This is a genomic window from Mesorhizobium hawassense, assembly GCF_003289945.1.
Taxonomy (GTDB): domain Bacteria; phylum Pseudomonadota; class Alphaproteobacteria; order Rhizobiales; family Rhizobiaceae; genus Mesorhizobium; species Mesorhizobium hawassense.
Genome location: NZ_QMBP01000009.1, coordinates 115,344 through 173,014, shown reverse-complemented (window position 1 = coordinate 173,014; position 57,671 = coordinate 115,344). Strand labels below are relative to the sequence as shown.

The window sequence follows — 57,671 nt, the reverse complement described above, 5'->3', positions numbered from 1 at the left end:
GGCGGTCAGCACGATCTGCACGACTTGTGGAGAGATGCCGGGCTTACCGAGATGCAACGAGACGGCGGTGGTCAGCATGGCGCTACCGATGCAGGCAAGGCAGACGCCGACCATGATCGGTAGCATGGCGCGTGACCGCTCGGCATTTTGCCAGAGCCGCGCCGGGGATTGAGCGATCGACCTCATGGATGCGGCTGCGGTGGCTCCCCTTGGCATGACCGTTGACCGACGGCAGCCCGAGCAGAAGCTACACGCTGCCGTGCTTGCCACAAACGAAGATTGGCGCGGCTATGGCTCAAATTTTTTTGGCCATGCCGGCAAAGGAAAGCGGCATCTCGGCGCGCGGCGGGCTTTACAGCCCTTTTGCACCCTCCTTACCATAGGCAAAGCCAAGAGCCGGGAACCAGCGGAAGGGAACGAGCCATGACGATCGAACGCCTCGAAAACGGACCGCGCTTCTGCCGGGTGCTCCGCTACAACGGCACCGTCTATGTGGCGGGCCTGACCGCGGATGACCTTTCCGGCGACACGACCAGCCAGACCAAGCAGATCCTCGCCAAGATCGACGCGCTTCTGGCCAAGGCCGGCAGCGACAAGTCGAAGCTGCTCAGCGCGCAGATTTGGCTGAGGGACATCGCCGATTTTGAGATGATGAACACGGCCTGGGACGCCTGGATCGACAGGAGCGCCATGCCGGTGCGGGCCACGGTGGAAGCGCGGCTCGCCGGCGACCAGTATCGCGTCGAGATCATGGTGACGGCGGCTGTCGGCTGAGCCGATCGGCGGGGGTACGCCAATGCATGAGCTGGTGATCAGAGGCGGGCGCGTGGCGCTCGACGACGGCTGGGCCGAGTTCGACATCGGCATCGCCGACGGCCGCATCGCCGCCATCGGCAAGGGCCTCTCGGGCGCGAAGTCGATCGACGCCGGCGGGCGATGGGTGATGCCCGGCGGCATCGACGCGCATTGCCATCTCGACCAGCCGGTCTGGGGCGGTGCCGGCAACGCTGACGATTTCTATTCCGGCACCATCTCCGCCGCGTTTGGCGGCACCACATGTATCGTCCCCTTCGGCATGCCTGGACAGGATATGACGACGATCGGCGCCATCGACCGCGCGCTGGAGCGCGCGGCGGGACGCGCCGTGATCGATTACGGGCTGCATGCCGTGGTGACTATGGGCACCGGCGCGGATGTCGAGGCTCAGCTCGACGCGCTTGCCGGGCGCGGCATCGCCTCGGTCAAGCTGTTCATGACCTATCAGGGTTTTGCCGTCGACGACGACCTGTTCTTCAAGGTCCTCGATATGGCGAGCCGTCTTGGCTGGATCGTCATGGTCCATGCCGAGAATGATGCCGCGATCCGGCGCACGCGCCAGCGGCTCATCGATCTCGGCCGCACCGATATCCGCTATCATCTGGTCGCGCACAGCGAGACGATGGAGCGCGAAGCGACGCATCGCGCGCTGACGTTCGCCGAGATGACCGGCGCGCGCATGACCATCGTGCATGTCTCCTCCTGGCAGTCGGCCGAGGAGGTGGCGCGGGCCAAGACACGCGGCGTCGCCGCCATTGCCGAGACCTGTCCGCAGTATCTCTTCGTCAGCGCCGCCGATCTCGATCGTCCGGCAGTCGATGCGGCGCGCTTCGTCTTCTCGCCGCCGCCGCGCTCGCCGCGCAGCCACGAGCATCTGTGGCAAGAGCTGATCGATGGCGGCATCGACCTGTGGTCATCCGACCATTCGCCATACTATTTCGCCGACAAGATCGACCGGTCCGATACGCCCGGCTTTACGACGACGCTGAGCGGCATTCCCGGCATCGAGACGCGGCTGCCGCTGCTGTTTTCGGAAGGGCTGGTCACCGGCCGCCTGGCGCTCGAGCGCTATCTCGACCTCACCTCGCGCAATGCCGCCTCGATCTACGGCTTCGCCGACCGCAAGGGCAGCATCGCGGTCGGGCTCGACGCGGATCTGGCGCTGTGGGATCCCACAGTGCGCTGGACGCTGGGGCACAAGGCGCTGCATTCGCGTGTCGATTTCACGCCCTATGAGGGCAGAGGCGTTACAGGCAAGCCGACCACCGTGCTGGTGCGCGGCGTGCCGGTGGTCGCCGACGGCGAGCTGCGGGCTAAACCTGGGTTCGGGCAATTTGTGGCTCGAACGGCAGCCGATCCCACGCTTTCAGGAAAACCAGTCGAGGATTGGACGCCATGGCTCGATGCCTGACCATCGCCGTTTGCCAGACCGGACCGATCCAGCGCAGCGCCACGCGCGCCGAGACGGTCGGGCGTCTGGTGCATCTCTTGGAGAAGGCCGCGGCTTGCGGCGCCGAGATCGCGGTGTTTCCGGAGATGGCGCTCACCACATTCTTTCCGCGTTGGCGCATCGACGACCAGGCTGAGATCGATGCGTTCTTCGAAGCCTCGATGCCAGGCCCGGAAACGCGGCGGCTCTACGATGCCGCCGCGCGCCTGAAGGTCGGTTTCGCGCTGGGCTATTGCGAGCTTGCGCAGGAAGAGGGCCGCACGCGTCATTTCAACACGATGGATCTGGTCGGACCGGACGGCGCCTTCATTGGGCGTTATCGCAAGATGCATGTGCCGGGTTCGGCCGAGCCCGAAGCGGGCACGACAAGGCATCTCGAACGCCGTTACTTCGAACCGGGAAACCTCGGCTTTCCGGTCTTCGACTATCGCGGTGTGCGCGTTGGCTTGGCGATCTGCAACGACCGCCGCTGGCCGGAAACCTATCGCATGCTCTGCCTCAACGGCGCGGAGGTGGCGCTGCTCGGCTACAACACGCCGCTGCTGCTCGACGAGGCGCCGGCGCTGGCGCATCTCAGAATGTTCCACAACCATCTGCCGATGCAGGCCGGCGCCTACCAGAACACGCTCTGGATCGGCGCCGCCGCCAAGGCTGGGCTGGAAGACGGCCAGGCGCTGATCGGCGGTTCCTGCATCATCGCGCCGACCGGCGAGATCGCCGCGCTGGCGATGTCGCTCGACGACGAGGTCATCATGCACCGCGCCGATCTCGACCTGATCGATACCTGCCGTAAAGTGAATTTCAACTTCGCGCTCTATCGCCGCCCCGACCAGTACCGGCGCATTTCGGAACCGGTCTGAGATCGCGATGGGCCTGATCGAAACCAGTCGCAGCCAGGCCAAGATGCCGCACCCGGCCGATCCGCTGACGCTGAGCGAGATCGTCGAGAACGGGCTTTGCATCGGCTGCGGCCTCTGCCGTTCGATCGCCGGTCCCGGAGACGTCGACATGGTGATGACGCCGGAAGGGCGCGAGCGGCCGCTGGCCTTGCGGGCATTGGACAAGCCGACATTGGCGAAGATCAATGCCGTCTGCCCGGGAACGCGCATCGCCGGTCCGCCACAGATGAATGAGGCCGCATTGGCCGACACTGTCTGGGGACCTGTCGAAAGGCTGGTGCTTGGCCGCGCGGGCGACCCCACTGTGCGGTTTGTCGGCTCCGGCGGCGGGACGCTGACGGCGCTCGGCCAGTTCCTGCTCAACTCAGGCCGAGTCAAGTTCGTGCTGCATGTCGCGGCCTCGCGTGCCATGCCGATGCGTACGGAACGCAGGCTGAGCTTCGATGCCGCTTTCGTGCTCGAAGGCGCCGGCTCGCGCTATGGCCCGGCTGCGACCCTAGTGGATTTCAACGATATCCTCCATCGCGGCGAACCCTTCGCGCTGATCGCCAAGCCCTGCGACATCACCGCCGTGCGCAACCTGGCGCGGCTCGATCCACGCGTCGACGAACACATGCGCTATGCGCTCGCCTTCGTCTGCGGCGGCGCCTCGGACCTGACCAAGTCGGAACAGGTTCTGCAGCGCTTCGGATTGCGCGAGGACGAACTGGCTCTCTTTCGCTACCGGGGGCATGGCAATCCCGGCCTCAACCGTATCGAAACTCGCGACGGCCGCGCCTTCGAGATCAGCTACCGGCAGCTCTGGGAAGACGAGGACAAATGGATGATCCAGCCGCGCTGCAAGATCTGCCCCGACGCAATCGGGCAGGTGGCGGATATCGCGGTATCGGACGCCTGGTTGAACGGCGGGCCGGCGCTCGAGGACGAGCCGCTCAACGGCATCATCGTGCGGACGAAGCGCGGGCAGGAGCTGTTCGACGCGGCCGTCGAGGCTGGCGTTCTCGGTATCAAGCGGGAGAGCGGGATCGCCGAGATCAGCGAATTGCAGTCGCATCAGGTGCGCAAGCGGCGCGCGATCTGGGCGCGGCTGAAGGGCATGGCAATCGCCGGCAAGCCGGTGCCTTTCATCAGCGACCTCGCTTTGCGCGAGTGCGCCGTGCAGAATTCGCTGGCCGAGAATCTGGCCGAGGGGCGGGGCGCGCGCGATCGCGCCAGACGCGGCCGCCTGGGCGAGCCGCCTGCCATGCCGCGCGGAACAGTTTTGAGGGATCCATGAGCGAGCAGACCGACGTGATCATCATCGGCGGCGGCATGGCTGGTGCCGGTGCTGCCTTCGAGATTTCGCGCACCAGAAAGGTCGTGCTGCTCGAGCGCGAGAGCCATTGCGGCTATCACACCACCGGACGTTCGGCCGCTAGCTTCACCGAAAACTACGGCAACGGCGTGATCCGCCGCATCGTCTTGGCCAGCCGGGCATTTCTCACCGAGCCGCCGACGGGCTTTTGCGATTATCCGCTGCTCAGCAAGCGTGGCATGATCACGGTAGCGCGCGCCGACCAGCTCGACCTGTTGCGCGAGGATCTGGCCGCAGCACAGGCGCTGGTGCCCTCGATCGTCGCGATGAAGCCGGCCGAGGCGATCGCGCGCGTGCCGGTGCTGCGCAAGGATTATCTCGCCGGCGCCTATATCGAACCGCACTCGATGGATATCGACGTCAACGGCCTGCATCAGGGCTTTTTGCGCGGCGCCCGAGCGCGCGGCGCGCGCGTCGTCACCAAGGCCGGCGTCAAGGGCATCGGGCGGCAGGACGGCCAATGGCGGGTCGAGACGGAAGCGGGCACATTCCTCGCGCCGATGATCGTCAACGCGGCCGGAGCCTGGGGCGACGAGATTGCACTGATGGCCGGCGTGCGTCCGGTCGGTCTGCAGCCGAAGCGCCGCACCGCCTTCAACATCCCTGCACCGGCCGGTCTCGACATAACCGACTGGCCGCTGGTCAACGATGTCGGCGCGGAGTTTTATTTCAAGCCGGATGCCGGGCAGCTCTTCGTGTCGCCCGCCGATGCGACCCCGTCGGAGCCGATGGACGCGTTTGCCGAGGACATCGATGTCGCTATCGGCGCCGAGCGTCTCGAACGGGCGACCACGATCGAAGTGCAGCGCGTGTCGCGCTCCTGGGCGGGTCTCCGGACCTTCGTTGCCGACGGGTCACCGGTGGTCGGGCCCGATGACGAATTTCCGGATTTCGTCTGGCTGGTCGGGCAGGGCGGTTACGGCATAAAAACCTCGCCGGCGCTGTCGCGTGTCTGCGCCAGTCTGATCGACGGCGGCGGCCTGCCGGACGATGTCGCGAGGCAGGGCGTATCGCTCGAAGAGCTCACGCCGCATCGGTTGCGCAATGTCGAGGTTCCATCCAGGCAGGCCGTTTCATGAGCAGTGCCGTTCTTACGGCCGGTGGTGAACTGGCAGGGTCCATCCTGGACATGCTCGCTGAAGCCACGACGGATGCGCCCGGCATCACGCGAGTGGCCTACGGATCCGGCGAGCGCTTTGCTCACGATCTCGTGCGTAAGGAAGCGGAGAAGCTCGGCGCAGTCGCGCGCGTCGATGCCGCCGGCAATCTCTATCTGACGCTCAAGGGCAGCCGTCAGGATCTGCCAGCGATCGTCATCGGCTCGCATCTCGACAGCGTGGCCCATGGCGGCAATTTCGACGGCGCCGCCGGCGTTGTGGCCGGTCTGGCGGTGATGGCCGAATTGGCCGGGCAAAATATCCTGTTGCCGCGCGACCTGATCGTGCTGGCGACGCGTGCCGAGGAGGCCGTCTGGTTTCCGCTGTCCTATCCCGGCAGCCAGGCTGCACTCGGCCTGCTTGAGCCGCAGGCGCTCGAAGCCAGGCGCTCCGACAGCGGCCGCACGCTTGCCGAGCACATGCGCGAGGAAGGTTTTGATCCCGATGCTGTGCGGCTCGGCGTGCCGGGTATCGATGCCGGCACGATCGCCGCCTTCGTCGAGGTCCATATCGAGCAGGGACCGCGCCTGGTCACCGCCGGGGCGCCGGTCGGCATCGTCACCGGAATTGCCGGCGGGTTTCGCTATGTCGATGCCAAATGCTTTGGTGCCTACGCTCATTCAGGCGCCGAGCCGCGCTTTGCCCGGCATGATAGCGTGCTTGGCTTCGCCGACCTGGCCGCCGCGCTCGAGGCAGAATGGGACGCGATCGAAAGCGATGGCCATGAGGCGACCATCACCTTCGGTCGCGTGCAATCCGACCCGACGCAACATGGCGGCAGCCGGGTGCTCGGCGAACTCGGCTTCACGCTCGATGTGCGCAGCGCCGAGGCGGGCGTGTTGGACCGGATCGAGGCGCGGTTAAAGGCCATTCTTGCGGAGGTCGGCGCCAAGCGTGGCGTGACCTTCGAAACCGGTCCGCGCTTTACCTGGGAGCCGGCGACCATGTCACCGGCGTTGACAGCAAGGCTCGATCGCGCCGCGACCGAATTGCAGATGCGGGCGCCTCATGTGCCCAGCGGAGCCGGCCATGACGCGGCGACCTTCGCCGGCGCCGGCATTCCGACCGCCATGCTCTTCGTGCGCAATGAGAACGGCAGCCACAACCCGCTTGAGGCAATGGATATCGCCGACCTCGATCAGGCGATCCGGCTGCTTCTGTGCTTCGTCTCCGATTTCGACACGGATCAGCCATGAACCTCGCCAAGACCGCCTTGCTCGTCATCGACCTGCAGAATGAATACCGCCCCGATGCGGCCTGGCCGGTTATTGGCTATGACGCAGTGCTCGCCAACACTGCTCAGTTGATCGAAGCCGCCCGCAAGGCGGGCGTCCCGGTTATCCACGCGCAGGCCTGGGTGAAGCCGGAAGAGCGCGACGGCTATGCGCGGCAGGAGGAGATCCTGACCGAGGAGTTCCGCTCTGCCGTGGCTGGCAGCGAAGGCGCGGATATCTGCGCCGAGGTGGCGGCGCTGACCGGCGACATCGTCATCCACAAGCATTGGCCGAGCGCCTTTCGCCGCACCGATCTTTCGCAGTGGCTCGCCGCGGTCGGCATCGATAACTTGATCGTCGCAGGTGTGCTGACCGACAGCTGCGTGACCGAAAGTGTCTTCGATGCGGTCTACCAGGGTTTTCGCGTCTGGCTGGTCAAGGAGGCCTGCGGCAGCATGACCGAAGCCATGCACCGCACAGGTATGCTCGATATGGCGAACCGCCTGTATGGCGGCGGCATATTGCGCCTGCCCGAAGCACAGAAGGCGCTGGCCGGCCAGCCTTTCAGCGGCTGGCGCTGCACGCGGCCGGTGGAGTTCGCCTATACGCTGGAGAGCGTCGACCGGATCTACGAGGCGCTGTGATCGGCGCCGCAGTTGCATGCGGCTCCGAAAACCGTCTTTGAAGCTGAAGGCTTGAGCACCGCACCCGGCAGCGCTCCGGTCGCCCTGCCGCTGCGCCAGACCGAGACGCCGTTGACGAAGACCTGCTCGATGCCGGCGGCTGGCTGGCGCGGCTCCTCGAAAGTGGCGGTGTCGATGATCGTCTCGGGATCGAAGACGACGAGGTCGGCGAAATTGCCTTCTGCCAGAATCCCGCGCTGCGCGATGCCGAACTCCTTCGCCGGCAGCCCGGTCATGCGAAACACCGCTTCTTCGAGACTGAGCAGGCCGACATCGCGAACATAGTGCCCGAGCACGCGTGGAAACGTGCCCCAGAGCCGAGGATGCGGGTGGATGTCGTGCGGTAACCCGTCCGAGCCGATCATGGTGCGCGGATGCGCGATGATGTTGCGGACATCGGTCTCGTCGAGCTGGAAGTACACCGCGCCGGCCGGCAGCAGACGCTGGCCGGCTTCGCGCTCGGTGCAATTCCATTCGCGCGCGATGTCGGCGATCTCGCGCCTCGCCATCTCCGGATGCGGATCGGACCAGGTGACTAGGATCTTCAACCCGGTGTCGCAGCGCTCCAGGCGAAGCACCGTCGAGCTCGCGGCATAGGGATAGACATCCATGCCGATGTCCATCGTCTCGCGCGCCCTGTCGATCCTTTCCAGCGAGGGCCGGCTCTTGCCGAAATTGGCGCGGCCGGTGCACTGGTGGTGCGAGATGAACAGCTTGCCGCCGGCATGGTCGGCAATGTCGATCGCTTCCTCGATCGCCTCGTCCATCGTCTCGAAATAATTGCGCGTGTGGGTGACATAGGGACCGCCGAGGCCTGCGGCGGTAGCGGCCAGCGCCTTGACCTCATCGGTCGATGAGTTGACGGCCGGCGGATAGTCGAGCCCGGTGCTGAGGCCGAACGCGCCTTCGGCCATGGCCTCGGCGACCGCTTCCTGCATCGCCACCGTTTCGGCCTCATTGGCCGGCCGGTCGGTCACCGGCATGCAGCGCTTGCGCAAGGTGGTGTGCCCGACGAGCAGGGCGGCGTTGGTGGCGATGCCGCGCCGCTTCAACTCGGCGACGTAGTCGCCAAAACGGTCGAAGCGGAAATTCTCGCGGCCGCCGACCAGCGTGAAGGGCGGCGGCGGGGTTCTATCGAGCAGCAGCGGCGCGAGGCTGACGCCGCAATTGCCGGCGATCACCGTGGTCACGCCCTGGCTGATCTTCGGGTCCATGCCGCGCGGCGAAAGCAGCGCGCCGTCGTCATGGGTGTGCACGTCGATGAAGCCCGGTGCGACGACCTTGCCCCGGGCATCGATTTCCTCACTGCCCGTCGCGGCGCCCAGTCGGCCGATCGCCGCGATGCGGTCGCCGGTGACTGCGAGATCGGCCTCGAAGGGTTTCGAGCCGTCGCCGGCGATCAGCGTCGCGTGGCGGATGACGAGATCGTATGGCATCAGGCGGATTTCCTAGGTTTCCGGATTGGCCGCGATCTCTTCCCGGCGGCGCGCGACATAGGCGTCGAGCGCCTCGCGGATCGCGGGGTCCATCACCGGTTCCTCGTAATCATGCAGCGCCTGCTGCCAGAGCTCGGTCGCGCGCTCCAGCGCATCCTTGCCGCCGGCTTCCTCCCAGGCGCCGTGGTTCTGCCAGTTGGAGAGCATCGGCTGATAGAAGGCGGTGGTGTAGCGCGACATGGTGTGTTCGGCGCCGAAGAAATGGCCGCCGGCCGGCACCGACTTGATCGCCTCGAAACCGAGGTCGTCCTCCTGGAACGGCAAGGGCCGCAGGAACTCCATCATGTTCTGCAGGATCTCGACATCGAGGACGAGCTTTTCGTAGGACGCCGTCAACCCGCCCTCCAGCCAGCCGGCCGCATGATAGATCAAATTGGCGCCGCCAAGCACCGCGCCCCAGGTCGCCATCTCGGTCTCGTAGGCGGCCTGCAGGTCGACGACGTTGGAGGCATTCGCATTGGAGGTGCGATAGGGCAGGTTGTAGCGCCGCGCCAATTGTCCGGCGATGATGTTGGCCTTGGCGTTCTCCGGCGTGCCGAAGGCCGGCGCGCCCGACTTCATGTCGACGTTGGAGGTAAAGGCGCCATACATCACTGGCGTGCCGGGATTGACGAGTTGCGTCAGCACCACGCCGAACAGTGCCTCCGCATTCTGCTGGCAGAGCGCGGCGGCCAGCGTCACCGGGGTCATCGCGCCCATCAGCGTGAAGGGCGTGACGGTCACCGGCTGGCCGTGTTCGGCCATGGCGATCAGGCCTTCCGCCATCGCGTCGTCGAACAGGCGCGGCGAGTTGATCGAGATGATCGTGGTCACGCCGGGCGATGCCCGCATCTCCTCGACGGAGATGCCGCGCGCTATCGCCATCATGTTGATGCCGTCCATCGCCCTGGCGCGGCCGATCGCGGTGCAGTGGAAGGAGAGGTCGCTCAGCGTCAGGTTGGCGTGGTAGGTGTCGAGATGGCGGGCATTGGCCGGCAGTTCCATCGGCGCCACCACCTGATTGCCGATGATGTGGATGGCGTTGAAGTGGTGCGCCAGCCGGATGAAGTTCTGGTAGTCGGGGAGATTGCCCTGGCGGCGGCCATTGATGCGGTCATGCACGTTGGGCGGGCCGGCCACCAGGCCGAAGACCAGCGAATTGTCGCCGAGATGGACCTGCTTTTCCGGGTTGCGGCTGGTCAGCGTGAAGGACGAGGGAACGTTGTGCAGCGCCTCGGTCACGATGCTTTCGTCGATGCGGATGGTGTTGCTCTCCCGATCGACGATGGCGCCGGCCGCGGCGAACAGGTCCATCACCTTTTCGCTCATGACGCGGATGCCGAGTTCCGAAAGGATGCGCATCGAGGTCTTGTGCAACTGTTCCATGCGCTCCTCGTCGAGGAGCCGCATAGGCGGGTAGGGGTTTTTCACGCTCTGCCACGGCAGTTGCGCGATGCCGCCGCCGCTGCGTCCCAGCTTCGATCTGCGGCCACCGCCGCGCCTGTCCTGTGACATCGGACTACTCCCTCCCGGGTTTCAGTACCCGCGTTCCGGATTGACCACGTTTTCCAGCGGCTCGCCTTCGCGGTAGCGCGCCAGATTGTGGGCGAACATGCGCACCGACTTGATGTCCCAGCCGTCATAGACCGCCGCACAATGCGGCGTTACGGCGACGTTGTCGTAGCCCCAGAGCGGATGTTCCGCCGGCAGCGGCTCGGTCGCAAAGACGTCGAGCGCCGCGCCCTTGATCCGTCCCGCATCGAGCGCGCCCAGCAGTGCGGCTTCCTCGACGACGCCGCCTCGCGAAATATCGATGAGCACGACCGATGGTTTCATCGCGGCAAAGGCGGCCTCGCCAAGCAGGCCGCGCGTGTTGGGGAGTAGCGGCACGCAGCAGACGATGAAATCGGCGCGGGCAATCAGCGGCAGCAGCGCGTCGACTCCATGGACCTCGTCGAGGCAGGGCGTCGGCTTGGGGCGTGCGCGGATGCCCAGCGTGCGCATGCCCATCGCCTGCGCACGGCGCGCGACGGCCTCGCCGGTCTTGCCGAGGCCGACAATGAGGGCGGTCTTGCCCTCGATCGGCTCGACGCGGCCGCCGCCCCATTGACGGGCCTGCTGCCGGCGCCCGAAGCCGCGCAGGTCGAGCGAGAAGGCGAGCATGCCGCCGAGCGCGTATTCGGCCAGCATACCGGCGGCGACGCCGGCCGAATTCGTCACCGTCACATGTGCCGGATCCCAACGGCCGAGATGGTCGGTGCCGGAGCCGCCGATCGACACCCATTTCACCGTAGGGCTCTCGACGAGGGCCTGGCGCGGATAGCGCGGCGTGCCGTCGAAGCGAATCGTATAGACCACTTCCGCTTCGGTCTGCTCGATCAAAGCGGGGAGGCCGGCATAGGTGTCGCAGGCATGGACCTCAAGGTCCGGATGCGTTTCGGCGAGCACGCCAAGCGCGCCGGCCGGCTTGTCGGTGTGCACGATGACGGTTGGGCGCGCCGACATCGCGACCTCAATTACTGCCGATATGACCGGCGGCGGCGCCGAGCGCGGCAAGCAGCGCCTGGCCGTTTTCCAGCGTGACATTCTCATGCGGCGCGCGCAGGTTCAGCCAGCGCCGGTCGCCGGACTTGACCGCGAGCACGGCCTTCATCGCAGGGATCAGCCCGGCATCCTGGATCACTTTCCGGAACGCCTTGATGGCCGCATCCGCCTCGGTGACGTCCTTGCCCTCGCGGGCCGCGTCATAGAGGCGGCGGATGGCGGCGGCGTTCAAATTGACCGTCGCCGAAATGCAGCCCGCAGCGCCGCTGGCGAGACCCTTGGTGAGCTGCGCCTCCGAGCTTGGAAAGACCGAAATACCGGGCGCGGCAGCGATGACGGCGGCGGTGTTGTTCCAGTCGCCGGCGCTGTCCTTGTAGGCGACGACCGTGTCCGGAAATGCTTTGCTCAACCTGGCCGTCAGGGCGGGGCTGACCGGCACGCCCGAGTTCTGCGGGATATGGTAGAGGATCACGCGCATCGAAGGCTTTGCCACCTTGTCGATCAGTTCGCTGTAATAGCGTGCCTGACCGTTGTCGCCGGCGCCGGTGTAGAAAAAGGACGGCAGCACCATGACCGCGGCGCAGCCGAGACCGACGGCATGCGCCGACAGCTCGACCGTTTCGGGAAGCGCGGTGACGCCGGTGCCGGGCATCAGCCGGTCCGGAGGGATGCCGGCCTCAACCAGCCATTCCAGCGCCTCAATGCGCTCGCGCAAGGAAACCGAGAGGGCTTCGCCCGTCGTGCCAAAGGGCGAGAGGAAATGCGCGCCCTGGCCGAGCACCCATTTGGCGTGGGAAATCCAGAGGTCGCGCGCGATGCGGCCGTCGTCTTCGAACGGCGTCAGGATCGGGGCGATGGTTCCTTGCGGGCGGGTCATGGACGTCCTCTATGCATTGTGCTGGTCGATAGGCGTGGCCACCGCCGCCACAGTGCGAGCGAAGTAGGCCGAAGCAGTGATGTCGAAGAGTATGTCGAAACCCGCGGGCGAACGGAATGCGACCGCCTCGATATGGCCGACGCGCGTCTGGGCGATGTCGTCGGCGCCGAATTTTCGGGGCCTCAAGTCCAGCGCGCAAAGCGCGCTCATCGCTTCGGCTAGGCGAGGGCCGGAAAGCCGCATCCATGCCCAGCCCTCCTCGCGCCATGACGAAAAACCCTTCGGCGCCGCCGCGACCTGCCAGGCGGTCTTGATCTGGGCGAGCGTCTCGCCTGCGTCCTCGGCGAGAAGCAGGATGTCCTCGTTGCCGAGGCGCAGGACCCGCATGCCGCGATGCTCGCCGATCCGATTGACGGGCGGGAGGGGAATGCCTTGCGCCGCAAGCCAGGCGGCGCTGCCGCCGCCTTTCAGGCCGAAGCGCGGGGTGTCCGTGAGGTCGCTCAGCACGACCGCGCCGGAAACCAGCCTTGTGCCGTCTGCCGCGCCACCGGGCATGAAGGGGTAGATGCGGGTCGCGATGCCGGCGGCCATCTAGATCTCCTGCCGCGCGTTGGTCGGGTCGAAGAAGGCGTGGCCGACGACCGGGGCTTCGATGAGTTCGCCGTTGCGGCACTTCACCGTCACGCGGCTGCCTTCCGCCTGGTCGTCGACATGGACATAGGCGAGCGCGATGTGGCGCTCGAGCGACGGCGAGTATCCGACCGACGTGATCTGGCCGAGAGGCGCGCCGTCGCGCAGCACCAGGCAGCTTTCGCCGGCGATGTTCCCGGCGCCGGCGGGGAATTGCAGGCCGACCAGCCTGCGGCTCTGCCCGAGCCTTGCGCGCATCTCGATGGAGCGCTTGCCGACGAAGAACGGCTTCTTCTTCGAGACCGCCCAGCCGAAGCCCAGTTCGTCGGGCGTGGTGATCGCATCCGTGTCCTGGCCGATCAGGATATGGCCTTTCTCCAGGCGCAATATGCGAGATGCCTCCAGCCCGTAGGGACGCAAGCCATGCGGCCGGCCCGCCGCCATCACCGCATCCCAAAGCCTGGGTGCCAGGCTCGAGGGGCAATGCAATTCATAGCTGAGCTCGCCCGTGAAGCCGATGCGCATCACCCGTACCGGGACGCCTGCGACAGTGCCGTCGCGGCCGCTGAGATAGGGGAAGGCGTCGCGGCTGAAATCGATGTCGCTCTCCAGTGCCTCGAGCACCTGGCGCGCCTTGGGTCCGGTGACGTTTAGGCCGCAGAAGGCGCCGGTCAAGTTGAGCACGTCGACCTTCAGGCGCCACTCGGCATTCCAGAACAGCATGTCGGCGTAGACGCGCGCGACGGCCCCGGTGGTCGCCGTCACATAGAACTGGTCCTCGGCCATCCGGTAGGCGACGCCATCGTCGACCACCGAGCCCATCTCGTTGAGCATCAGGCAGTAGCGGACGCGACCCACAGGCTGGTTGGCATGGGCCATCGTGTAGAGGCGGTCGAGAAATTCACCGGCGTCCGGCCCGTGGATTTCCAGCTTGCCGAGCGTCGAAACGTCGAGCAGGCCGACGCCTTCGCGCACCGCGAGGATTTCTTGGCGGACAGCTTCCTCAGCATTGCTTGCGTCCCCGTAGTAATAGGGCCGCCACCATGCGCCGACGGGCTTCATCACCGCGTTCAGGGCGATGTGGCGCGCATGCAGCGCGGTGCGGCGCTCCAGCACCTCGTGGTGGCCCGCGAGCACGCCGAGCGTTTCCGGCCCGACGGGGGGACGCGCCGTGGTGATGCCGATTTCGCCGACGGTGCGGCCGGTCGCCTCGGCGACGATCCGGGCGGTTGCCAGGGCCGAATGGCGCCCCTGACTCGGGCCCATGCCGACGGTGGTGAAGCGCTTGACCAGCTCGATCTCGCGATAGCCATCCTTGGTCGCGTTCTGCAGATCCTTGACCTGCAGATCCTCGTCGAAATCGACGAAGTCGCGTCCCTTGGGATCGGCGACGATGGGCTGCACATAGCGCGGCCGAGCGATCCTTGGACCGGCCGCCGGAGGCTGCTCGTCAACCGTATGGCCGAGGCGCGACAGCGCGGCTGCCGCCGCGCGCCGGCCGCTGGCGATGGCATAGTCCAGATCGTCCGTTCCGGCAACGGCGCCAGCGAGATGGACGGAGCCTTCCGGCAGCGTGATCGTCATCGTTTGCGTGGCGGCGTCGTAGCCGACCTTGCCGCCCGCTTGGCATGGCAACTGCCATGCCGGGGCTTGGCCGATCGAAACGGCGAGCAGGTCGCAGGCGACCCAGCTTCCGCCGATGCCGACGCGGGCAAGATGGCGATTTCCGGCAGTGCCTTCCGCGGCTTCGATGGTCGCGCCTTTGCGGATGGCGACGCCTTTGCCGCGCAGTTCGGCTTCGAACGGGCCGACCCCACCGGCCGGTCTCGGGTCGACAAGCTCGACGACCGATACGCCTGCATCCAGCAGATCGAGGGCCGCCCGATAACCGTCGTCATTGGCGGCCAACACGACGGCGCTGTCGCCGGGCCGCACGCCATAGTGCCGGATCAGGCGTTGGGCGGCGCCGCCGAGCATGATCCCCGGCAAGTCGTTGTTGCGGAAGACGGCCGGCTGTTCGATGGCACCGGTCGCCAGGATCACCTCGCGGGCGCGTGCCCGGTAAAGCCGGTTGCCCTGGATCAGCGGCAGCCAGTTGTCTTCGTACCAGCCGTTGCAGACAGTGCCGGTCAGCACTCTCAGATTTGGCAGCGCGGCAAGTCTTGACGACATGCCGGCGAGCACCGCCGGATCGTAGCGGCCATAGCTCAGCGCGCCGCCGATCTCGGGGTTCTCGTCGCATAGCACCACTTCGGCGCCGGCCTCGGCGGCGGCGATCGCGGCGCTCAGTCCCGCCGGGCCGGCGCCGACGACGAGCACGTCGCAATGCAGGTGCGTCTTGTCGAAATGCCGATGCGGAGCCTTGGTGTCGACGGCGCCCAGGCCTGCCTTGCGGCGGATGATAGGCTCCCAGAATTTCAGCCAGCTATCGCGGCGCGGACCGATGAAGGTGCGGTAGTAGAAACCGACCGGCAGGAAGCGGCCGAACCTGTCCATGATCGCGTCGCGGTCGCGCTCGAGCGAGCCGTTGACGTTCTGGGCGCTGACCCGCATCCCTTCGCTGATCGGCGTGCGCTCGGCGGCGACGTTGGGGTCTGAGGGCAATTGCACCAGCGCGTTGGCGTCGGCTCCGGTCATCGACAGGATGCCGCGAGGACGATGATATTTGAACGAACGCGACAGCATCCATTGGCCGGAGGCGGCAAGTGCGGTGGCGATGCTGTCGCCTTCATAGCCGTCGAAAGCCTTGCCCTCGAAGCTGAAACGGATAGGGCGGCTCCGATCGATGCGGCTTCCGAAAGGGGGAGGCAGCCGGTTCATGCGCGGTCCCGCGGTTCGGATGCATCGAAGGTGCGAATGATCTCGTTGCTGACGAGATCGCGCTCGGCCAGGAAGAAATAGTTGCTCGGCACGTGCCGCCACCACTCGACCACGACGCCACGACGGTTTTCGGCACGGAACAGATGCCGCGACCATTCCCTGTCCGCGGTCGCGTTCGGATCGGGCCTCGCGCGCACCGGACCGAAGGACTGGAACTCGTCGATGTTGCGCGGGCCGTTCATGGGGCAGGTGAGCAGTTTCATCGGTCAGTGGCTCGCGGCGGTCGCGCCCATTTCATTGAGCAGCCTGAAGGTCTCGAACCGCTCCAATGCAAATGGTTTCAGGATATCGGGCACGCGGCCATCGGCGATGGTCTGCGCCATCCGCTTGCCCGCGACAGGCGTCGCCTTGAAGCCCCAGGTGCCCCAGCCGCAATCGAGCCAGAGATTGGCGAGCGGGCTGGCGCCCATGATCGGGCTGTAATCCGGCGTCATGTCGGTGATGCCGGCCCATTGCCTCAGCAGCCGCACGCCTTGCAGGAAGGGGAAGAGATGGACGGCGCCTTCGGCGAGGTGCTCCTTCATGTCGAGTGTCGAGCGCGTCGAATAGAGCTGGTAGGGATCGGAGCCGCCGCCGATCACGACCTCGCCGCGCGAGGACTGCACGAGATAGGTGTGCAGCGAGACCGACGAGACCAGGGTGTGCAGCCATGGTTTCAAAGGTTGCGTCACCATCGCCTGCAGCGGATAGCAGCGGATGGGAAGCTCGACGCCGGCCATCAGCGCCACGTCGTAGTTCATGCCGCCCGTGGCGATCAGCACTTGGCCACAGGCGATGCGGCCCCTGTTCGTTTTGACGGCGCGGATCCGGTCGCCGACGACCTCGAAGCCCTGCACCTCGGTGCGCTGGTGGATCTCGACGCCGCGCCGCGACGCCTGCGCGGCATAGCCCCAGGCGACGGCATCGTGGCGAGCCGTTCCGCCGTCGGCATGCCAGAGCCCGCCGAGGATTTCGAGCGCGCCGCCATAGTCCATGTTCAGCAGCGGACAAAGCTCCTCGACGCCCTTCTGGTCGACGACCTCGGTGCGCGTGCCCATGTGCTTGCCCATCTCGGCGCGCATGTGGAAGCTGCGCATCGTCGCCTCGGTATGCGCCAGCGTCAGCTGGCCGCGCTGCGAGAACATGACGTTGAAATCGAGTTCTTGCGACAGCCGCTCGAACAGCTCGACGCCTTCCTTGTAGAAGGCGATGCCTTCGGGCGTAATGTAGTTGGAGCGGATGGTGGTGGTGTTGCGCGCGGTGTTGCCGCCGGCGAGATAGCCTTTCTCCAGTACCGCCACGCTGCGTATGCCGTGATACTTTGCAAGATGATGCGCGCAGGACAGTCCATGCCCGCCGCCGCCGATGATGACGACGTCATAGGCCGGCTTCAGCTCCGGCGTTGCCGGGATGTCGCCGCTGACCGGATAGTCCCTGCTGAGACCGTATTTCAGGAGCCTGAGGGGCATTGCGGGCTCAGCTCGAAATCTTGGGAGGATCGTAGAGCAGCGCCGAGAGATCGGAGAAGCGGCTGTCGCGATCGCTGAGCGAAAGCACCGCGTCGCGGATCGCCGTGGCGCGGTCGGGTCCGAGCACGGGCGCTGCGAACTCCATGTATTTGGTCTCGACATCCTGCTTGGTCACCGGCGCCTCCGGTCCACCGCGCGCATGCACGTCGCCCGACATCAGCACGCGCCCATCGTTGGTCGTGATGACGACATCGGCCCAGCGTCCGGCTGGGAAGCGCGCGCTGTGGCGCTCGCTTTCGGTCACGGTGATGCGGGTGAGCATGTCCGCAACCGCGGCGTCGGCAAGGCCCGCGCCGGAAATATGCTCCAGCCCGATGCGCCCATGCAGGATGAAGGTCGCCACGGCGAAGCGCAGGCTGTACTGCGCCTTCGAGGTCGTGTCCGGCATGCCATCGAACAGCGTGGCCGCATAGTGGAAGCTGTTGACCTGAACATGGGCGATGTCGGACGGGGTCAGATTGTGCGCCAGGCAAAGTCCGCGCACCGCGTCGATCGCCGCATGCGCCCAGCGGCAGATCGGGTAGGGCTTCACATATTGATGCAGCGACTGCCAGAAGACGCCGAGATCCTGCCAGTGTGTCGCGACGTCCGGCGCCTCGACCGTGATTGCTGGCGCGCCGGTGAAGCCGCGTTCGGCGAGCACCGCGGCCGAAAGGCCGATAAGGGCACCGGGGCCGGAGCCGTCATGCAGCATCGTCGGCGTGGCGATCTCGCGCATCATCTGGCTGCGCGGGCCGTGATACTCGGCAATGCCCAGCGCCTCGCGCAATTGCGTTTCGTCGAGCCGCCGCAGGCGTGCCGCCACCGCGGCGACACCCAGTGCATTCCAGGCGCCTGAGGTGTGGTAGTCGCTCACCGTCGCATGCAAGGCGATGCCGGCCCGACCGGCGACTTCGTAACCGATGACCAGGGACGCCAGCGCTTCCGGGCCGGTAAGGTCCGGCCGCGCCTCCGCGAGCGCGGCAAGCGCCGGCACCACCGCCACTCCGATATGGCCCTTAGTGGGACTGTAGCCGTCATGGCCGTCGAGGTTGTCGGTCTGCGTGGCGACGGCATAGGCCGCGCCGGCAATGCTGGCGCGGCGTCCATCGAACAGCATGCGGGCCGAATATTGCGGATCGCTTGAACCGTAGAGCAGCACGGCGGCGTCGCGGGCGATGCGGCCCGCGTCCATCGGCCCGGCCGCTACCGCGATGCCCAGCGTGTCGAGCAGAAGGTAGCGTGCCTGTTCCAGGACCGGCTGGGGGAAGACGGAAGCGGGGCGCCGCAGCACGAAATCGGCAAGGCGGGTGAACGTATCGGAACTGCCGACAGGCCCCTCACGCCGGTATGACGGCACAGCCACGCACTTCTCTCCCCTGTCTCTCCACAACATCAATAAATTGGGTTCATCGCGCAAGCACGCGATTAGTTTGGCGGCTTTGGCCAAAAATATTGATGCCATGTCGCTCATCTGCAATTGAATGGCCGGTCGCGCCTGCGATAGCTATGGCGGACGCTAGAGCGGTTCGCCGTTTCACGGAAACGGCGAACCGCCCTATCGCTTTGTTTTGACGCAATTCCGGACGGAAAACCGCTCACACTTTTCCTGGAATTGCTCTTTAGGAGACCGGGATGAAGCCGCCACCCCCCTTGAACTATATCCGCTCGTTCGAGAGTTCGGCCCGCCATTTGAGCTTCACCACGGCGGCCAGGGAACTGGGCTACACGCAAGCCGCGGTCAGCACCCATGTGCGCGCGCTCGAACATTATATCGGGCGGCAGCTGTTCATCCGATATCCGCGCAGCCTGAAGCTGACCGAGATGGGGGAGGCGTTCCTGCCGACGCTGCGCCAGGCGCTCGACCAGATCGACCAGGCGACCGAAGCAATCGTGGCTTCCTCGCGCAATCGCACGGTGGTGGTTTCCTGCCCGATGAGCCTTGCCGAGAACTGGCTGGCCGGATGCATGGCCGCGTTCCGGAAAAAGCATCCGGAGATCGAGATCGTGCTGCACGGCACGATCTGGGAGGACATCAGCGAGCAGATCGCCGACATCACCATCTCGACCCGGCGCTTCGACGACCGGCCGCCGGCGGCAATCCCGCTCTGGAACGACGAACTGGTCCTGCTCTGCGCTCCTCGCTTGCTCGAAGGCGAGCATGGGCTGAGGACGCCGCAGGACATGCTCAAGGTCGACTGGATCTTCGTGCATGGCCGCCAGGAATACTGGCAGGTGGTGACCGAGGCACTCGGCGTCGACATGGAGGACCATGACAAGGGCCTGTCGACCAATGCCTCCAACATCGCGCTCGAGCTCGCCGCCATGGGGGCCGGGCTGGTCGCCACGCAGCGTTCCCTGTCGCACGCCTATATGGATCGCGGGCTGCTCGTCGAGCCGTTCCCCGTGCGGCCGCCAAGCCCCTGGAATTACTATCTTACCGAGAGCCAGCTTTCGAAGGGAAACATCGCGCGCACGGTCAAGGAATGGATCCTTTCCAGGGCCAGGGAAGATGCCGCGCGGCCTTAGCTCTGGTTTCAGCCTCAAAAATTTGACGAGCCAATGGCATCGTTTTTTTAGGTCTTATGGGCCGGTTTTCTGCGGTTTGTGACTGTTCGAGCCCTTCCGGGATTTTTGCATCGCCCCTAACATGCGCAGCCGCAAGGGGAATGTAACGGGCAAAAAGCCCTGAACCGGAGAACAACGATGACAATGTTCAAGAGCAACGGTGACCGCGTCCCGGCGGTCATCGAAAGCTACGCAGCCGAAGTCAAAAGCGGCAAAATGGACCGCCGCGAATTCCTGGCCATGGCCAGCGTGATGGGCGCTTCGACTGCGCTCGCCTATTCGATGGCGGGGATCGAGCCGGCCAAGGCCGCGACGCTCGTGCCCGGCAAGAAGGGCGGCATCCTGAAGATGCAGATGATCATCAAGGACATGAAGGACCCGCGCTCCTGGGACTGGTCCGAGATCGCCAATGTCATGCGCCAGTGCAACGACTACATGATCCGCTACACGACCGACTTCACCTTCGAGGGTCATCTGGTCGAGAGCTGGGAAGTCAGCGACGACGCCACCGAATACACGCTGCATCTGCGCAAGGGCGTGAAGTGGTCGAACGGCGACGACTTCAACGCCGACGACATCGTCCACAACATCGAGCGTTGGTGCGACAAGGCGGCAGAAGGCAATTCGATGGCCGGGCGCATGAGCTCGCTGATCGATGCCGCCACCAAGAAGGCGGCCGCCGGCGCCATCACCAAGGTCGACGACCATACGGTCAAGCTGAAGTGCAACCAGTCCGACGTCACCATCATCCCGGGTTTTTCCGACTATCCGGCGGTCATCGTTCATCGCGACTTCGACAAGAATGGCGCCGACATGCTGAAGACGCCCGGCACCGGTCCCTATGAGCTGATCTCGTATAAGGTCGGTGAATCGGCCTCGGTTCGGCGCCGCAAGGATTTCACCTGGTTCGGAGGCGAGCCCTACCTCGACGGCGTCGACTGGACCGACTACGGATCTGACGCCTCCAACCCCGCCATCGGCAGCGCCTTCGAGGCCGGCGAGATCGACTGCAACTATCAGACGGTCGGCGGCACGGTCGATCTCTATGACGGCATGGGCCTGGTCAAGGAGCAGGTGGTCACCGCCGGCACGATCGTGCTGCGCACCAACGTGACCAACAAGCCTTACGACGACAAGCGGGTGCGCAACGCCATCCAACTCGCGGTCGACAACGAAACGGTGCTGAAGCTCGGCTATAGCGGCTTGGGCCAGGTCGCCGAAAACCACCATGTCTGCCCGATCCATCCGGAATATTACGAGCTGCCGAAAGTTCCGCGCGACCTGGCGAAGGCGAAGGCGCTGATGGCCGAGGCCGGCCAAACGGATCACGAGTTCGAGCTCATCTCCTACGACGCGGACTATGTGAAGGACCCGGCCGACGTGGTCGCCGCGCAGATGCGCGACGCCGGGTTCAAGGTCAAGCGCACCATCATCCCGGGCTCCTCGTTCTGGAACGACTGGACGAAATATCCGTGGTCGACCACCGACTGGGGCATGCGACCGCTCGGCGTGCAGGTGCTGGCGATCGCCTATCGCAGCGGCGAGGCGTGGAACGAGTCGGGCTACGCCAATCCGGATTTCGACAAGAAGCTCAGCGCGGCGATGGCCATCGCCGACCCCGCCAAGCGCAAGGAGCTGATGAAGGAGGTGGAGTTCATCCTGCAGGACTCCGGCATTCTCGTCCAGGCGTTCTGGCGCTCGCTCTACCGTCACCATGCCGCCTATGTGAAGAACCTCGGCATGCATCAGACCTTCGAACTGCAGCTGGACAAGGTCTGGCTGGACAAGGCCTGAACCAGACGGATCAAAGCAATGGTTCAGGGGCGCAATATTGCCCCTGACTTAGCCGGCGACTGCGCTTGATCAGTCAGCTAAATGAAATCCCAAAGCGCCGTCAGAGAGCGCGAAACAAAGTCGCCGAACCAAGGGAAGAAGCTCAACTATGCGTACTCATGCACAAGCCGTCGTCATTGGCGGTGGTCTGATCGGCTGCTCGATCCTCTATCATCTCGCCAAGTTCGGCTGGACTGATGTCGTGCTTCTGGAGCGCAGCGAGCTGACCTCCGGTTCGACATGGCACGCGGCGGCCAACATCCACGGCCTGCATGATTCCACCAACATCAGCCGGCTGCAGCATTACACGATGGCGCTTTACAAAGAGCTGGAGGCCGAGACCGGCCAGGGCTGCGGCATCTTCCAGCCGGGCTCGCTCTACCTTGCCCAGACCGAGGCGCGCGAGCATCAACTGCGGCTGCAGGAAGCCAAGGCGCGGCGCTACAAGATGAACTTCTATGAAGTCGGCCGCGACGAGGCGGAGCGGCTGCATCCGCTGGTCGATTTCGACGGCATACGCTGCATCATGTACGAGCCGGAAGGCGGCAATGTCGATCCGTCGGGCGTGACGGCGGCCTATGCCGCCGGCGCGCGGCAACGCGGCGCCGAGATCCATCGCTTCACGCCGGTGACCGCAACCGAGGCTCAAGCCGACGGCAGCTGGATCGTGCGCACGCCTAAGGGCGACATCCGCACGCAATGGGTGGTCAACGCCGCCGGCCTATGGGGCAGGGAGGTCGCCGCCATGGCCGGGCTGCAACTGCCGCTGATCCCGACGGAGCACCAGTATTTCGTCACCGAGACCATTCCCGAAATCGCCTCCATGGGCCGGCGCCTGCCGTCGGTCGCCGACCGGGACGGCGAATATTATCTGCGCCAGGAAGGCCTGGGGCTGCTCATCGGCGCCTACGAGCGCAACATGAAATTCTGGGCCGAGGAAGGCACCCCGCTGGACTTTGGCCACGAACTGTTTCCCGACGATCTCGACCGCATCGAGGAAAACATGATGCGCGCCGTTCAGCGCGTTCCGGCGGCCGCGACCGCAGGCGTCAAGAAGGTGATCAACGGTCCGATGATCTGGTCTCCCGACAGCGCGGTGCTGTTCGGGCCGGTGCCGGAGCTCAGCAACTATTTCTGCTGCAACGGCATCATCCCGGGCTTCTCGCAATCGGGCGGCATGGGCAAGCTCGCCGCCGAATGGATGATCGAGGGCGAGCCAACGCTCGACATGTTCGGCTGGGACATGGCGCGCTTCGGCCATTGGGCCGGCAAGGCGTTCACCAAGGCGCGCGTGCAGGACCAGTACAGCCACCGCTTCAAGATCCATTTCCCGAACGAGGAGCGCGCCGCCGGCCGTCCGGTGCGGACCCGGCCCGTCTATGCAATGCAGAAGGAGATGGGCGCCGTGTTCGGCCTCAATTTCGGCTGGGAGCACCCGCTGTGGTTCGCGGCCGACGGCGAGCCGCGCGAGGAAACGATCGGCTTCACGCGGCAGAACTGGTGGGGACCGGTCGGCCGCGAAGCCCGCATGCTGCGCGAACACGCCGGTATCATCGACATCTCCAATTTCGCCAAATACGAGGTGAAGGGCCCGGGCGCGGAAGCCTGGCTGAATGCGCTCTTCGCCAACCGCATGCCGACCAAAACAGGCAATTCCTGTCTGACGCCGCTGATCGGCAAGCGCGGCGGCATCGCCGGCGACTTCACCGTGACCAGGCTGGCGGACGACGAGTTCATGGTGATCGGCTCCGGCATGGCCGAGCGTTTCCATCAGCGTTTCTTCAAGTCGGTGCCGCTGCCCGAGGGCACGACCTTCCGCTCACGCACCGAGGAGCTTGGAGGCTTCAACGTCGCCGGGCCGAAATCGCGCGAACTCTTGCAGCGGCTGACCAATGACGACCTGTCGAACGAAGCGTTCCCGTTCATGCGCTCGCGCCAGATCACGGTCGCCGGCGTCGATGTGGTGGCGCTCAGGGTTTCCTTCACCGGCGATCTCGGCTGGGAGCTGCACTGCAAGGCCGCCGACCAGGTCGAGCTTTACAGCGCGCTGCTCAAGGCCGGCGCGGAGGTCGGCGCCGGACCAGTCGGCTCGCGGGCGCTGATGTCGCTGCGCGTCGAGAAAGGTTACGGCAGCTGGAGCCGCGAGTATTCGCCGGAATACTGGCCGCAAGAGGTTCAGCTCGACCGGCTGATCAAGGCCGACAAGGAGTTCCTCAATCGCGATGCCTATCTTGCCGTCGCCGACAGACCGGCACGCGATCAGCTGATTATGCTTTCCGTGTCGGCCAAGGATGCGGACGCCACCGGCGGCGAGCCGATCTTCCTGCCGGACGGCACGCCGATCGGCCAGGTGTCGTCGGGCGCCTATGGCTATTTCGTCGAGCAGTCGCTGGCGATGGGTTACGTCAAGGCGGGAAGCGCCAAGGCGGGCGACAAGGTGACCGTCGCCATTCTGGGCCGGCCGCATGACGCGGTGCTGCTCGCGCACCCGCCCTTCGACCCGGAGGGCAAGCGGCTGCGATCGTAAGCGGCGAACACCCGGCGACTGGCAGTTCGGCATTCGAAAAGAACTTCAAGCAACTAAAAAATGGAGGGGAATCGCATGATCAAACGGCATTTGCTGGGCGCAGTGTTAGCCCTGGCCCTCACATCCGCCACGCAGGCGGCCGACATCATGGTCGTCAATGACGACGCTTGGTTCGCCGAAGGTCCGATCTGGTACCAGGGCAAGCTGTTCTACGTCGAATATGGCCGCGGCACGGTCACCACCTGGGACGGCAAGAAGAACGACATTTTCTGGAAGATGGACGGCTGCGGCCCATCGGCCGTCCTGCCGACGACGACTGGCGAGTTCCTCGTCAACTGTTACGACAACAACACGATCGGCCGCATTTCGGCCGACGGCAAGACGCTGCCGGCCTATGACAAGGACACCGACGGCAAACCGTTCAGCGGGCCGAACGATTTCGCGCCCGACAAGGATGGCGGCGTCTACTTCACCGGCTCCGGCAAGGGCGGCCCGCTGATCGATGCCTCGGCCTATTACATCGGCAAGGACGGCAGCGTGAAGAAGGTCGCAGGCGACCTGCACAATGCCAATGGCCTCGTCGTGTCGAATGACGGCAAGATCCTCTTTCTGGTCGAAACCGAGGACAACAGGATCATCGAATTCGACGTCTCGTCCGACCATACCTTAAGCAACCGCCGCGTCTTCCTGCGGCTCGACGATCTCTTCCCGAACCAGCCGCATATCTGGCCTGATGGGATCAAGATGGATAAGGCCGGCGAGATGTATATCGGCCAGAGCCCGCGCTCGCTCGATGCTCCGGGCAAGATCATCGTCGTCGACAAGGACGCCAAGCTTTTGCGCACGCTTTCGGTGCCGTCGCCGTCCATGCCGAACTTCGCCTTCGGACCGGACGAGAAGATGCTTTATGTGATGGCACTCGACCAGATCGACGCCGCGCCGTGGCACGGTAAGGTCTACGAGGTGCCGAACAAGTAAGGTTCGCCGGCAGCGGTTCGGTGGCTCTCTCTGTTTTGACGCAATTCCGGACGGAAAACCGCTTCGCACTTTTCCTGGAATTGCTCTAGCCGCCGAACCGGCTGAGCCAGTGGCGGGCGAGGTCGGAGCGCCGGCAGACCCAGATGTCGGGATGGGCCGTGACCTTGTCGAGGAAGCGCTCCAGCCCGATCATGCGGCCGGGGCGCGCCGCCAGCCGGCAATGCAGCGACACCGTCATCATGCGCGGGGTCTTTTGCCCCTCCTTCAGCAGCCAGTCGACGCCGTCGCTGACATATTCGAAGAACTGGCTGCCGGTCTCGAGCCCCGAGCCGCGTGAATAGCGGCTGTCGTTGTTGTCGAAAGAATGCGGCACGACCAGATGCCGTCTGCCGCCGACATCGACGACATAGGGCAGGTCGTCATTGTAGTCGTCGCAGTCGAACAGGAGGCCGCCATGCTCGGCGACAAGCCTTCTGGTGTTCAGGCTTGGCCGGCCGGTGTACCAGCCGAGCGGATCGATGCCGGTGATCTTGCGCACCGTGTCCACCGTCATGGCGATATGCTGGCGCTCTTCTTCTTCGCTGAGCGGCGCATAGTCGATCCAGCGCCAGCCATGGCAGACGATGTCGCTGCCAAGCGCCGCAATCGCCTTGCCCGCGGCCGGATTGAGCTCCAGCGCGCGGCCGACGACATAGAAGGTCGGAATGACGCCCTTGTCCCGGAACAGCGAGATCAGCCGCCAGACGCCGACGCGCGAGCCATATTCGTAGAGCGATTCCATGTTGCGGTTGCGCAGGCCGGGCACGGCCGGCGACACTGCAAGGTCGGACAGGATCGCCTCGGAGACGCCGTCGCCTTCGCCGATCGAGTATTCCGCGCCTTCCTCGTAATTGACGACGATGTTCAGCGCCAGCTTGGCGCCGGCCGGCCACTCAGCCGCCGGCGGCCGCTCGCCATAACCGATGAAATCGCGGGCGGGCAGATACGGCGCGTCTAACGTCATGAAATCCCCTCGGATGAAGCGCTTACCAGGATTGGCGGCCGCGCATGGCAGTCAGGACGCGCAGCGCGCGATCCATGACGTCCTGCTGTCCGACCGTTATGCGCAGGCAGTCGGTGAGGCCGTAGCCGGCGAGGCTGCGCGCGATGATGTCGGCGCCGCGCAAAGCCATGTCGGCGGACGCCGCTGCCGTCGCGTCGGCAAAGCGGACCAGAGCGAAATTCGTCCGGCTCTGCGGGACCTCGTATCCGGCCGCCCGCAAGCCTTGCGCGAAGCGGTCGCGAATGTCGGCGGTGCGCATGACGGTCGCGCGCATATAGGCCTGGTCCTCGACGGCCGCGACGGCCATGGCGAGGCTCACGGTCGAGACCTGGTTGGAATTCTGCATCTTGCGCACTTCGGCGGCGACCTGCGGGGGAAACAGGCCCCAGCCGACGCGCGCGCCGGCCAACCCGTAAGCCTTGGACAAGGTTCGCAGGACGACGGTGTCGCCGCGCCCGGCCAGCGCGAAGATGGCTTGCGGATCCTGGTCGTCGAATTCGCCATAGGCCTGATCGATCATCAGGAGAACGTCGCCCGGAAGTGCCGCGCGCAGGCGCAGCAGTTCGGCGTTGGGGATGCGGGTGCCGGTGGGGTTGCCCGGATTGCAGACGAAGACGATGCGCGTCGCCGGCGTCACCGCCGCAAGAACAGCATCGATCGAGACCTCATAGCCGCGCTCCGGCGCCTTGACGTAGGCCGCGCCGACGCGCGCGGCCGCCGAAGCGGCAAAATTATAGGCATAGTTCGTGCCCAGCACGTCCGCTCCGGGGCCGGCGAAGGACGCGATGGTGCAGGCGATCAGCTCCATCGAGCCGGCGCCGCACAGGATGAGGTCGCGCTCGACCCCATAGGCCCTGGCGATTGCATCGCGCAGCAAGGTCCAGTCCGGATCCGGATAAAGATGGCTGCGCGCCACGGCGTTGCGGCCGGCCTCGATCGCCATCGGGCTGGGCGGGAAGGCGCTCTCGTTCTGGGCCAATGTCGGCCGGTCATAGCCACCGAAATTCGCCAGCGCGAAAGCGGACATGGCCTCGATATGGGCGGTGGCTTTCAAGGGCACGGCATGGTCCGGCTATCGGCTTGTCGGCAAGGTGTTGCGAGGAGCGAGGCTAAGGCAAGGCGGCCAAGCCGCAAAGCAAAATTCGCCGGCACAATGGGTAAGGCAATTTGGCCCATGCGGGGTGGGTGGGGAGACAGTTTTGCAGCAACTCCTTGCGACGCGGCCTCTCTAAATTGGGCTTTGAGACCGTGGCAGGCTCGATAGCCCGCCGCTGGGTGTGCCCCCACACCCGAGCGGCGGGCTAAGGTGACCGGCGCCTTCTCGCTGGGAGAATTGCCTGAAAGCGGGCGCCGGTCTGGCGGTCCTTGGGGGTTCCGCCGCATATGCAAGGTAGCTAAAACATCCGCGATCGACATGGTGTGATCGCGTAAGCCTCACAGGCTTACTGCTTTCGCAGCGGGTTGGGTTCCTGGCGGCCGGCCGTATCCATGCACCAGATCCACCGCTTCACCATCGACCGTGATGATTATGTCGCCATCGCCTGCGACATTTCGAGAGCGCTCGCGGAATTGCGGTAACAGTGCACAATTTTGCCGTGACGGCTATTGGCCAAACTCCCGCGCTCATGGATTTGGGAGCCCGAGCGCTGGCCGCAAATGGAATAAGTGCACCGTCACCGTGAGGCAGCGGCTTCTTGCGCTTGGCTCTCGGCGGCATTAGTCGGGCGCCCTCGATCATGCATTCATTGGGGCCTGATCAGGGTGATCTATTGCCTACGGATGCCGCGGCGCCGGCGACGACCGGAACCGGCAGTTCACCAACCCAGCGCTGACGCCCCAGCATCGCAAAGGCTGGACGCCTTGTCCGTAGGTCTTAGCGTACCTTACGGTGCGATGGCGCCGTTAAGGGTGCTGGCAATCGACACAAACTGGGCATTTAGCGCGCCGCCCAGTGAGGTCGCTCCAACCATGATTCCCAGAGCGATAAGCGCTGCAATCAAACCATACTCGATGGCCGTTGCTCCAGAATCGTCACGCAGAAAACTTGCTATCAGTTGCATTTTTCACAAGCCCCGACTTGCAGATCGCGCAAGTATCACTGATTGCTAATTTAGAACGGGTAAACGAGCGTCGTTGGTTTTTATCCAGTTGGGAAAGCCGGGCCGAGACGTGGGTTGTGGTGTCCTATCTCGGCCCTGGCCACGACCCGGCCGGGCTAAGGGTGGGAGCGCGGCTGGCCGGAATCTAGACGTGCCTCGGCAACTCCTCAATTTAGTTGGGCTGCGTGCCCACGGTTCGTGGGTCTTCACTGTCAGTGTCCCGACGGTGGGACAAGCAGCACCACCCCATCAGGGCCAGCAGGGCGCACGCATACAATCCGATGATGTCGCGCGGCTTGTGCGAAGGCAGCCGGCTTAACGCCCCAGATACATCGGGTCGGTAAGCAAAAATATTACGCGATTTCTGGCCTTAGCCACTGATATAAAAGTTACAATTTCTTGGAAATGGTCGAGAATGTCCTTCTTACCCGCTGAATCTGGCAGCGCATTTATCTCCTCGTCAAACGATGAGGCGCGCTTGCTCAAGGCGGCCAAAATGTCATCTTGCTCGGCTTCCAGGGAAAAAAGTCGCTGCTGACGCGCTCGAAAACTGGAGGCCTGGAACATCTCGTCCAACACGGTATTTTTGGGCATTCTGCCCTCCCAGGTGAGATAGGCTATCCGAGATAGAGAATATACTCAAAGCGGCCTGAACAGGGGAGTAGGCGGGGAGGAGATAGGCCATGACAAAAGTGCGAGACGTTTCGTTAGCGGCTCTTGCCGCACTTTCCGTGTTGGTGGGGCCGGTCAGAAACGTGGATGCAGAGGATACACCTCCGACAATCATCACCCTCGGCGACAGCTACATCAACAGCTATGGAGTAGCTGCCGCCGACACCTTTGCGACTAGGCTAAAGTCTGGGCTGAACGCTGCCGGACATCCGGTGACAATTGTCGAAGTGGGGTATACGGCGACCAGCAAAAAGGGTCTCAGTTGGCTGGCAGAAACGAAGGACGGACTTGACCTGCAGGCGAACCCTGTAGGCCGCGCTGTCATCGTCGAGTTGGGTCAGAACGATTGCGCTCGTATCGACCTCGCTCAGACGCGAGCGAACCTCGACCAAATTCTGACTATCCTCGCCCAGAAGCGCATTCCGGTGCTTGTGGTGGGAACTGCGGCTTATGACTTTTGCTCGTCTGCCCTCTCTGCCGGGCACGGTGCTGACTATGCCGGGCCGTTTTCAAAGATGTTCTCCGAACTGGCAGACAAGCATGGGGACTTGCTCTACCCCGACTTCAAGGAGGGCGTGACTGGGCACCCGGAGTTGCTGCAAGCGGACAGGGATCACCCAAATGCAGCGGGTGATGCGATCATCGCTAGAAACATGCTTCCCATAGTCCAGGCGCTGCTTGCGCGAATTGGACCCCCTTGAGCATCCGACTGAAGAACGAACGGTGTCCATTGGATTGCGTGACAAGACTTGGCTCCGAGACCGAAGGAGAAGGCCGACCGACTCAAGCCGGGCTTCGTTGGCGGCGTCAAGTTCTCAACGGGCAGCAGGCAGTAGCTTCGGTCGATGAGGGACTTCGGAAGATATAGCAGCTCAACCTGCACAGGGCTGTCGGGGTGCCGGCCTACATCGCGTCGGCTGGCGCGAAAAAGCAGTTTTCGTCTTCTTCGGTGGGGTGCAGGCAGATGTGGAAGTAATCATCTCCCGACGGGACGACGACATCGTACGGCACGAAGTAGCGGTTCTGATGAGTGATTTTTTGATGGTCGCCCGGACGCAGGATAATCACGTAGCCATCTGGCCGGGGCGTCACAGTGGCGCTGGGAATTTTCCCGCAGTCGCCACTGACCGGATCGCCGTGGCAACAAGCTGGTGGGTAGCCCCAATTGCGATCCGGGCCGTGGGCTAACGCCGCGCCTCCCTCAATTGCCGCAGTCGTGGCTATCACGCCTGCGAAGCACGTCACCTGTTTTGGTCCGACCGCATGCACCGATTGGGCCCTCAACGGAGACTGATGTCATCAGCGGCACCATATACCATTAGGCCTCGCTAATATGTGAATTGCGGTGAAGATGCACAAAATCTGCTCAGTGAGCAGCGAGGCCTCGGGTGGGACAAATGTTCCCCACGTCTGACAAACTAAGCGCTTCACAGTCAGCTTGTGGAATTCGTAAAACGAGGCAAGCCACAAAGGAAAAGAGTGCACTGTCACCGCAATCTCAGCAGATCGTGCGAGCGCTGCTGGTGATGTAATGGCCGATTTCCATGCCCGGCTGCTCAGGGTGGTCGGGCTTTTTGTTCGCGGCCCTCGATCGTCGTCATTCCAATTGATGATGAAAGCTCATCATTGCCCGATGTTAACTGGGCGCAACCATTTCGCATGGTGCAGGCGGGTGAGGGCATGAAACTCGTTATCTTTGGCATAGCAATGGTATTGGCCGCCACCGGAGCAGCCGTAGCGAAGGAGAAGAAAAAGGTTGCCACCGCTCAGGCCGCAACCTCGTGTTCTGCAGCGCATCCTAAGGCTAGCAACAAGACGACCCTGAAACTGGATTGCAAATCGACAGGCACCGCCGTAGTTCCGCGACCGTCAAATCAGGCCGCGAACTTTCTGGACCATCGCTTAGGATACGACACCGATCCGTGGATCCGAACTGGCTATTGACCGGCCGGCTTCTGCTCCCGGGACCTTCCTTGTCTTTATCCAGCGACGGCTAGGCCAATGCCGAGACCGATTGCCACCCCGATGGCCAGAGAAGCCAATTCCATCTCGGCCGGGTCTGATGCAGGCGATCAGATCATCAAAAACGTATTCCATGACAACGAACTCCCTTCGTGCGCTAAGCGAAGTCGAGTTGCGTACCTATACCGTACCTATCGCCAAAATCAGCGATTTTACAGGTTGGGTAAGTGCTTGGAATTGTTGGCTCCCCGGGCCGGATTCGAACCAGCGACCAACCGGTTAACAGCCGGTTGCTCTACCACTGAGCTACCGGGGAACAGGTGCTCTCATGTGAGTGGCGGTGGCTATAGCAAAACCGTTTGGGCTTTGTAAACGAAGCATTTCACATTTCTCCGGAGTTTTTCGGGCGGCAATTTGTAGCAATTTGCTGGCGGCGTTCTCATATCAGCCGTCTGTCATCCGGTCGGGAACGAGGGGAGGCGGCATCGCTTTAGTCTCTCGGGGGCCCGATCGCGGGGAAAGGAACGGATTTGCGCATGACTGCAGCGGACGACGACAGCGCCCCGGCGCGCAAGATTTCGATCTTCGGCCGCGAATTCGCCATGCCGCGGTCGCGCGCCTTGCGGATCGCGATCGGCGTGCTGCTCACCATTGGCGGGATTCTGGGCTTTCTGCCGATTCTCGGTTTCTGGATGATTCCGCTCGGCCTGCTGGTGCTGTCCTACGAATTCGCGATGGTGCGGCGCCATCGGCGGCGATTCGTCGTCTGGTGGGAACGCCGGCGGCGACCCGACTGAGGTCTGCCGTAGCCGGCTGGCGCCCCCGCGAGAGTTAATCCCCGACCCGTCACAACCGATTGGTAATCACCACTTTCGCCACCGCAAGCGAAAGCGCCGGGAATGACGCGCCAGCGCTTGACGACCTTTGAGCGCCAACATAATGAGTTCGCTCGGAACGCCGGGAGCATTGCGAGGCCTCGTGGCGGAGTGGTTACGCAGAGGACTGCAAATCCTTGCACCCCGGTTCGATTCCGGGCGAGGCCTCCAGATGCTTGCGGGCTCCAGCGCAACCGCGCCGGGGCGGGGTTCCATTCGAATTGAGCCGCGCGTCTGGCGCGGGGAGCGGATTGTTGGGACATGAGCGCTGATTTCTCCGAACGCCGCGTGAAGATGGTCGACGGCCAGGTCCGCACCACCGACGTCACCAGCGCGCCGCTCATCGAAGCGATGCTTTCCGTGCCGCGCGAGGCCTTTGTCGGCGCCGGGCAGCAGGATCTGGCCTATATCGACGAAGACATTCGTATCTCGGACGGCGCCAATGGCGGCGGCGCGCGCTACCTGATGGAGCCGTCGCCGCTCGCCAAGCTTCTGCAACTGGCCGAGATCGACGCCGGCGATTCGGTGCTCGATGTCGGTTGCGGCACCGGTTATTCCGCCGCATTGCTGTCCCGGCTCGCGCGTTCCGTCGTGGCGCTGGAGAGCGATCCGGCGCTGGCGGAAGCCGCAAAATCCACGCTTTCCGGCCTCGGCTGTCAGAACGTCACGGTGCTGGCCGGGCCGCTGCAGCAGGGGCAGGCCGCCAAGGGGCCTTACAACGTCATCTTCATCGGCGGCAGCGTCGAGGAAGTGCCGACGGCGCTGCTCGACCAACTCGCGGAAGAAGGACGCCTGGTTGCAGTCGAAGGACGCGGCAACTCTGGCGTGGCCCGCCTGTTTTTCAAGGCAGGGGGGGTTGTAACCGGAAGACGGGCCTTTAATGCGGCAATTAAGCCACTACCGGGCTTCGAACGTGCTCACGCATTTGAATTCTGAGCGTTTTTGCCTTGCGGCGAAGGCGCTGGCATGATCGCTTGCGCCTGACAATCGTTGCTGATTTGGTTAACCGTGAGTTATCGGGAGGCTGTCAGCGGGGGAACGATAAACGACGCGGCGCCGGCCGATCCATAGGGGGTAGGCCGTCGTGGCGTGGTTCCCATGAAACGAATGAGGGAAATAACGTGCCGTCCGTACGCAAAAGAGTTTTAGCCGCTATTCTCGTTTCGGCCACGGCGCTGTCGCCGCTGGCCGCCTCCGCCGAAACCATAACGGGCGCCCTCGCCAAAGCCTACCAGTACAATTCACAGCTCAACGCCGCTCGCGCCGGCGTGCGCGTCACCGATGAAGGCGTCGCCATCGCCAAGTCGGGCTGGCGCCCGACCGTCAACGGTTCCGCCGCCATCGACTACACCAATACGCATGGATTCGGCACCAGCAGGAGATTGACGACGGGCAGCTTCGGGATCGTCATCAACCAGACGCTGTTCGACGGGTTTCAGACCAAGAACAATGTCGCCGCCGCCGAGGCGCAGGTGAAGGCCTCGGTCGAAAGCCTGCGCAACACCGAAGAAAACATCCTGTTCAACGCGGCAAGCGCCTATATGGACGTGATTCGCGACCGTCAGGTCGCGGCGCTGACCCAGCAGAACCTGCAATTCCTGACCGAGCAGGCGCGCGCCGCCCGCTCGCGCTTCGAGGTCGGCGAAGGCACCCGCACAGACGTCGCCCAGGCCGATGCCTCGCGCGCCACCGCCGTGGCGCAGTTGAGCGCTGCCCGGGCGACGGCGCTGGCTAGCGCCGCCACCTATCACCAGATCGTCGGCGACGAGCCGGGCAATCTCAAGGGGGCATCGCCGCTGGGCAAGCTGCTGCCGGGGAACCTCGATTCCGCCCTGGCCGTGGCCTCGGCCGAGCATCCGGCCATCCTGTCGACCCAGCATCTCGTCGACGCGGCGGCGTTTTCGGTGAAATCCACGGAAGGCGCGCTGCTGCCGCAACTGACGGCTTCCGCCGGCATTTCGGACGATTACAGCCACCAGGTTCCTGGTTCGCTCAGTAGCCCCAACGGCTCGTCGACCTCAGCCAATATCGGCGCCACGCTGACCATTCCGATCTATTCGGGCGGGCGGACTGAAGCCCTGGTGCGGCAGAACAAGGAATCGCTCGGCGAGGCGCGCATCCAGGTCGACGTCAGCCGCGACCAGGTGCGCCAGGCCGTCGTCTCGGCCTGGACGCAATATGTCGCCGCGCGCGAAAGCGTCGATGCCAACAGGCAGGTCATCGACGCCGCGCAGCTGGCGCTCAACGGCGTCATCGAGGAACGCAATGTCGGCCAGCGCACCACGCTGGACGTGTTGAACGCGCAGAACGCGGTCATCACCGCCAAGATCAACCAGGCCAGTTCCGAGCGCGATGTGGTGGTGGCGAGCTACGCCATCCTGTCGGCGATGGGCCGGCTGTCGGTCGATCGGCTGGGCCTGCCGGTCACCAAGTACAAGCCGGAAGAGCATTACAACGCCGTCAAGGACAAGTGGACCGGCCTGCGCACGCCTGACGGGCGCTGATTTCCGATACTGGCTTTCGGCAAACGCCGCGCGTCCGATGGATGCGCGGCGTTTGTCTTTTCGGGTGGCTTGTCAGACCGCGACCCGCCTAATCTGTTGAAATCCAACAAGTCCCCAGAATGGGGATTCTCTCATGACGATCGGTCGGTTACGCTGTCGGCATTGATTCGAATTCCGGCCACGGAATTCTTGAACTGGTCACAAGGGCGGCGGATGTGACGATGGCGACGGCAAGCAGCGCGCAGCGCGAACCTTCCATGGAAGAGATACTGGCTTCCATCCGGAGGATCATCGAGGACAGCGACACCGGTCGCAAGCAACCGGCCGAGGCCGGTGAGCTGCGCCAGGACCTGGAGCCGGCCGCGGTGAATGTGCCCGCCGCTGCCGTGCCAAATGTCGAGGTCGACACCTTTCGTTCCGAATTGCATGCCGATGCCGGCCCTCGCAAGCCGGTGACGCTGGCGGAAGTCCAGGCCCAGCTTGCAGCCGCCGATCCGGTGCTCGCGCGGCCCGAGCCGGCCAAGGCAGCGCCGGCGGCCCCGGCGGAGGCCAGCGCCAGGAGTTTGGTCGAGCCGAGCGCGCCGGCGGCGAGCAAGCCCGCCTTGGCAAATGTCCCGCAGACCGCCGAGACCATCGTCGCCGATTGGCGACGGGAAATCGCGGCGGCCGGCGGCGGCACGGTCACCGCGAAGCCGACAGTCCGGGCTCCCGAAGCCGCGCCCCGGGTCGAGATCGCGAAGGTCGAGATCGAGCAGGACGAGCCGGCGGTCGTAGCGCCCGTGCAGGACAGCGCCCGCCATAGTCCCGAACCTCAAGCGGCCCGGCCCGCGATCCTTTCCGAGCATACGGGCAGGCAGGTTGCGGCGGCTTTCGGCGAACTCACCGACGCTTTTGCCAGCCGCGGCAAGAAGAGTTTCGACGAGATGGCCGAGGAGATGCTGCGGCCGATGCTGCAGGATTGGCTCGACAACAACCTGCCGACGCTAGTCGAAAGGCTGGTGCGCGAGGAAATCGAGCGCGTGGCGCGCGGCGCGTAGTGAGTCGCCGGACCATGAGACTGAAAAGCGCCGCCTTCGGGCGGTGCTTTTGTTTTGGGGCTTTTGTCGAGCGTGGCGTTAGCCGAACCGGGCGGGATTGCCGCTGGTCGCGGCAGGCCTATCTGTAAGGACGATCGCTGCTCTCGCGGTTGACTCGGCCAAGACCTTCCGATTTACACCGACGCTTGTTCCCGACAGTCCGGACTTCCTCCATGCTTGAAAAGACCTACGACGCCAAAACCGTCGAGCCGAAGATCGCCAAAATCTGGGAAGAGGCCGACGCCTTCCGGGCCGGCGCCGGCGCGGAGGAGGGGGCGGAAGCCTTCACCATCGTCATCCCGCCGCCGAACGTCACCGGCTCGCTGCATATGGGGCACGCGCTCAACAACACGCTGCAGGACATCCTCGTGCGCTTCGAGCGCATGCGCGGCAAGAATGTGCTCTGGCAGCCCGGCATGGATCACGCCGGCATCGCCACGCAGATGGTGGTCGAGCGCCAGCTCATGGAAAAGCAGATCCATCGCCGCGATCTGACGCGTGAAGAGTTCATCGAGAAGGTCTGGGAGTGGAAGGCCGAATCCGGCGGAGCGATCTTCAACCAGCTGAAGCGGCTCGGCGCTTCGGCCGACTGGTCGCGCGAACGTTTCACCATGGACGAGGGCCTGTCCAAGGCCGTGCTGGAAGTCTTCGTCACGCTCCACAAGGAAGGGCTCATCTACAAGGACAAGCGCCTTGTGAACTGGGACCCGAAGCTGCTGACCGCCATTTCCGACCTCGAGGTCGAGCAGCACGAGGTCAACGGCAATCTCTGGCACGTCCGCTATCCGATCGAAGGCGAGACGTTCGATCCGCAGAACCCGAAGACCTTCATCACGGTCGCGACGACGCGTCCCGAGACGATGCTCGGCGACACGGCCGTGGCCGTGCATCCGGACGATGAGCGCTTCACCGACTTGGTCGGCCGCAACGTCGTGCTGCCGATCGTCGGCCGCAAGATACCGATCGTGGCGGATGAATACTCCGACCCGGAAAAAGGCTCCGGCGCGGTCAAGATCACGCCGGCGCATGACTTCAACGACTTCGAGGTCGGCAAGCGCCACAAATTGCCGGCCATCAACATCCTGACGGTCGAAGCCGCCATCAAGCTCAAGGACAACGAGGATTTCCTCGCGGGTCTCGAGGTCACGCCGGAGCGCCAGGCCGTGTGGGACGAGCTCGACGGGCTCGATCGTTTCGCGGCGCGCAAGAAGATCGTCGAGCTGATGGAAGCCGGCGGATTCCTCGACAAGATCGAGGCGCACCGGCACACCGTGCCGCATGGCGACCGCGGCGGCGTGCCGATCGAACCGTTCCTGACCGAGCAGTGGTATGCGAACGCCGCCGAGCTCGCCAAGCCGGCGATCGCCTCGGTGCGCGAGGGCCGTACCAACTTCGTGCCGAAGAATTGGGAAAAGACCTATTTCGACTGGATGGAGAATATTCAGCCCTGGTGCATCTCGCGCCAGCTCTGGTGGGGGCACCAGATCCCGGCCTGGTACGGGCCGGACGGGCGGGTCTTTGTCGAAAAGACCGAGGAAGAGGCGCTTGCCGCGGCCATCGAATACTACCTGGCGCTGGAAGGGCCGTGGAAGGCCTGGGTCGAGGACAAGCTCGAAAACTTCAAGCCGGGGGAGATCCTCACCCGCGACGAGGATGTGCTCGACACCTGGTTCTCGTCGGCGCTGTGGCCGTTCTCGACGCTCGGGTGGCCCGACCGGACGCCGGAGCTCAAGACCTATTACCAGACCGACGTGCTGGTGACCGGTTTCGACATCATTTTCTTCTGGGTCGCCCGCATGATGATGATGGGCCTGCACTTCATGGATGAGGAGCCGTTCCACACCGTCTATGTGCACGCTCTGGTGCGCGACAAGAATGGGCAGAAGATGTCGAAGTCGAAAGGCAACGTCATCGATCCGCTCGACCTGATCGACGAATATGGCGCCGATGCGCTGCGCTTCACGCTGACCGTGATGGCAGCGCAGGGCCGCGATGTGAAGCTCGATCCGGCGCGCATCGCCGGCTACCGCAATTTCGGCACCAAGCTCTGGAACGCGACGCGTTTTGCCGAGATGAACGAGGTCGCGCGCAACGACGACTTCTGGCTGAACGACGCCAAGCTGCCGGTGAACCGCTGGATCCTGACGGAACTTACGCGGGCGGCACGCGCGGTCACCGAGGGCATCACCACCTATCGGTTCAACGAGGCGGCGACTGCTGCCTACCGCTTCGTCTGGAACCTGTTCTGCGACTGGTACCTGGAGTTGTTGAAGCCGGTGTTCATGGGCACGGACGAGGCCGCCAAGGCCGAGAGCCGGGCCTGCGTCGCTTTCGTGCTCGATGAGATCTACAAGCTCTTGCATCCGATGATGCCGTTCATGACCGAGGAGCTGTGGGCGCAGACCGCGGGCGAGGGCAAGGAGCGCTCCTCGCTGCTTTGCCATGCCGCCTGGCCGTCGCCCGACTTCGAGGACGATGAGGCGGCCGCCGACATCAACTGGCTGGTCGACCTGGTCTCGGGCATCCGCTCGGTGCGGTCGGAGATGAACGTGCCGCCGGTCGCGATCGCGCCGCTTATGGTGATCGGCGCCAACAGCTTTACGCATGAAAGGCTGGGGCGTCACGCCCAGGCGATCAAGCGGCTGGCGCGCGTCGGCGACATCGCGCTGGTCGACGCGCCTCCCAGGGGCTCGGCCCAGATCGTGCTCAACGAGGCGACCATAAGCCTGCCGCTCGGCAGTCTGATCGACCTCCAGGCCGAGGCCGCGCGGCTGCAGAAGGAACTGGCGAAGGTCACCGAAGAGATCGCCCGCCTGCACAAGAAGCTCTCGAACGAAAAGTTCGTCGCCAACGCGCCGGAGGAAGTGGTCGAGGCCGAGCGTGAGAAACTCGCCGAATATCGCGAGGCGCAGGAGAAGCTTTCGGTGGCTTTGACCAGGGTTCGCGACGCCGGCTGAACAGCAGATTCGCCCCTCGTCGGAGGGCGCTTTCCCGTGCGTTAGCTGCCTCGAAAACAGGCATGCCGCTGCGTTAATTTTGACGTAAACGGAAAGTTTGCGCCCCATTGTTGCCATAATGTAACAACGGGGCCCTTCAGCTGCGAAATTGGCTGTTTTTGCCCGGTTTTGGGTGGGTTTTCCGGATTTTTTCGGCCGCTTGACGCCGGTTGGCGCGATTTAGGCGGCAATCGCGGCGCCAATCACCATGGCAAAATTACGGGCTGTCAAGGTGTACATGTACAGCTCTTGAAAACGTTGTTGCGTCGTTAACCCGAATTGGTTCTAGCTTGAGCCACTTGTATTTCGGGGAGGATTTCCATGAACATTTTGCGGCTCAAGGCTCTGGCGGGGGCAGGCTGCTTTTCGATCGCTTTGCTCGGCGCGGCGATGCATCCCGCACACGCTAGCGGCTTGGAGCGCGGCGGCTACGACATCGATCTGCTGTTCGATCCGGCGCCGTTCGCGACAGAGGCCGAAGCGACCTATGTAATGCCGGATCGCAAATTCAAGAACGCTCGCGGTCCTGGTGGCGCCGACCTCGGCTTCGGCACCTCTGCCGATGGAGCCGAGGATTATTGGGTGCCGCGTATCGGAGTCAAAGCTCAGGTTGTCCCGGGCGTCGACTGCATGGTCGATTACTCGCAGCCTTGGGGCGCACATACCGCGCCCGGCGTCTGGAATGGTGCGTTTTCCAACATGGAAACCGACATCAAGAGCGACAATTATGGAGCAACCTGCTCCTACAAGATGGATGCGGGCAAGGGGCAGCTCCGCTTTATCGGCGGTGTTTTCTACCAGAAGGTTTACGGTTTCAAGGAAGACCTGGTTTCACCGCTCGTGCCCAACTTCGGGGGTACCGGTCGTGTCGATCTGACGAGCAATGGCTGGGGCTGGCGCGCCGGCATTGCCTATGAAATCCCGGACATCGCGCTGCGCGCCAGCCTGGTCTACAATTCGAAGGTCAAGCTCGACAACATCTCGGGCACGTTGGACCTGACGAATGTTGGCCTGGGTACGATCCCGATCTACGGTTCGACGCAGCACATGCCGGATGTTGTGGAACTGAAATTGCAGTCCGGCGTAGCACCCGGCTGGCTTGCCTTCGGTTCGATCAAGTGGGTCAACTGGAGTACGTTGCAGAGCGTGCCGATCTGCCCGGTTGGCGTTCCGACCTCGCTTTGCTTCAGCAACTCGCCGGCAGAGGTAACCTCGCTTGACCTGATGTATCGTGACAGCTGGACCGTCTCGGGTGGCATCGGCCACAAGTTTAACGATCAGTGGAGTGCTGCTGGCCAGCTCTCTTGGGACCGTGGTACCTCGCATGGCTACGGCTCACAGACCGATACCTGGACTGTCGGCGGCGGCGTCGCTTATACACCCCAGCCCAACATCGAGGTTCGTTTGGCCGGTGTTATCGGCGTGATGACCAGCGGTCATTCCGGCACGGTGATTGGCCCGAACGGCAAAATTATCGGTGCTGATGCCAGCTACGACTTCGGCAACGATCTGGTCACAGCGATCTCGGGCGGAATCAAGATCAAGTTCTAAGTTTCTGAAAATTCATCGAAAAGGCCGGGCATTGCCCGGCCTTTTTTGTCACGCGCTGCCGATTCAAATCCTCTCATCGACCCTATGTTGCAGATTCGCAGCACAACCGGCGTCCGATACAATTGTGACGTTTCGGCAACAGTTTATGAACAACCCCCGCGCTAAAGGACTTGCCGAGGGAACTGCCCATTTCCCGCCATAAACCCGGAGCACCCGAGATAGGTCTCGGAACGCGTGCCAGGTTGGCGCGGCGAAGGGGCAGGCCGCGGGGTGTGCGGCAAGGACGATGATGGACGCCAAGGCAATCTCCAAGGCCAAGCTGCCGAGCCGCTATGTGACCGTTGGTCCGGCGCGCGCGCCGCATCGTTCGTATCTTTACGCCATGGGGCTGTCGGCCGCCGAGATCGCGCAGCCTCTGGTCGGCGTCGCCAGCTGCTGGAACGAAGCAGCACCCTGCAACATCTCGCTGATGCGCCAGGCGCAAGTGGTGAAGAAGGGCGTTGCGGCGGCCAACGGCACGCCGCGCGAGTTCTGCACCATCACCGTCACCGACGGCATCGCCATGGGCCACCAGGGCATGAAGTCATCGCTGGTGTCGCGCGAGGTGATCGCCGATTCGGTCGAGCTCACCATGCGCGGTCATTGCTACGACGCGCTGGTCGGACTTGCCGGCTGCGACAAGTCGCTGCCCGGCATGATGATGGCGATGGTGCGCCTCAACGTGCCGTCGATCTTCATCTATGGCGGCTCGATCCTGCCCGGCAGCTATCGCGGCCGGCAGATCACGGTGCAGGATGTGTTCGAAGCGGTCGGCCAGCATTCGGTCGGCACCATCGGCGATGCCGAACTGCTCGAGATCGAGCAGGCCGCGTGCCCTTCGGCCGGCTCATGCGGCGCGCAATTCACCGCCAACACCATGGCGACCGTTGCCGAGGCGATCGGCTTGGCCTTGCCCTATTCCTGCGGCGCGCCGGCGCCGTACGAGATGCGCGACCGCTTCAATTTCGCCTCGGGCGAAAAGGTCATGGAACTGATCGCGAAAAACATCCGGCCGCGCGACATCGTCACGCGCGAGGCGCTGGAGAACGCGGCGACCGTGGTGTCGGCCACCGGCGGCTCGACCAACGCGGCGCTGCATTTGCCGGCGATCGCGCATGAGGCCGGCATCAAGTTCGATCTATTCGACGTCGCCGCGATCTTCGAGAAGACGCCCTATATCGCCGACCTCAAGCCGGGCGGCAGATATGTCGCCAAGGACATGTTCGAGGCCGGCGGCATTCCGCTGCTGATGAAGACGTTGCTCGACCACGGCTATCTGCATGGCGACTGCATCACGGTCACCGGCCGTACTTTGGCCGAAAACATGGAGCACGTTTCCTGGAATGACAGCCAGGATGTTGTGCGTCCCGCCAATCGGCCAATCACCAAGACAGGCGGCGTTGTGGGCTTGAAGGGCAACCTTGCCCCCGAAGGTGCGATCGTGAAGGTCGCGGGCATGTCGGAACTGAAATTCTCAGGCCCGGCGCGTTGCTTCGATTCGGAAGAGGAGTGCTTCGAAGCGGTCACGCAGCGCAATTACCGGGAAGGCGAGGTTCTCGTCATCCGCTATGAGGGGCCGCGCGGCGGTCCGGGCATGCGCGAGATGCTGTCGACGACGGCGGCGCTCTACGGCCAGGGCATGGGCGGCAAGGTGGCGCTGATCACCGACGGGCGCTTCTCCGGCGCCACGCGCGGCTTCTGCATCGGCCATGTCGGGCCTGAGGCGGCGGTCGGCGGGCCTATCGGGCTGATCAAGGATGGCGACGTGATCTCGATCGATGCCGTGAAAGGCACGATCGAGGTGGCCCTGTCGGACGCCGAACTGGCTGCCCGGGCAAAGAGTTGGATGCCGCGCGAGACCGACTATCAGTCCGGCGCGATATGGAAATATGCGCAGGCCGTAGGGTCGGCCCGCGACGGCGCGGTGACCCATCCGGGCGCGGCCAAAGAAACGCACTGCTATGCGGACATCTGAGGTGTTGAGGTCGTCTGTCTTTTCGGCACTGGTCGCTCTGGCGACCTTGGGCGCCGTCGGGCAGGCCATGGCCTTCGACGACAAGGTGTTCGACGACAAGACCGGCGTGAAGCCGCAGTCGAGCCCCTGGGCGGTGTTCCAGTTCGGCTTCTCGGCTTACAAGAGCGGCCACAAGGACCAGGCGGTCGAGGCCTATAAATACGCCGCCGAGAACGGCCAGATCGGCGCCACCTGGAAGCTTGCGCGCATGTATGCCGAAGGCGACGGCGTGACGCGCGACGACTATGCGGCCTTCAAGTTCTTCTCGGAAATCGTCGACCAGGATGTCGAGCCGGGCTCACCCGAAGAAAGCTATGTGTCGGACGCGCTGGTGGCGCTCGGCGATTATCTGCGCAAGGGCATTCCCGGCACCCCGGTCGAGGAAAACGACGTCGCGGCGCAGGAATATTACATGCGCGCCGCCGCCAACTACCGCAATCCGAACGCTCAGTTCGAGATCGGCCGGATGTTCCTAAAGGGCGAGGGCGGCGTAAAGGCCAGCGTCAAGCAGGCCGGCCGCTGGCTGCAACTGGCGGCCGAGAAGGGCCATGCCGGCGCGCAGGCGACACTCGGCAACCTCTTGTTCCAGAGCGGCAAGGTCGTGCGCGGCCTGGCGATGATGACGGCCGCGCTCGAGCGGGCTCCGCCGGCCGACCAGCCCTGGATCCGCAATATGCAGGAAGAGGCTTTCGCCGCCGCCGGCGAGGCCGATCGCCGTACCGCGATCTCGCTTGCCGACGATATCCTGACCAAGGGCAACAACGGCGACCAGTAAGCGCCGCTCTTTTTGCGGGAAATTCAAAAGACGCCGGGTGTGCGCTGCCAATCGTGGCGCTGGATCAGTTGGCGGTCGGCTCCGTAGGCGCCGGGCCGGGCGTCGGGGTGGAGATCGACGTCGGGTGCGGCTTTGGCGTCTCTCCCGGACATTCGTCCTTGATCCTGGTCCAGGACGTGTTGTTGAGAACCATGTCGCAGCGGGCGAGGTGGCTCTCGCCGGCCAGTGTCAGGCACGCCGTCTCGCCGATATTGAAGGACTTGCCGTTGGCAAGGCAGGTTGGAGCCGCCAGCAACGGCGTCGGCGCGGCAAGCGCCAAAGCAAGGCCGACCGGCCAGAAAAGAAATCGGATCGCCATTCAACCCCCACAGCAATCCGCATCAAAGACCGGATTTGTGGCGATATCTGGGTCCGGAAATCTATCAGGCCGGCCGCAGGCTGAGCTCGATCGCGACCGGCACGTGGTCGGAAGGTTTTTCCCAGGCGCGGACGTGCTTTTCCACCGAGGCCGACGAGAAACGGTTGGCGGCTTCCGGCGACAGCAGCAGGTGGTCGATGCGGATGCCGTTGTTCTTCTGCCAGGCGCCGGCCTGATAGTCCCAGAAGGTGTAGACGCCGGCCGAGTCGGTCACGCTGCGCACCGCTTCGGTGAAGCCGAGATTCTTCAGCCGGCGGAAGGCCTGCCTTGTCCGCGGCTGGAACAGCGCGTCGCCCAGCCAGTTCTCCGGAAACCGGGCATCGGCGGGCTCGGGAATGACGTTGTAGTCGCCGGCCAGCACGAGAGCCTCTTCGAGCCGCAGGCGTTCTTCCGCCCAACGCTCCAGCCGCGCCATCCAGGCGAGTTTGTAGGAAAACTTGCGCTCATCGTCGATCGGGTTGCCGTTCGGCAGATAGAGCGAGGCGACACGCAAGGCCCCCTGGTCGGTCGAAAAGACGCCCTCGATGAAGCGGGCATGGTCATCCGCATCGTCGCCCGGCAAGCCGCGATTGACCTCGTCGAAGGGAAGCTTCGACAGGATGGCGACGCCGTTGAAGCTCTTCTGGCCGTTGGTCTCGACATTGTAGCCCAGCGCCTCGATCTCGGCGCGCGGGAACAATTCGTCGACGCTCTTGATCTCCTGCAGGCAGACCATGTCCGGCGCGCTTTCGGTCAGCCAGTGGGTGAGATTGCCGATGCGGGCGCGAACGCCGTTGATGTTCCAGGTGACGATCTTCATGCAGGCCTCAATTCTGTTCCGGCGCAAGGCGCTCGACCAAGCCGATCGTATTGCCTGCGGGGTCCTTTAGAAAGGCCATCCATTCGCTTTCCCCGGCCGGACCGAACCTGCCCTCGGTGTCGCGATGGACGATCGTCGGCGGCGCGGTGAAAGGAATGCCTGCGGCTTTCGCCTCGGCGTGGAAGGCTTCGAGGCCGGCGATGTCGAGATAGACGGTGCCCGGCGGCACGCCGTCGATGAAGAGCAGGCGCACATCGCCCGCCATGATGAACGCCATTCCCGGCGGGTCATAGCGCGCATGCACATTCAAGCCGAGCACGCCCTGCCAGAAGGCCAGCGTCACGTCGAGATCGCGCCCAGCCGACAGCGCGACCTGACGGACCGCGCCGACGCCGCTCATTCTGTCGCGTCCGGAAGCTGGCTCTCGCCATTGTCCGAGAGTATCTGCTCGATGGCGTCCCTGAGATGCAATGCCTGGTCGCGCGTCGTGCGCGCGTCCATCCAGTCACAGACGTCGTAGAGATTACCGAGCCAGTACGGATAATCGTATCTTTCCTCGATGGGAGGGATCATGCGACAGATCTGGAGTGGTTCGAGGTCGCTATGAAGGTAAGAGCGTATGCGCCGCAGGAACAGCCGGCGTGCCATTTCGCCGGCTTGCGCAGAGCTAGGGTCGAAATCGGCAAACACTCGCGCGACCAGCGACGTCAGATGGCCATGCGCTTTGCCGAGGGCCAAGGGATTTCTCGGATTGCTCCGTAGCAGCTCCTGATAATCGCTATCCTCGGCATAACTCGGCGGCGCGGCGTGACAGCCAGCCCAAGCGACGACATCGACATCGGAAACGGCGTCCATCTCGCGGGCGACAAGAACCGTCAGCGGATCCTCGTGGCCCTCGAGAAAAGGCTTCATAGCTTCAAATGCTGAAGCTCGTTCCACAGCCGCAGGAGGCGACCGCGTTCGGGTTCCTGATCTGGAAGGACTGCCCCATCAAATCGTCGACGAAGTCGATCACCGAACCGCCCATATAGACCAGCGACAAATCGTCGATCAGGACCGTGGCGCCGTCCTTCTCGATGGCGACGTCGTCGTCGTTCCGCGCCTCGACCAGATCGAATTTGTAGGAAAAGCCCGAACAGCCGCCGCCTTCGACGGAGACGCGCAGCGCCGTCTTGCCCGGTTCGCCGGAAACAATCCTGGCGATCCGTTTTGCCGCGGCATCGGTCATTTCGACCTTCATGGCAGTCTTGGCATCCGCGCCCATCGGCGTCACCTTGCTTTCCGTTTCATATGATAGGTATGAAGCGGGCAGGCCTGAGTCAACTGGTGGGTCAATGGACGAGCGGCAGGGCAAGAATGCTCTCGGCGACATCGGCTTCGGCTATCGGCCGCGCGCCGTCTATGCGAGCGACCCGGCGGGCTCGCGCGGACGGCTGTTCGAGGAGACCGAAAGCCCGACCCGCACGCCGTTCCAGCGCGACCGCGACCGCATCATCCATTCCACTGCCTTTCGCCGGCTGAAGCACAAGACGCAGGTCTTCGTCGCGCATGAAGGCGATCACTACCGCACGCGGCTGACGCATTCGATCGAGGTGGCGCAGATTGCCCGTGCGCTGGCGCGGGCCTTGCGCGGCGACGAGGATCTCGCCGAAGCCGTGGCTCTTGTCCACGATTTTGGCCACACGCCCTTCGGCCATACGGGCGAGGATGCGCTCAACGAGAAGATGGCCGCCTGGGGCGGCTTCGATCACAACGCCCAATCTCTGCGCGTGGTCACGCGGCTGGAGCGGCGCTATGCCGAATTCGACGGACTGAACCTCACCTGGGAGACGCTGGAGGGGCTGGTCAAGCACAATGGCCCGCTGACCGACGCAAGCGGGAAGGGGCTCGAGGGTCCGGTGCCGCAGGCGATCCGCGACTATTCGGAGCTGCACGACCTCGAGCTCGACCGCTTCGCCGGCATCGAGGCGCAGTGTGCCGCCATCGCCGACGACATCGCCTACAACACCCATGACATCGACGACGGCCTGCGCGCCGGCCTGCTGACGCTGGAGATGCTTGGGGAGGTCGGCCTGCCGGGCTCGATCCTGAAGGGCGTGCGCGCCAAATACCCTCAGCTTGACGACGTTCGCACCGGTCACGAGCTGATGCGCCGGCAGATCACCTTGATGGTCGAGGATGTCATAGCCTCGACTACCGCCAACATCGAGCGCCTGAAACCGGACAGCGCCGATGCGGTGCGGACGGCGGGCGAGACCCTGGTGACCTTCTCGCCAGGCATGGCCGCGGCCGAGAAGGAATTGAAGGCTTTCCTCTACAAGCATCTCTACCGGCATCCGGAAGTGATGCGGGTGCGGGCCGACGCCGAGCGCATCGTGCGTGAGCTGTTCGATGTGTATTTCGCCGATCCGCGCGCCATGCCCGATGGCTGGCGCGAGGGGCTCGATCGCGCCGAGGATCGCATCAAGGCGCGCAGCGTCGCCGACTTCCTGGCCGGCATGACCGACACCTATGCGCTGAAGGAACATCGGCGTCTGTTTGACCATACGCCCGATTTGAGCTAGGGCGATCCTCGATTTTGCCGGCCATAGAGCCGGTCGTCTCTTAAAGCCCAGAGCACTTCCAATGAATATCTTCGCCGATTTCAACGCGCGGATCGTAAAAGCCGTCGAAACCCTTGACCTGAAGGACAAGGAAGGGGCTGCGCTCGACCTGTCGCGCATCACGGTCGAGCCGCCGCGCGACGCCAGCCATGGCGATCTCGCCACCAATGCGGCGATGGTGCTGGCAAAGCCCACCGGACAGAATCCGCGCGCCCTGGCGGAAAAGCTGGTCGAGGTGCTGCGCGCGGACGCCGACATTGCTTCGGCCGACGTTGCCGGCCCAGGCTTCGTCAATCTCAGGCTGAAGGACGGCTTCTGGCATGTGCATCTGGCGGCGCTTCTCGGCGAAGGACGCGACTACGGGCGCTCCAAGATCGGCGGCGGCCGCAAGGCCAATGTCGAATATGTCTCGGCCAATCCGACCGGGCCTCTCCATGTCGGGCATTGCCGCGGCGCCGTGGTCGGTGATGCGCTCGCTAACCTCATGGCCTTCGCTGGTTATGACGTAACCAAGGAATATGTCATCAACGACGCCGGCGGCCAGATCGATGTTCTCGGCCGCTCCGCGTTGCTGCGCTACCGTCAGGCGCTTGGCGAAGACATTGGCGAAATCCCGCCCGGTCTCTATCCGGGCGACTATCTGGTCCCAGTGGGACAGGCGCTGGCCGAGGAGTTCGGCCTCGGCTTGCTGGAGATGCCGGAAGACGAGGCGCTGGCGATCGTCAAGGACCGCACCGTCGATGCGATGATGGCGATGATCCGCGAGGATCTGGCGCTGCTCAACGTGCATCACGACGTGTTCTTCTCCGAGCGCACGCTGCACGCCGACAATGCCAGGAAGATCCGAGCGGCGATCGCCGACTTGACGCTCAAAGGGCATATCTACAAGGGCACGCTGCCGCCGCCGAAGGGCGAGAAACCGGACGACTGGGAGGACCGCGAGCAGACCCTGTTCCGCTCGACCGCGGTTGGCGACGACATGGACCGGGCGCTAGTCAAGTCGGACGGCTCGTTCACCTATTTCGCCGCCGACGTCGCCTATCTCAAGGACAAGGTTGAGCGCGGCTTCGTCGACCTGATCTATGTGCTCGGCGCCGATCATGGCGGCTATGTGAAGCGGCTGGAGGCGCTGGCGCGCGCGGTTGCCGGCGACAAGATCAAGCTGACGGTTCTGCTTTGCAATCTGGTCAAGCTGTTTCGAGATGGCGAGCCGGTCCGGATGGGCAAACGGGCAGGAAATTTCGTCACTTTGCGTGACGTTATCGAAGAGGTCGGGCGCGATGCGGTTCGCTTCATGATGCTCTACCGGAAAAGCGACGCCCCGCTCGATTTCGACTTCGCCAAGGTTACGGAGCAGTCGAAGGACAATCCGGTGTTCTACGTCCAGTATGCTTCGGCGCGCTGCCACTCGGTGTTCCAGATGGCGACCGCCCGGACGGGCGAGGTCAGTTTTGACCGCGCCCAGCTTGCGGCTGCGACGACGTTGCTGACCGACGAAAGCGAAATCGCGCTGATCCGCAAGCTAGCTGAATATCCCAGGCTGATCGAATCCGCTGCGCTCACACAGGAGCCGCACCGGCTCGCTTTCTACCTTTACGATCTGGCTTCCGGCTTCCACGCACAGTGGAATCGCGGCCACGAAAATCAAGACTTACGTTTTGTTAAGGTTAACGACCGAGAATCAACCTATGCCAGACTAGGGCTGGTGCAGGCTGTTTCGGATGTTTTGACGTCCGGCCTGACGCTGATCGGGGCTGACGCGCCTACCGAAATGCGTTAGGTTTAACTAAAAAACCTGTCACCTTTTGCCCACATTGCGCTGGTAAGGGCCAACCCTGCGCGACGTCCATGGCGTCCGACTGTGTGCGAGTTCGGGAACAATAATGGCAGACAGAACCCCGCTGAAAGTAGCCGACCACAACGATATCGCCGACGATGATCCGTTCGCGGAGCTGACACGGATCATGGGTTTCGACCCGCGCCAGCCGGTCAGACAGCCGGCCCCCGCGGCCGAGAAAGCCATGCCGGCTAACCAGGCTCCGGCGGCGGACGATTTCGACATCGACCTCGAGAAGGAGTTGATGGGGGAGTTCGATTCCGTCGAGGAAAGCGAGCCGGTCGCGCAGCAGGCTGTCGTGCATCAGATCAGGCAGGAGCCTGCTTTCGGGGCCGCCAGCGCCGCCGCGAATAACGACGAACTGACGGCATCCTTCGAGCAGGATTTCGTCTTTGACGACGCGGCGGACCACGCCGACTTCGCCATGCCGCGCGCGCCAGAGCCGAATTTCACTGCTGCGCCGCAAGTCGCGCCCGAGCCGCACTTCGCCCCTGAGCAGCATTTTGCACCCGAGCCGCATTTCGTGCCGGAGCCGGAAGTCGCTCCCGAGCCGGAAGTCGCTTTCGACGATGATTTCGACAAGGCGGTCGCCAGTTCGCTGGATGTCTCGGCGCTCGAGGATGACCTTCCGATCGACGAGGAGATGGCAGCGTCGCTGGATCAGGATTTCCAGCTCGACCATCACCAGCCCGCCGCGCCCGAATATCACGAGCCGGTCGACACCCGTCAGGATGCCGTCGAAGCCGTGCAGGCCGCCAGCGAAGAGGCGTTCGACGCCGATTTCGACAATGCGGTCCAGATGTCGCTCGAAGACGAGCTGTCGTTCGAGAACCACGAGCCGGAGCACCCTGAACAGGCCACGGAGGCGGTCGAAGCCCATGCCGGTGCTTCGCTGATCTCCGAAGATGATTTTACCGATCATTTCGATCAGGCGATAAGCGATGTCGATCTGGATATCGGCCAAGATATGAATCTCGGCCAGGACCAGGAGCCGGAGCTATCGCTCGACGACGAGCCGGCGCCGATGGTCGAGGCGCCGACCGCGCCGGAGCATTTCGCCGCCGAGCCCGAGCCTGAGTTCGCCGCGCCCGAGCCTACCTCCGCGCTGACCCTTGAGGACGATTTCGAGCTGAGCTTCCGCGATGCGCTGAACGAGGAACCTCAAGCTCCGGCCGTGGAGCCCGCCGCGGTGCAGCCGGCCATGGCCGAGCCAGCCCCCGTCGTCGCCGCTCCGGTTCAGCCGGTCGCAGTCGTCGCGCCGCCAAAGCCGGCCGCCAGCGAGCGCAGCCTGGAAGACGAGCTCAATGCGTTGCTCGGCGCCATGACCGCGCGGCCGATGCCTGTGGTCAAGGAGCCTGTTGCGGCGCCACGGCTGGTTTCTGAACCTGCCGGTTACGCGAGCGGGAAGGCCGCCGCCGACAATCTCGATTGGGATATCGACGAGGATCAGCCCGCGCAGAATGGCCGGGGCGTCGAGCCGGTCGACAACGGCCTGGACGACTTGCTCGCCAGCGAGCTTGATCGCCAGGATTTCGCGGCCTCGGCCAAGACCGAGCCCGAAGTCGATTTCGACGACGATTTCGGCGCCGCTTTCGACCGGAGTATCGAGGCCGAGCAGGCGGCTGCCGCTACGGTGAGGTCTCCGACCAATTCGTCCGAATGGTTGCATTCGACGCCTGCGGAACCGTCCAGGTCGTGGGGCCGTTCGACCCCGACCGCCGCTCCGCCCGTGCAAGCTTCGTTTGCGGCGCAGCCGGCGCCCGCGGCGCTAGTGCAGATGGCAGCGCCTTCAGCGTCGCTGCAGATGACGACGCCTGCCTACCGCAGCGAACCGGCGCCGGACTATTCCGCCTATGCCAAGCCGGCGCCGGCCCCGATGCCAGCGCCGCAGCCCCCCCAGCATGACGACGTGCCGGACGTCGAGACCGTCGATGTTCCGGAGCGCGTCGTCGCGCTGGCCGACGATCTCGACATTCCGGAGCTCAGCTTCGAGGAGGATCAGCCGGCGGCAACCGCCTATGACGACCTCGATGCGGAGTTCGCCAGCCTGCTCACCGACATGAACGCGACCGACATTGCATCGGTGCCCGCGCAGAGCCGGGGCTATGAAGAATCCCACGATGCTGGCTTCAACGGCTATGACCGTCGCGATCTGCGTGCCGAGGCTCCGGCGGCTCCAGCCGCCCCGGCTTCGTTTGCCGCGGCGAACGATTACGACGCCGACGATCTGCCCGGCAACCGGCCGGTTTCGCAGACGGCCGAATTCGCTACCGACGAGCTCGACTACGATCCCGAGCTTGAAGAGGCGATGGCGATCCCCGGCCTCGCCGAGCGCGAGGCGGCACAGCCGCGGCGTCGCAGCATGATGATCGGGGCGCTGGTCGGCGCCGTGGTGGTTCTCGGCGGCCTTGGTGCGCTAGCCTTCTCCTTCGGCGGCAAGGGCGGCAGCGAAGCTCCGGTGATCGTCAAGGCCGACAATTCGCCGATCAAGGTGAAGCCCGAAAATCCGGGCGGCGCGGTGGTGCCGAACCAGGACAACAAGGTTTATGACGCGGTGGCCAAGGGCGGTGGCGCGGCCAAGCCCGCCGAGCCGGTGCAGCAGAAGCTGGTAAACACCACCGAACAGCCCGTCGACCTGGCCTCGAAGGAACCGCCGCAGAGCCGTGTGGTCGATCTTTCACCCAATGATACCGACGCCTCGGCTGGCGCCGATGCCGCTGCCAAGCCCGACACGGCATTGCCTGGCGTCGCGCAAGCGGCGGTACCGGAAAGCGCCCAGCCGGCCGCGCCGGAGAGCGCGCAATCGGCCGCGGCTGATGGCGCACAGCCGGCTGCGCCGGCGCCCAAGTCGGAAGACCGCATCGCCCAGGTGCTGCAGCAGGATGCCGACAACGGGGCCAGCAACGACGTCGTTGCCGTTGCGCCGCGCAAGGTAAAGACCATGATGGTGAAGCCCGACGGCTCGCTGGTGCCGCGCGAAGACCCGGCTCCGGCCGCGCCGAAGGTCGCCGCCGCAGAGCCGAGCGATCCGGCGCCGCAGCATGTTGCGCCGGCCTCCGACGGCCAGCAGACGGGAACCGTGGCTTCCGACAATGCGGACCAGGCGGACCAGACCGCTGCGCCGGCAGTGAAACCCGCGAAACCTTTGAAGAAGACTGAAGCCAAGGCGCAGTCGGCCGACACGCCGGCCGTGGTGCCGGTGGCGCCGGCGCGTCCGTCTGACCAGCCGGTCGATATCGTCGGCGAGGTCAAGCCGGACCAGGTCGCGTCCATCGACCCGGCGTCGGCCGCCGGTGGCGGCTCATGGTCGATGCAGATTGCCTCGCAGCCGACGGTGGAAAGTGCGCAGTCGACCTATCAGGACCTGCAGCGCCGCTACGGCAGCGTGCTTTCCGGCCGCACGGCCAGCATCGTCAAGGCGGAAGTCGCGGGCAAGGGCACGTTCTACCGGGTTCGCGTTCCGGCCAAGTCGCGCAACGATGCGATCGCGCTCTGCACCAGCTACAAGGCTGCCGGCGGCAACTGCTTCGTGTCGCGCTGATCCGAGTTCAACTTCGCAAAGCCGGCGCCGCCGAAAAAGCCGCGCCGGCTTTTCGTTGTGGACGGTTGTGGGCTTTGGCGGCGCGCAGGGCAGGGGTGATTCCCTTTGCCCGGCCAAAGCCTTAAGCTTCGGTGCATGAGCGAATCAAAATCCATGATCCTCGGCTGCGCCGGGAAATCCCTCACCGAAGACGAAATCCGCTTCTATCGCGATGAACGTCCGTGGGGCTTCATCCTGTTTGCGCGCAATATCGGCGAGGCCGGGCAGATCCGCGACCTGGTTGCCTCGATGCGGGACTGCGTCGGCCGCCCCGACGCGCCGGTCTTCATCGACCAGGAAGGCGGGAGGGTGCAGCGGCTGCGTCCACCGCTGGCGCCGAACTATCCGGCCGGCGGCGCGCTCGGCGCGTTGTGGCGCGAGGATCGTGAGGCCGGCCGCCGCGCCGCCTGGCTGATGGCGCGGCTGCACGCCTTCGATCTCTCCAGGCTGGGCATCACCGCCGACTGCCTGCCGGTGCTCGACGTTCCGGTCGAAGGCGCCAGCGACGTCATCGGCGCGCGTGCCTACGGCAAGGAGCCCAACGCCGTGGTCGAGCTTGGCCGAGCTTCGGCCGAGGGCTTGATGTCCGGCGGCGTGCTGCCGGTGATGAAGCATATTCCCGGCCACGGCCGCGCCTTTGCCGACACGCATTTCGCGCTGCCGACCGTCGATACGCCGCTCAAGGAGCTGCGCCGGCATGATTTCGCCCCGTTCAAGGCGCTCAACGCGCTGCCGATGGCGATGACTGCGCATGTCGTCTACAGCGCCGTCGACCCCGACAACCCGGCGACGACTTCCGCCAAGGTCGTCGATCAGGTGATCCGCGGCGCGATCGGTTTCGACGGGCTGCTGATGAGCGACGACACCTCGATGAAGGCACTTTCTGGGGATTTCCCGACAAAGGCGGCCTCGATCCTTGCGGCCGGCTGCGATCTCGTCCTTCACTGCAACGGCGTTTTCGAGGAAATGTCGGGGATCGCGTCGCGCACGACGGCGCTCACGGGCAAGTCCTTGCAACGCGCGGAGCGGGCGCTGACCTATATAAAGAACCGCGACGTCGCCGACGAAACCGCGATACGCGCCGAATTTGCCACCTATTTCGAAGCGGTGGTCTGAACCGAAGGGACGAAAGGCAAGTGGCGGAGACATTGGAAGTGAAGGCCGCGAAGGCCGCACCGATGGACCGTCTGTGGGCCGAGAACGACGATTCCCGCCTTACCGGCGACCCGTCGCTGGTCGTCGACGTGGCAGGCTTCGAAGGCCCGCTCGATCTTTTGCTGCATCTTGCCCGCAACCAGAAGGTCGATCTGGCGCGCATTTCAATCCTGGCGCTCGCCGAGCAATATCTGGCTTTCATCGAAAAAGTGCGGGCACTCAGATTGGAGCTCGCCGCCGATTATCTGGTGATGGCGGCATGGCTTGCCTTCCTGAAGTCGAAGCTGTTGATCCCGAAACAGCCCGGCGAAGAGGGCGAAAGCGGCGAGGAACTGGCGGCGGTGCTGCAATTCCGGCTGAAGCGGCTGGAAGCCATGCGCGACGCCTCGGCGCGACTGGTCAACCGCAACCGCCTCGGTCGCGACGTCTTCGCGCGCGGAATGCCGGAAATGGTCATCATCGAGAAGCGCAACAGCTTTTCGGCCTCGCTCTACGACCTGCTCACCGCCTATGCGCAGCAGCGCCAGAAGCAGGCGATCAACAATGTGACGATCGCCCGGCGCGCCGTGTGGTCGCTCAAGGATGCTCGTGAGGTGCTGGCAAGGCTGATCGGCGACGTCGGCGACTGGACGGCGCTCGACAGTTTCCTGATCGAATATCTGGCGGCGCCGGAAGAGAAGCGGACGGCGATGGCCAGTTCCTTCGCCGCGACGCTCGAAATGGTGCGCGAGGGCAAACTGGAACTGCGGCAGGATCAGGTGTTCGCGCCGATCTATCTGCGCGGCCGCGCGCAAGGGTTAAGGGCAGTCGAGGTGGTATCATGAGCGAACGCGCCAACGCTTCGGTCATCCCGTTCAAGGTCGAGGATGAGCCGGAAGACGAGATGGCCGAGCAGGGTTCGCTCGAGAACCCCGCCGAGCGGCTGCAACTATCGGAAGCCGTGCGCATGGCCGAGGCGATCATTTTCGCCAGCGCCGAGCCGGTGAGCGAAAAGCAGCTCGCCGCGCGCCTGCCCGATGGCGTCAACATCGCCGCCGCAATGGCGGACCTGCAGGAAATCTATGCCAAGCGCGGCGTCAACCTGGTGCGGGTCGGCGAGGCCTGGGCCTTCCGCACCGCCGGCGATCTGGCCTTCCTGATGAGCCGGGACTCCGTCCAGCAAAGGAAGCTTTCGCGCGCGGCGCTCGAAGTGCTGGCGATCATTGCCTATCACCAGCCGGTCACGCGCGCCGAAATCGAAGACATCAGAGGCGTGGAGACGTCGAAGGGTACGCTGGACACGCTGCTGGAAACGGAATGGGTCAGGATGCGCGGCCGCCGCCGCACGCCTGGGCGGCCGGTGACCTATGGCACGACGGACGCTTTCCTCGATCATTTCGCGCTGGAGGAAATCCGTGACCTACCCGGCATGGAAGAGTTGAAGGGCGCGGGGCTGCTCTCGACGCGCATGCCTTCCAACTTCTCGATGCCGGTGCCGCCGGCTGACCCCGACGCGCTGACCGAGGACGAGGACGCGCTGACCGATATCGACCTCGAGGAACTCGGGCTGCTGACGCCGCGCGTCACCGACGAATGATCATCAAATCGCCGCGAATGGTCTATTAGCAGAGGCTGCGCGGATTGGTAGCAAGCCGGTCACGCCGAAAGTGCGTGACATCCGCTAGCCATTTTATCAACTTCGTGGCGGTTGTGTTTGAATCCCCGTGCGAAAACGCATAGATCATCGCCAGGGAAAACATTCGAGAGAGATTGGCAATGGGTTCATTTTCGATTTGGCACTGGATGATCGTGCTGGTCATCGTGCTTCTGGTGTTCGGCCGCGGCAAGATCCCGGAACTGATGGGCGACATGGCCAAGGGCATCAAGAGCTTCAAGAAGGGCATGGCAGACGACGACGCCGACGATAAGCGTACCGTCGAGCATCGTGCCGACGAGACCGTTTCGCCGGGCAAGGAAAAGGTCAGCAAGAGCTGAGCTCCAGGCTCTCGTTGGAACAGCTCTCGTTGGAATAGATTGCCATGTTTGAAGTCGGCTGGAGCGAACTGCTGGTGATCGCGGTCGTCATGATCGTGGTCGTCGGGCCGAAGGATTTGCCCAACATGCTGCGCACCTTCGGCCGCACCGCAGCGAAATTGCGGGCCATGGCCGGCGACTTCCAGAAGCAGTTCAACGAGGCGCTCAAGGAAGCCGAACTCGACGACGTGAAGAGTTCGATCGACAGTCTTCGGGGCCTCAATCCATTGAACGAGGTGCGCAAGCAGCTCAATCCGTTCGAACAGGCAGCGGCCGATGTGCGCGCCGGCGTCGATACGATGATGAAGCCCAAGCCGGCCGCCGATCCGACGGCGCCGGCCGCGGAGACGCCGCAAGCCGCCGAGCCGCTGAAAAATGGCGCCACGGATATGCCCGGTGGCAACGGCGCCGAGGTCGCTCCGGCAGCGCCGATCTTCCCGGCCATGACCGACGCCTCCGTCACCGCACCGGTTACCGCCGCCGTGCCGGCCCAGCCGGCGAAAAGGGCGACCGTCAGGGCAAAGACGGCTGGTGGCACTGCGAAGACGGCAGCGGCGTCGCAGGCATCGACTGCAAAGGCGCCGGCCAAATCCGCGCCGGCTCCCGCGAAAGCCGCCGCGCCCGCCAGGAAGGCCGCGCCCAAGGCTGAGGCAAAGCCTGCCGCTACGAAGAAGCCGGCCGCGAAGAAGGCAACCGACAGCAAGAAGATGGCGGGCGACACCAAGTGAGCGTTTCGGACAAGGAGAAGGAAGAAATCGAGAAATCGTCCGCGCCGCTGATCGAACATCTGATCGAGCTGCGCCGCCGCCTGATCTGGTCGCTGGGCGGTTTCTTCATCGCCTTCCTGGTCTGCTTCTTTTTCGCCAAGCGCCTGTTCAACCTTCTCGTCATCCCGTTCAAATGGGCGACGCAATGGGCCGGGCTCGACCCGCACAAGGTCGAGCTGATCTATACCGCGCCGCAGGAGTTCTTCTTCACCCAGGTGAAGCTCGCCATGTTCGGCGGCATGGTGATCGCCTTTCCGTTGATCGCCACGCAGATCTACAAGTTCATCGCGCCCGGCCTCTACAAGAACGAGCGCAACGCCTTCCTGCCGTTCCTGATCGCGTCGCCCATCCTGTTCCTGATGGGCGCCTCGCTGGTCTATTTCTTCTTCACCCCGATGGTGATGTGGTTCTTCCTGGCCATGCAGCAAGCCGGCACCAACGACCAGGTGCAAATTTCGCTGCTGCCGAAGGTGTCGGAATATCTCAGCCTGATCATGACGCTGATCTTCTCCTTCGGCCTGGTGTTCCAGCTGCCGGTGGTGACCAGCCTTTTGACGCGCGTCGGCATATTGTCGTCGCAGGCGCTGGCCGAGAAGCGCAAATGGGCGATCGTGCTTTCCTTCGTCGTCGCCGCTGTGCTGACGCCGCCCGACCCGATGAGCCAGTGCGGCCTCGCGATCCCGACGATCATCCTCTACGAAGTCGCCATCTGGTCTTCGCGCATGATCGAGCGCAGCCAGGCGCGCGATCGTCTGGCGCGCGAGCAGCAGCAAGAGGCGGAGAACAGCTCGGTCTCGAGCAACACGCCGGACGCCTCCTCGACCTAGGCAGAGCCGCTCAGGCCGGGAAAATCGCGGCGGTCGGCTCGGCCGCCGTCTTGCATCGATGACGGATGCGGTTTACGCCCACGATCCTTACCTTGAGGATCGACCATGCTTGATATCAAATGGATTCGCGACAACCCGAAGGCCCTTGTCGAGGCGCTGATGAAGCGCTCGTGGTCGGCGGGCGAGGCGCAGTCCACGGTCGACGATCTGGTCGCCGGGGACGAGGCGCGGCGCGAACATCTGACGGAGTTGCAGGTCAAGCAGGAGCGCCGCAACGCCGCCTCGAAGGAGATCGGCAATGCCATGCGCTCGGGCGATGCGGCGCTTGCTGAAAAGCTCAAGAGCGAAGTCAGCGATATCAAGGCGTTCATCCAGAACGGCGAGGCGCGCGAGCGCGAGCTCGACAAGGCGCTGAGCGACGCGCTTGCGGTGCTTCCCAACGTCCCGCTGGAGGATGTGCCGGTCGGCAAGGACGAGCACGACAATGTCGTCAAGCGCATCGTCGGCGAGGTGCCGACGCGTCCGAACTGGGTGAAGGAGCATTTCGAGGTCGGCGAAGCGCTCGGCATGATGGATTTCGAGCGGGCGGCAAAACTGTCCGGCGCGCGCTTTACAGTGCTGAAAAGCCAATTGGCGCGCCTGGAGCGGGCGCTTGGCCAGTTCATGCTCGACCTGCACACGACCGAGCACGGCTA

At 64.2% G+C, this 57,671-nt stretch carries 51 protein-coding genes and 2 tRNA genes (2 of these 53 cut by a window edge); 32 read left to right on the top strand and 21 right to left on the bottom strand.

Annotated features, from left to right (window positions below):
- Positions 1-186, bottom strand: the 5' portion of a protein-coding gene (locus DPM33_RS19560) for an MFS transporter (RefSeq protein ID WP_167449143.1). It extends 1,068 nt beyond the left edge of the window; 186 of the gene's 1,254 nt are visible here — the first part of the coding sequence; the start codon lies at positions 184-186; its stop codon lies beyond the left edge, outside the window.
- Between the two features lie 237 nt (positions 187-423).
- Here DPM33_RS19560 and DPM33_RS19555 point away from each other — a divergent pair, with 237 nt between their 5' ends.
- From DPM33_RS19555 to DPM33_RS19525, 7 genes are read left to right on the top strand one after another with little or no spacing between them, the layout of a single operon-like run.
- Positions 424-774 (top strand): RidA family protein, encoded by a 351-nt coding sequence (locus tag DPM33_RS19555; RefSeq protein WP_112099073.1) that lies wholly within the window; start codon positions 424-426, stop codon positions 772-774.
- Positions 775-796: 22 nt separating this feature from the next.
- Positions 797-2,227 (top strand): dihydropyrimidinase, encoded by a 1,431-nt coding sequence (hydA, locus tag DPM33_RS19550; RefSeq protein ID WP_112099072.1) that lies wholly within the window; start codon positions 797-799, stop codon positions 2,225-2,227.
- On the top strand, positions 2,212-3,126 hold the full coding sequence (locus DPM33_RS19545; protein ID WP_112099071.1) for a nitrilase-related carbon-nitrogen hydrolase: 915 nt from the start codon (positions 2,212-2,214) through the stop codon (positions 3,124-3,126). The genes hydA and DPM33_RS19545 overlap by 16 nt, the downstream gene beginning before the upstream one ends.
- 7 nt (positions 3,127-3,133) lie before the next feature.
- Positions 3,134-4,441, top strand: a complete 1,308-nt coding sequence (locus DPM33_RS19540; RefSeq protein ID WP_112099070.1) for a Coenzyme F420 hydrogenase/dehydrogenase, beta subunit C-terminal domain — start codon at positions 3,134-3,136, stop codon at positions 4,439-4,441.
- Positions 4,438-5,598, top strand: coding sequence for an NAD(P)/FAD-dependent oxidoreductase (locus tag DPM33_RS19535; RefSeq protein ID WP_112099069.1), 1,161 nt, complete (start codon positions 4,438-4,440; stop codon positions 5,596-5,598). Before DPM33_RS19540 ends, DPM33_RS19535 begins: the two co-directional genes overlap by 4 nt.
- Complete coding sequence (locus tag DPM33_RS19530; RefSeq protein ID WP_112099068.1) at positions 5,595-6,872, top strand: Zn-dependent hydrolase; 1,278 nt, start codon at positions 5,595-5,597, stop codon at positions 6,870-6,872. The genes DPM33_RS19535 and DPM33_RS19530 overlap by 4 nt, the downstream gene beginning before the upstream one ends.
- 17 nt (positions 6,873-6,889) lie before the next feature.
- Positions 6,890-7,534, top strand: coding sequence for a cysteine hydrolase family protein (locus DPM33_RS19525; protein WP_245442255.1), 645 nt, complete (start codon positions 6,890-6,892; stop codon positions 7,532-7,534).
- On the opposite strand, the gene DPM33_RS19520 is transcribed toward DPM33_RS19525, so the two are convergent.
- From DPM33_RS19520 to DPM33_RS19480, 9 genes are read right to left on the bottom strand one after another with little or no spacing between them, the layout of a single operon-like run.
- Complete coding sequence (locus DPM33_RS19520; RefSeq protein ID WP_112099066.1) at positions 7,519-9,009, bottom strand: N-acyl-D-amino-acid deacylase family protein; 1,491 nt, start codon at positions 9,007-9,009, stop codon at positions 7,519-7,521. The genes DPM33_RS19525 and DPM33_RS19520 overlap by 16 nt on opposite strands.
- A gap of 12 nt (positions 9,010-9,021) precedes the next feature.
- Positions 9,022-10,563 (bottom strand): trimethylamine methyltransferase family protein, encoded by a 1,542-nt coding sequence (locus DPM33_RS19515; RefSeq protein ID WP_112099065.1) that lies wholly within the window; start codon positions 10,561-10,563, stop codon positions 9,022-9,024.
- A 21-nt stretch (positions 10,564-10,584) separates the two neighbouring features.
- Positions 10,585-11,553 carry a D-2-hydroxyacid dehydrogenase gene (locus DPM33_RS19510; protein ID WP_112099229.1) on the bottom strand — a complete coding sequence of 323 codons (969 nt, stop codon included), beginning with the start codon at positions 11,551-11,553 and terminating at the stop codon, positions 10,585-10,587.
- A 7-nt stretch (positions 11,554-11,560) separates the two neighbouring features.
- Positions 11,561-12,469, bottom strand: coding sequence for a dihydrodipicolinate synthase family protein (locus tag DPM33_RS19505; RefSeq protein ID WP_112099064.1), 909 nt, complete (start codon positions 12,467-12,469; stop codon positions 11,561-11,563).
- 9 nt (positions 12,470-12,478) lie between these two features.
- The gene (locus DPM33_RS19500) at positions 12,479-13,060 is read right to left on the bottom strand and encodes a hypothetical protein (protein WP_112099063.1); all 582 of its coding nucleotides are present in this window, start codon (positions 13,058-13,060) and stop codon (positions 12,479-12,481) included.
- Positions 13,061-15,919: a 2Fe-2S iron-sulfur cluster-binding protein gene (locus tag DPM33_RS19495; RefSeq protein ID WP_112099062.1), complete on the bottom strand. Its 2,859-nt coding sequence runs from the start codon at positions 15,917-15,919 to the stop codon at positions 13,061-13,063.
- The gene (locus DPM33_RS19490; protein WP_112099061.1) at positions 15,916-16,182 is read right to left on the bottom strand and encodes a sarcosine oxidase subunit delta; all 267 of its coding nucleotides are present in this window, start codon (positions 16,180-16,182) and stop codon (positions 15,916-15,918) included. Before DPM33_RS19490 ends, DPM33_RS19495 begins: the two co-directional genes overlap by 4 nt.
- Before the next feature lie 3 nt (positions 16,183-16,185).
- Positions 16,186-17,427: an FAD-dependent oxidoreductase gene (locus DPM33_RS19485; RefSeq protein WP_112099060.1), complete on the bottom strand. Its 1,242-nt coding sequence runs from the start codon at positions 17,425-17,427 to the stop codon at positions 16,186-16,188.
- Positions 17,428-17,434: 7 nt separating this feature from the next.
- Positions 17,435-18,832 carry an MmgE/PrpD family protein gene (locus DPM33_RS19480; protein WP_245442253.1) on the bottom strand — a complete coding sequence of 466 codons (1,398 nt, stop codon included), beginning with the start codon at positions 18,830-18,832 and terminating at the stop codon, positions 17,435-17,437.
- A gap of 269 nt (positions 18,833-19,101) precedes the next feature.
- Here DPM33_RS19480 and DPM33_RS19475 point away from each other — a divergent pair, with 269 nt between their 5' ends.
- The 4 genes from DPM33_RS19475 to DPM33_RS19460 all read left to right on the top strand — a co-directional run bounded on the left by DPM33_RS19475 (position 19,102) and on the right by DPM33_RS19460 (position 25,372).
- Positions 19,102-19,995, top strand: coding sequence for a LysR substrate-binding domain-containing protein (locus tag DPM33_RS19475; protein ID WP_112099059.1), 894 nt, complete (start codon positions 19,102-19,104; stop codon positions 19,993-19,995).
- Between the two features lie 177 nt (positions 19,996-20,172).
- The gene (locus DPM33_RS19470; protein WP_112099058.1) at positions 20,173-21,828 is read left to right on the top strand and encodes an ABC transporter substrate-binding protein; all 1,656 of its coding nucleotides are present in this window, start codon (positions 20,173-20,175) and stop codon (positions 21,826-21,828) included.
- A gap of 148 nt (positions 21,829-21,976) precedes the next feature.
- Positions 21,977-24,394 (top strand): GcvT family protein, encoded by a 2,418-nt coding sequence (locus tag DPM33_RS19465; protein ID WP_112099057.1) that lies wholly within the window; start codon positions 21,977-21,979, stop codon positions 24,392-24,394.
- A 75-nt stretch (positions 24,395-24,469) separates the two neighbouring features.
- Positions 24,470-25,372 (top strand): SMP-30/gluconolactonase/LRE family protein, encoded by a 903-nt coding sequence (locus tag DPM33_RS19460; RefSeq protein WP_167449141.1) that lies wholly within the window; start codon positions 24,470-24,472, stop codon positions 25,370-25,372.
- Positions 25,373-25,457: 85 nt separating this feature from the next.
- Here DPM33_RS19460 and DPM33_RS19455 read toward each other — a convergent pair whose 3' ends face one another.
- From DPM33_RS19455 to DPM33_RS19440, 4 genes are all read right to left on the bottom strand, one after another.
- The gene (locus DPM33_RS19455) at positions 25,458-26,375 is read right to left on the bottom strand and encodes an allantoinase PuuE (protein ID WP_112099055.1); all 918 of its coding nucleotides are present in this window, start codon (positions 26,373-26,375) and stop codon (positions 25,458-25,460) included.
- 22 nt (positions 26,376-26,397) lie between these two features.
- The gene (locus DPM33_RS19450) at positions 26,398-27,474 is read right to left on the bottom strand and encodes a pyridoxal phosphate-dependent aminotransferase (RefSeq protein ID WP_245442251.1); all 1,077 of its coding nucleotides are present in this window, start codon (positions 27,472-27,474) and stop codon (positions 26,398-26,400) included.
- Positions 27,475-28,297: 823 nt separating this feature from the next.
- A complete protein-coding gene (locus DPM33_RS19445) occupies positions 28,298-28,474 on the bottom strand; it encodes a Flp family type IVb pilin (RefSeq protein WP_112099053.1) in 177 nt (58 codons plus the stop codon).
- Between the two features lie 354 nt (positions 28,475-28,828).
- Positions 28,829-29,107: a hypothetical protein gene (locus DPM33_RS19440; RefSeq protein WP_112099052.1), complete on the bottom strand. Its 279-nt coding sequence runs from the start codon at positions 29,105-29,107 to the stop codon at positions 28,829-28,831.
- Positions 29,108-29,196: 89 nt separating this feature from the next.
- On the opposite strand from DPM33_RS19440, the gene DPM33_RS19435 reads away from it, so the two are divergent.
- Positions 29,197-29,886: a GDSL-type esterase/lipase family protein gene (locus DPM33_RS19435; protein WP_112099051.1), complete on the top strand. Its 690-nt coding sequence runs from the start codon at positions 29,197-29,199 to the stop codon at positions 29,884-29,886.
- A gap of 202 nt (positions 29,887-30,088) precedes the next feature.
- On the opposite strand, the gene DPM33_RS35880 is transcribed toward DPM33_RS19435, so the two are convergent.
- A complete protein-coding gene (locus tag DPM33_RS35880; protein ID WP_167449140.1) occupies positions 30,089-30,412 on the bottom strand; it encodes a hypothetical protein in 324 nt (107 codons plus the stop codon).
- 453 nt (positions 30,413-30,865) lie between these two features.
- Between DPM33_RS35880 and DPM33_RS19425 the strand changes: the two genes are divergently transcribed.
- The gene (locus tag DPM33_RS19425; RefSeq protein WP_146770289.1) at positions 30,866-31,129 is read left to right on the top strand and encodes a hypothetical protein; all 264 of its coding nucleotides are present in this window, start codon (positions 30,866-30,868) and stop codon (positions 31,127-31,129) included.
- Positions 31,130-31,388: 259 nt separating this feature from the next.
- On the opposite strand, the gene DPM33_RS19420 is transcribed toward DPM33_RS19425, so the two are convergent.
- A tRNA-Asn gene (locus DPM33_RS19420) sits at positions 31,389-31,463 on the bottom strand.
- Between the two features lie 220 nt (positions 31,464-31,683).
- On the opposite strand from DPM33_RS19420, the gene DPM33_RS19415 reads away from it, so the two are divergent.
- From DPM33_RS19415 to DPM33_RS19375, 9 genes are all read left to right on the top strand, one after another.
- Complete coding sequence (locus DPM33_RS19415) at positions 31,684-31,944, top strand: hypothetical protein (protein WP_112099048.1); 261 nt, start codon at positions 31,684-31,686, stop codon at positions 31,942-31,944.
- 175 nt (positions 31,945-32,119) lie between these two features.
- Positions 32,120-32,193 (top strand) — tRNA-Cys (locus tag DPM33_RS19410).
- Positions 32,194-32,283: 90 nt separating this feature from the next.
- Positions 32,284-32,958, top strand: a complete 675-nt coding sequence (locus tag DPM33_RS19405; protein WP_112099047.1) for a protein-L-isoaspartate O-methyltransferase family protein — start codon at positions 32,284-32,286, stop codon at positions 32,956-32,958.
- A 185-nt stretch (positions 32,959-33,143) separates the two neighbouring features.
- Complete coding sequence (locus DPM33_RS19400; RefSeq protein ID WP_112099046.1) at positions 33,144-34,526, top strand: TolC family outer membrane protein; 1,383 nt, start codon at positions 33,144-33,146, stop codon at positions 34,524-34,526.
- Positions 34,527-34,747: 221 nt separating this feature from the next.
- Positions 34,748-35,563, top strand: coding sequence for a PopZ family protein (locus tag DPM33_RS19395; RefSeq protein ID WP_112099045.1), 816 nt, complete (start codon positions 34,748-34,750; stop codon positions 35,561-35,563).
- 212 nt (positions 35,564-35,775) lie between these two features.
- On the top strand, positions 35,776-38,559 hold the full coding sequence (locus DPM33_RS19390; RefSeq protein ID WP_112099044.1) for a valine--tRNA ligase: 2,784 nt from the start codon (positions 35,776-35,778) through the stop codon (positions 38,557-38,559).
- Between the two features lie 360 nt (positions 38,560-38,919).
- Positions 38,920-40,149, top strand: a complete 1,230-nt coding sequence (locus DPM33_RS19385; RefSeq protein WP_112099043.1) for an OmpP1/FadL family transporter — start codon at positions 38,920-38,922, stop codon at positions 40,147-40,149.
- A 289-nt stretch (positions 40,150-40,438) separates the two neighbouring features.
- Positions 40,439-42,163, top strand: coding sequence for a dihydroxy-acid dehydratase (gene ilvD / locus DPM33_RS19380; protein WP_112099227.1), 1,725 nt, complete (start codon positions 40,439-40,441; stop codon positions 42,161-42,163).
- Positions 42,150-42,977, top strand: coding sequence for a tetratricopeptide repeat protein (locus tag DPM33_RS19375; RefSeq protein ID WP_112099042.1), 828 nt, complete (start codon positions 42,150-42,152; stop codon positions 42,975-42,977). The genes ilvD and DPM33_RS19375 overlap by 14 nt, the downstream gene beginning before the upstream one ends.
- Positions 42,978-43,041: 64 nt before the next feature.
- Here the strand turns inward: DPM33_RS19375 and DPM33_RS19370 are convergent, their stop codons facing one another.
- The 5 genes from DPM33_RS19370 to erpA all read right to left on the bottom strand — a co-directional run bounded on the left by DPM33_RS19370 (position 43,042) and on the right by erpA (position 45,458).
- On the bottom strand, positions 43,042-43,335 hold the full coding sequence (locus DPM33_RS19370; protein WP_112099041.1) for a hypothetical protein: 294 nt from the start codon (positions 43,333-43,335) through the stop codon (positions 43,042-43,044).
- Between the two features lie 64 nt (positions 43,336-43,399).
- Positions 43,400-44,194: an exodeoxyribonuclease III gene (gene xth / locus DPM33_RS19365; RefSeq protein WP_112099040.1), complete on the bottom strand. Its 795-nt coding sequence runs from the start codon at positions 44,192-44,194 to the stop codon at positions 43,400-43,402.
- Between the two features lie 7 nt (positions 44,195-44,201).
- Positions 44,202-44,594, bottom strand: coding sequence for a VOC family protein (locus DPM33_RS19360; RefSeq protein WP_112099039.1), 393 nt, complete (start codon positions 44,592-44,594; stop codon positions 44,202-44,204).
- On the bottom strand, positions 44,591-45,106 hold the full coding sequence (locus tag DPM33_RS19355) for a hypothetical protein (RefSeq protein WP_112099038.1): 516 nt from the start codon (positions 45,104-45,106) through the stop codon (positions 44,591-44,593). Before DPM33_RS19355 ends, DPM33_RS19360 begins: the two co-directional genes overlap by 4 nt.
- Before the next feature lie 4 nt (positions 45,107-45,110).
- On the bottom strand, positions 45,111-45,458 hold the full coding sequence (gene erpA / locus DPM33_RS19350; protein ID WP_112099037.1) for an iron-sulfur cluster insertion protein ErpA: 348 nt from the start codon (positions 45,456-45,458) through the stop codon (positions 45,111-45,113).
- Between the two features lie 70 nt (positions 45,459-45,528).
- Here erpA and DPM33_RS19345 point away from each other — a divergent pair, with 70 nt between their 5' ends.
- From DPM33_RS19345 to serS, 10 genes are all read left to right on the top strand, one after another.
- Entirely contained in the window at positions 45,529-46,758 is a 1,230-nt protein-coding gene (locus DPM33_RS19345) for a deoxyguanosinetriphosphate triphosphohydrolase (protein ID WP_112099036.1), read from the top strand.
- Between the two features lie 61 nt (positions 46,759-46,819).
- The gene (argS, locus tag DPM33_RS19340) at positions 46,820-48,577 is read left to right on the top strand and encodes an arginine--tRNA ligase (RefSeq protein ID WP_112099035.1); all 1,758 of its coding nucleotides are present in this window, start codon (positions 46,820-46,822) and stop codon (positions 48,575-48,577) included.
- Positions 48,578-48,680: 103 nt separating this feature from the next.
- Positions 48,681-52,175, top strand: coding sequence for an SPOR domain-containing protein (locus tag DPM33_RS19335; RefSeq protein ID WP_112099034.1), 3,495 nt, complete (start codon positions 48,681-48,683; stop codon positions 52,173-52,175).
- A 135-nt stretch (positions 52,176-52,310) separates the two neighbouring features.
- The gene (gene nagZ, locus DPM33_RS19330; RefSeq protein ID WP_112099033.1) at positions 52,311-53,330 is read left to right on the top strand and encodes a beta-N-acetylhexosaminidase; all 1,020 of its coding nucleotides are present in this window, start codon (positions 52,311-52,313) and stop codon (positions 53,328-53,330) included.
- Positions 53,331-53,392: 62 nt separating this feature from the next.
- Positions 53,393-54,193: a segregation and condensation protein A gene (locus tag DPM33_RS19325; RefSeq protein WP_112099226.1), complete on the top strand. Its 801-nt coding sequence runs from the start codon at positions 53,393-53,395 to the stop codon at positions 54,191-54,193.
- Positions 54,190-54,945, top strand: coding sequence for an SMC-Scp complex subunit ScpB (gene scpB, locus DPM33_RS19320; protein ID WP_112099032.1), 756 nt, complete (start codon positions 54,190-54,192; stop codon positions 54,943-54,945). The genes DPM33_RS19325 and scpB overlap by 4 nt, the downstream gene beginning before the upstream one ends.
- A gap of 179 nt (positions 54,946-55,124) precedes the next feature.
- On the top strand, positions 55,125-55,343 hold the full coding sequence (locus DPM33_RS19315) for a twin-arginine translocase TatA/TatE family subunit (protein WP_042644741.1): 219 nt from the start codon (positions 55,125-55,127) through the stop codon (positions 55,341-55,343).
- 44 nt (positions 55,344-55,387) lie between these two features.
- Positions 55,388-56,110, top strand: coding sequence for a Sec-independent protein translocase protein TatB (gene tatB / locus DPM33_RS19310; RefSeq protein WP_112099031.1), 723 nt, complete (start codon positions 55,388-55,390; stop codon positions 56,108-56,110).
- Positions 56,107-56,976: a twin-arginine translocase subunit TatC gene (gene tatC, locus DPM33_RS19305; RefSeq protein ID WP_112099030.1), complete on the top strand. Its 870-nt coding sequence runs from the start codon at positions 56,107-56,109 to the stop codon at positions 56,974-56,976. Before tatB ends, tatC begins: the two co-directional genes overlap by 4 nt.
- A 105-nt stretch (positions 56,977-57,081) precedes the next feature.
- Positions 57,082-57,671, top strand: the 5' end (the start) of a protein-coding gene (serS, locus tag DPM33_RS19300; RefSeq protein WP_112099029.1) for a serine--tRNA ligase. It continues 715 nt past the right edge of the window; the window shows 590 of its 1,305 coding nt (coding positions 1-590); it begins with the start codon at positions 57,082-57,084; its stop codon lies off the right edge, out of view.

Coding starts and splice junctions, on each gene's coding strand:
- hydA (WP_112099072.1), top strand. CDS start 797: ATGCATGAGCTGGTGATCAGAGGCGGGCGCGTGGCGCTCGACGACGGC.
- DPM33_RS19360 (WP_112099039.1), bottom strand. CDS start 44,594: ATGAGCGGCGTCGGCGCGGTCCGTCAGGTCGCGCTGTCGGCTGGGCGC.
- DPM33_RS19405 (WP_112099047.1), top strand. CDS start 32,284: ATGAGCGCTGATTTCTCCGAACGCCGCGTGAAGATGGTCGACGGCCAG.
- DPM33_RS19500 (WP_112099063.1), bottom strand. CDS start 13,060: ATGGCCGCCGGCATCGCGACCCGCATCTACCCCTTCATGCCCGGTGGC.
- tatB (WP_112099031.1), top strand. CDS start 55,388: ATGTTTGAAGTCGGCTGGAGCGAACTGCTGGTGATCGCGGTCGTCATG.
- erpA (WP_112099037.1), bottom strand. CDS start 45,458: ATGGGCGCGGATGCCAAGACTGCCATGAAGGTCGAAATGACCGATGCC.
- DPM33_RS19520 (WP_112099066.1), bottom strand. CDS start 9,009: ATGCCATACGATCTCGTCATCCGCCACGCGACGCTGATCGCCGGCGAC.
- DPM33_RS19415 (WP_112099048.1), top strand. CDS start 31,684: ATGACTGCAGCGGACGACGACAGCGCCCCGGCGCGCAAGATTTCGATC.
- DPM33_RS19495 (WP_112099062.1), bottom strand. CDS start 15,919: ATGAACCGGCTGCCTCCCCCTTTCGGAAGCCGCATCGATCGGAGCCGC.
- DPM33_RS19395 (WP_112099045.1), top strand. CDS start 34,748: ATGGCGACGGCAAGCAGCGCGCAGCGCGAACCTTCCATGGAAGAGATA.
- DPM33_RS19345 (WP_112099036.1), top strand. CDS start 45,529: ATGGACGAGCGGCAGGGCAAGAATGCTCTCGGCGACATCGGCTTCGGC.
- DPM33_RS19555 (WP_112099073.1), top strand. CDS start 424: ATGACGATCGAACGCCTCGAAAACGGACCGCGCTTCTGCCGGGTGCTC.
- nagZ (WP_112099033.1), top strand. CDS start 52,311: ATGAGCGAATCAAAATCCATGATCCTCGGCTGCGCCGGGAAATCCCTC.
- DPM33_RS19445 (WP_112099053.1), bottom strand. CDS start 28,474: ATGCAACTGATAGCAAGTTTTCTGCGTGACGATTCTGGAGCAACGGCC.
- xth (WP_112099040.1), bottom strand. CDS start 44,194: ATGAAGATCGTCACCTGGAACATCAACGGCGTTCGCGCCCGCATCGGC.
- scpB (WP_112099032.1), top strand. CDS start 54,190: ATGAGCGAACGCGCCAACGCTTCGGTCATCCCGTTCAAGGTCGAGGAT.
- DPM33_RS19460 (WP_167449141.1), top strand. CDS start 24,470: ATGATCAAACGGCATTTGCTGGGCGCAGTGTTAGCCCTGGCCCTCACA.
- DPM33_RS19530 (WP_112099068.1), top strand. CDS start 5,595: ATGAGCAGTGCCGTTCTTACGGCCGGTGGTGAACTGGCAGGGTCCATC.
- DPM33_RS19490 (WP_112099061.1), bottom strand. CDS start 16,182: ATGAAACTGCTCACCTGCCCCATGAACGGCCCGCGCAACATCGACGAG.
- DPM33_RS19385 (WP_112099043.1), top strand. CDS start 38,920: ATGAACATTTTGCGGCTCAAGGCTCTGGCGGGGGCAGGCTGCTTTTCG.
- DPM33_RS19475 (WP_112099059.1), top strand. CDS start 19,102: ATGAAGCCGCCACCCCCCTTGAACTATATCCGCTCGTTCGAGAGTTCG.
- DPM33_RS19370 (WP_112099041.1), bottom strand. CDS start 43,335: ATGGCGATCCGATTTCTTTTCTGGCCGGTCGGCCTTGCTTTGGCGCTT.
- DPM33_RS19425 (WP_146770289.1), top strand. CDS start 30,866: ATGAAACTCGTTATCTTTGGCATAGCAATGGTATTGGCCGCCACCGGA.
- DPM33_RS19440 (WP_112099052.1), bottom strand. CDS start 29,107: ATGCCCAAAAATACCGTGTTGGACGAGATGTTCCAGGCCTCCAGTTTT.
- DPM33_RS19470 (WP_112099058.1), top strand. CDS start 20,173: ATGACAATGTTCAAGAGCAACGGTGACCGCGTCCCGGCGGTCATCGAA.
- DPM33_RS19505 (WP_112099064.1), bottom strand. CDS start 12,469: ATGACCCGCCCGCAAGGAACCATCGCCCCGATCCTGACGCCGTTCGAA.
- DPM33_RS19465 (WP_112099057.1), top strand. CDS start 21,977: ATGCGTACTCATGCACAAGCCGTCGTCATTGGCGGTGGTCTGATCGGC.
- DPM33_RS19435 (WP_112099051.1), top strand. CDS start 29,197: ATGACAAAAGTGCGAGACGTTTCGTTAGCGGCTCTTGCCGCACTTTCC.
- DPM33_RS19540 (WP_112099070.1), top strand. CDS start 3,134: ATGGGCCTGATCGAAACCAGTCGCAGCCAGGCCAAGATGCCGCACCCG.
- DPM33_RS19375 (WP_112099042.1), top strand. CDS start 42,150: ATGCGGACATCTGAGGTGTTGAGGTCGTCTGTCTTTTCGGCACTGGTC.
- DPM33_RS19535 (WP_112099069.1), top strand. CDS start 4,438: ATGAGCGAGCAGACCGACGTGATCATCATCGGCGGCGGCATGGCTGGT.
- DPM33_RS19390 (WP_112099044.1), top strand. CDS start 35,776: ATGCTTGAAAAGACCTACGACGCCAAAACCGTCGAGCCGAAGATCGCC.
- DPM33_RS19510 (WP_112099229.1), bottom strand. CDS start 11,553: ATGTCGGCGCGCCCAACCGTCATCGTGCACACCGACAAGCCGGCCGGC.
- DPM33_RS19545 (WP_112099071.1), top strand. CDS start 2,212: ATGGCTCGATGCCTGACCATCGCCGTTTGCCAGACCGGACCGATCCAG.
- DPM33_RS19515 (WP_112099065.1), bottom strand. CDS start 10,563: ATGTCACAGGACAGGCGCGGCGGTGGCCGCAGATCGAAGCTGGGACGC.
- DPM33_RS19355 (WP_112099038.1), bottom strand. CDS start 45,106: ATGAAGCCTTTTCTCGAGGGCCACGAGGATCCGCTGACGGTTCTTGTC.
- DPM33_RS19335 (WP_112099034.1), top strand. CDS start 48,681: ATGGCAGACAGAACCCCGCTGAAAGTAGCCGACCACAACGATATCGCC.
- DPM33_RS19485 (WP_112099060.1), bottom strand. CDS start 17,427: ATGCCCCTCAGGCTCCTGAAATACGGTCTCAGCAGGGACTATCCGGTC.
- argS (WP_112099035.1), top strand. CDS start 46,820: ATGAATATCTTCGCCGATTTCAACGCGCGGATCGTAAAAGCCGTCGAA.
- DPM33_RS19315 (WP_042644741.1), top strand. CDS start 55,125: ATGGGTTCATTTTCGATTTGGCACTGGATGATCGTGCTGGTCATCGTG.
- ilvD (WP_112099227.1), top strand. CDS start 40,439: ATGGACGCCAAGGCAATCTCCAAGGCCAAGCTGCCGAGCCGCTATGTG.
- DPM33_RS19455 (WP_112099055.1), bottom strand. CDS start 26,375: ATGACGTTAGACGCGCCGTATCTGCCCGCCCGCGATTTCATCGGTTAT.
- DPM33_RS19325 (WP_112099226.1), top strand. CDS start 53,393: ATGGACCGTCTGTGGGCCGAGAACGACGATTCCCGCCTTACCGGCGAC.